The organism is Flavihumibacter sp. ZG627, from assembly GCF_000814325.1.
In the GTDB taxonomy this organism is placed as follows: Bacteria; Bacteroidota; Bacteroidia; order Chitinophagales; family Chitinophagaceae; genus Flavihumibacter.
Genome location: NZ_JPHF01000008.1, coordinates 57672 through 115342, shown reverse-complemented (window position 1 = coordinate 115342; position 57671 = coordinate 57672). Strand labels below are relative to the sequence as shown.

Genomic DNA, 57671 nt, shown 5'->3' with positions numbered 1-57671 from the left:
CATGGTTATTACGGGTGATCAGAGCAAGGCTACCCGTGTGTCATTCAATGACCTGGTGAATTCTATAGTTATCGGATTCGTGCTGGTACTGATAATCCTGATGTTTTTCATGGGTGTTCTCAATGCGTTCTTCGTAGCACTGAGTGTACCACTGAGTATGTTTGTTGCCTTTCTTTTCTTACCGGCAGCCGACCTTATTGTGGGAGGGCATGTTACACTCAACTTCATAGTTCTCTTCGCCTTACTTTTTGGCCTTGGTATTATTGTGGATGATGCTATTGTGGTCATCGAAAATACGCACCGCATATTTGTGGAGGGGCATGGAAAACTAAGTGCTGAAAAATCAGCAATGATGGCAGCAGGTGAGGTATTTGTTCCGGTACTTGCAGGAACGCTCACTACGCTGGCACCCTTTATACCACTGCTATTCTGGCCGGGTATCATTGGTAAATTCATGATCTACCTTCCCACGATGCTGATCTTTACATTGACTGCATCACTTGTTGTAGCGTTTATTATGAACCCTGTATTTGCAGTGGATTTCATGGTGCATGATGACAAGAAGGAACCAAAATCTGCGTTCTTCCGTAAGAAGGGATTCTGGATGACACTTGTTCTTAGCCTTGTACTTCTCACCTTAGGATTTACAATTGGCAAGGATGTACCCGGTGCTACCAATATGTATTTATTCTGGGGTAACCTCCTGTTGTTCTTTTTGATTCTTGGTGTTTTCAACAGGTTTGTACTGGAAGATGTTATTAACGGTTTCCAGAACAAGGCATTGCCATTGATAATGAGCCGTTATGAAACGCTGCTTCGCTGGTCGCTCACGGGCTGGAGACCAGTTAAACTACTGATTGCAACATTTGCCTTGCTGGTATTTTCTGTTTTCTTTTTCGTGATCAGGGATGTGCCGGTGGTATTCTTCCCGAGTGGCGATCCCAATTTCGTGTATGTATACCTGAAACTTCCTGTTGGTACTTCAGTGGAGTATACAGATTCAGTTACCCAAACGCTTGAGCAACGTGTATATAAAGTACTTGGAATGGAGAATGGAAAAGAGAATCCTATTGTTGAGTCGGTGATCTCCAACGTTGCTGTAGGGGCAAGTGATCCGATGAGTGGCGACAGGAGTACGCGTGCAGAGCTGGGTCGTATACAGGTGTCATTTGTTGAATTCGAAAAGCGTCATGGTGTATCAACCAAACCATTCCTTGATTCGATAAGGCAGGTGGTGAAAGGCATACCCGGTGCAGAGCTAAGTGTTGCACAGGAGCAGGGTGGTCCGCCAACTGATCCGCCCGTCAATATAGAGATCGCCAGTGAAAACTTTGATGACCTTATTAAGACTTCGGTTGGATTAAAGAACTACCTCGACTCGATCCAGGTGGCGGGTGTGGAAGAGTTGAAGATGGATGTTGATCTCACTAATCCGGAGATATCACTTACCATCAACCGCGAACGCGCATTGATTGAAGGTGTATCATCTGCTCAGGTGGGAATGCAGATTCGTACCGCATTGTTTGGGCGGGAAATATCGAAAATAAAAGATGGAGAGGATGAGTATAAAGTTCAGTTGCGTAACAATGTGTTGCAGCGGAATAATCTTACCGACCTGCTCAATATGAATATTGTATTCCGAGATTTTGCAAGCGGTGGAGCGATCAAGAAAATTCCGATCAGTTCACTTGTGACCGTGGATTACACAAGTACGCTGGGTAGTGTTAAAAGAAAGAACCAGAAGCGTGTGATAACACTACGTTCAAATGTATTGTCGGGTTATACGCCAACAGAAGTGAATGAGCGGATAAAAGGTCATATCGATAATTATAAGGTGACTGCTGAGAATGTAAGTATCAAACAGACCGGTGAAGGAGAGCAGCAGGCAGAAACCGGGGCCTTCCTGGGGAAGGCATTGGTGATTGCGCTTATGCTTATCCTGTTCATTCTTGTATTACAATTCAATTCGGTGAGTAAACCTGTGATCATTCTTACAGAGATAGTTTTTAGTGTGATCGGGGTGTTGCTGGGTTTTGGTATAACCAGGATGGAAGTTAGTGTGGTGATGACGGGAATAGGAATTGTGGGACTGGCAGGTATTGTAGTTAAGAACGGGATCCTCGTCATTGAGTTTGCAGATGAGCTTCGGTCAAGGGGAATGAAAACCAGGGATGCGGTGATACAGGCAGGGAAAACCCGTATCATACCGGTACTACTAACTGCCCTTGCGGCGATCCTCGCATTGATTCCATTAGCTGTTGGTTTCAATATCAATTTCATCACACTGTTTGCAGAACTGAATCCGCATATTTTCTTTGGAGGTGATAATGCCGTGTTCTGGAAGCCACTGAGCTGGACGATTATTTTTGGTCTTGCTTTTGCTTTCTTCATGACCCTTGTGATAGTGCCGGCGATGTATCTTATCTCCGAAAGATTGCGCCGCCCGATGCGTCGCCAGTATGGTGGAAAGTGGATCAGCATGTTGGGCATCCCGCCAATGACATTACTATTTATTCCATTGGTGTTTGTTACCATGTTCCGTCATTTGGCGAATGTTAGCAGACGACGCAGAAGGGTACCCGGTGAGCAGGGTAGCAGTGCATATGAACGATTTATTGGAAGCTGGTTTTAATAAAAGCGTTTCTTTTTAATAATTTTGAACAATGAGAAGTAATCACGAAATCGATTATCACATCCATGGTGAAGAGATGCAGTTCGTAGAAGTTGAACTGGATCCCAATGAAACCGCCATTGCAGAGAGCGGGAGCTTTATGATGATGGACGATGGCATACAGATGGCCACTATTTTCGGAGATGGATCCAAACAAAACACAGGCGGCATTCTGGGCAAGCTGGTAAGTGCAGGAAAGCGTATACTCACGGGAGAAAGTCTTTTCATGACAGCATTCACCAATGCTTCTGTAGGTAAGAAAAAAGTAAGTTTTGCTTCTCCTTATCCTGGAAAGATCATTCCACTTGATCTGTTACAGTTAGGCGGCAGGATCATCTGCCAGAAGGATGCATTTCTATGCGCTGCCAAAGGCGTAAGTGTGGGTATAGCTCTTCAAAGAAGGCTCGGTACCGGCATCTTTGGAGGTGAGGGTTTCATCATGCAAAAACTGGAAGGAGACGGGATGGCGTTTGTGCATGCGGGTGGTCATGTTTTTGCGCGTGAGTTAAAGGCGGGAGAAACCCTTAAGCTTGATACAGGTTGTGTTGTTGCCTATACGCAGACAATTGATTTTGATATTCAGTTTGTGGGAGGTATCCGGAATACCATCTTTGGTGGCGAAGGATTATTTTTCGCTACACTTAGAGGTCCCGGCACTGTGTGGATACAAACGTTGCCTATCAGCAGGCTTGCAAGCCGCATCATGCAATATGGAACTGCCACCAGGAAAGAGGAGGGAGGAATACTTGGCGGACTAGGCAATGTACTTGATGGTGATGGCTGGAGGTAAATTCTGTTATTTCCTGTCAACTGATAACAAATAATCTCTCACGCTTTCAAAAGCGGTCCACGGAATAAAATGCCCGCCGGAGATCCAGGCTGTATCAAGCTTTGCTGCTCCGGTGAGCATTTTCATTCCGAAATCTACATTGGATGGAGGAACCCATTTATCCTTGTCGCCATGTATAAAAAGCACGGGCGGACGTAGTGCTGAGAGCCTTGGTTTCATTATTTTCAAATCTTCCTTCAGGTAGATCAGTTCCTCATTGGATGGCCGGAAGGCTCCGGGTAAGAGCAGCTTTAATGGAGTACGCGCTACCACATAACGCCAACGCTCCGGCTTTTCCAGGGAAGGATCTATACTTCCTGAGATGATTACCAGTCCGTCAGAAATACCCGGACTATCAAGTTCAAGTTGCAATACAGTTGCCCCTCCCAGTGAATGCCCCACCAGCCAGAGTGGTTTACCATTTTTAAAGGATCTGATCAAAGGCAGCATCAGTGCGGATTGCTGTTGCTGGTTTATGGCTTTTCCGAAATTACTGTAACCGAATCCAGGCCTGTCAATACTTATCATCCTGAATTTTGACAACAGCAGGCTGTCGGCATGATAGGGCTCAAAGGCTGTCCAGGAGCCCGGTGTGCCATGTATGAAAACCAATGTAGGTAAAGTATCTGCACCCGATTGCACATAATGGACAGTATAGTCTCCCGACTTTACAGATCGGGTTTTCAATTCAATGCCTTTCTCCCTGAAATTGCCAATCATTTTTTTGTCGGGGGTTCTGAAAGTAAAGCAGCTTTGCGCTAACACGAGCCATAATACAAGTACCAGTATCAATATGGGAACTGTTCTCTTCATAAATACCTAAATTGTAAGATCAATTATAAGCAATGATCAATAGCATTAAATTAATCTTTTCCTTATTGATTGTGTTTGCATCAGGTACAGTGCAGGCACAAAAGAAAAAAGAAGCAAGTGGCCTCAGTGGTTTAAAACAGCAGGCGGTGAAAGATATTGATTCGCGGTATTTGCAGTATAAGGATATTGCTTTGGCTATCTGGGAGCATGCTGAGTTGGGGTATAAAGAGGTGAAGAGTTCCGCATTATTGCAGAAGGTATTATTGGAGAATGGATTTACAGTAGAAGCAGGTGTGGCTGGTATTCCAACGGCTTTTGTTGCTACTTATGGAAGCGGGCAGCCGGTGATTGGTATTCTGGCAGAGTTTGATGCATTACCGGGGTTATCACAGCAAGCAATACCCGAAAAATTACCTGCCCAGGGGAGGAGTGCGGGACATGGTTGTGGTCATAATCTTTTTGGAACGGCTTCCGTGGCAGCGGGTATTGAGTTGAAGCAGCTGATAGATCAATATAAATGGAAGGGCACCATTAAAGTTTATGGTACACCGGCTGAGGAGGGAGGGTCCGGGAAAGTGTATATGGTAAGGGAGGGATTGTTTAAAGGGGTTGATGCGGTGATCCACTGGCATCCGGGTGATGAAAATGCTGTTTGGCTGGAAGGCGCGCTGGCCAATAAATCGGCCAAGTTCAGGTTTTATGGAACAGCCTCGCATGCATCATCGGCACCAGATAAGGGCAGGTCGGCACTTGATGGGGTTGAGGCCATGAATAATATGGTGAACATGATGCGTGAGCATATTCCTTCATCAGCAAGGATTCATTATGTGATTACCCAGGGTGGCAAAGCGCCTAATGTAGTTCCAGAGTTTGCGGAGGTTTATTACTATTCGCGGCATCCCAACCGCGAAGTAGTTAAAGATATTTTTGACCGGATCGCCAAAGCAGCGGAGGGAGCTGCCTTAGGAACGGGAACCCGTACCGATCATGAAATAGTTGGGGGTACACATGATATCCTGCTGAATAAAGCATTGGCCGAGGTGATGCATAAGAATATGGTAATGGTGGGTGGTGTTCATTATTCAGCAGAAGAACAGGAATTTGCGCGTAAGCTTCAGGCAGGATTCGGTTTTGCCGCGCCGCCGGTTTCGGAAGCAGGAATTATAAAGCCATATGACCGGCCTTTATCTGAATCTATTGGTTCTACAGATGTGGGGGATGTAAGCTGGAATGTGCCAACTGTGGGTATGGCCGCGGCAACCTGGGTACCTGGCACCCCTGCTCATAGCTGGCAGGCGGTAGCATGTGGAGGTACGGAGATCGGCACGAAGGGAATGATGGTAGCAGCCAAGGCGATGACCCTGACTGCTATTGATCTATTTAATGACCCTGCCATGCTTAAGAAAGCCATGATTGAGTTTGAGCTGGCACGAGGAGAAAACTTCCAGTATACGCCATTGTTAGGGGACAGAAAGCCGGCATTGAATTACCGGGATTAAGTTTCCTTATGCTCCTCCTTCCTGTGGGCCCTCTGTTTTAGGGGGACGTGGTTGTTGCGGTCTTCCACCTTGCTGGAGCGGACGATTACCCGGACGTTGTTCGCGTGGTGGCCTTGATTGAGGATTTTGATCCTGACCAGGACCACCCTGTGGACGACCCTGTCTTTGCTGGGGTTGTTGACGGGGTTGACCATGTCCACCTTGCCCCTGTGGCCGCTGGTGACCACCTTGCCTTGGACCACCCTGAGAAGGACGATCTCCTCCTCCGGAACGATCACCTTGTGCAGTGGGATCCCCACCTTGCCTGTCGCCCGGGCCTGAAGGTCCACGCTGCTCGCGGGGTGGCAAACTACCGCCTTTAGGGCCTTGTGGACGTTGTTTCTGCTGTTGCTGCTGACGCCTCTTACGATCGTTCTTTTCGAGGCTGCGAAGGCTGATCTGGCCTACAACATCCACAAATTCCGGCTCCACCTCCTTAGGTTTGGAGCTGGTTACATCAACCGGCTCTAACTCATCGGGTATGATACCCTGCGCATTCAGCGACTGGATCTTCCTGACACGTTCTATAGTCAATGGGTATTGCTTATTGCTTTCAGGCAATACATACCACATCAGATTCTTGAAAATATCTTTTTTGATAAGGGTGGCAACACCACGGGCTACCTTGATATTGTCTGCCCTCTCAGGAAAGCCCTGCAAGGCATCAAGGTAGGTATCAAGCTCATAGTTAAGGCAACATTTCAGTCTGCCGCACTGTCCGCTCAGTTTAGTCTGGTTGATACTCAGGTTCTGGTACCTGGCGGCTGTGGTATTCACACTTTTAAAATCAGTAAGCCATGTGCTGCAGCAAAGTTCGCGGCCACAGGAGCCTATTCCACCTACCTTGGCTGCCTCCTGACGGGCACCGATCTGTCGCATCTCCACTTTAACCTTGAATTCGCCGGCATAGATCTTGATCAGCTCACGGAAATCAACCCGGTCGTCGGCTATATAGAAAAAAGTGGCTTTACGGCCGTCGGCCTGTATCTCCACCTCACTAACCTTCATCTCAAGTTTTAACTGCCGGGCAATGGCACGTGCACGGATTAGAGCTTCTGCCTCGCGGGCTTTGTTAATCCTAAGCAATTCAATATCGCGCTCATTTGACCTGCGCAACACCTTCTTCATCTCGGGGTCAAATTCATTTGCACCCCGCTTTTTGAGCTGAACACGCACAATTTCACCTGTCAGATTGATCTCACCTACATCAACTCCGCTCACGCCTTCCACCGTTACCTGCTCTCCCTTTTCAAAATGCTGGAGGGCGTTATTACGATAAAAATCTTTTCGGCTACCGTTATTGAATGATACTTCAACCACCCTACACGCGGATTCAGGATCTGCGAATGGTAGGTTTTGCAACCAATCGTAAGCATTCATCCTGTTACATCCCCCGGTAGAACATCCCCCGTTGCTTTTGCAACCATTTGGTGTTCCTGTTCCACAACTACTGCATCCCATATATAGATAAAAAAAAGAATGTGAATAAATTAGATTCTACAAATATAGGCGAAAACTACCACGGCTTCACTGTGGCTTTATCACGGAGAACATGGAAGAGCTTTAGACTGAGCGCATGGAAGAGAATTTTCGCATTGGCGTTGCGCTCAATATAATAAGAGGCTTTGTCGAGTTCTTCCACGATGGCCTCCTGCTGTGAAATATCGGCCATTTTATTGATCCTGAGTATAAAATCCTTCTCGGTAAAGGGAAGGCTTTGCGCCCATTCACTTTCCTCTCCCAATATCCTGATACGCACGGCCATTTCTACCAGGTGGTTGAAATAGCGCAGAAACTGCTTCTGCTTTTCCCTTCCCATCTTACTGGTTTCATCGATCCATTTCACCAATGCAATAGGCCCGTTTTTAAGAATAGCGTTCAGCCATTCCCGAATCAGTTGCAGCCAGTCTTCACCGGCATGATTGAGCTGCTGTAATGCCTCCCGGTAATTGCCGTCACTTATAGCAGCAAGTTGCCTTGCCTGTTCCTCATCAATACCTGCCTTTGCAACAAGCTGACCGGCGATAGATCTGTTATCAAGAGCGGGGATCTTGACCAACTGGCACCGTGATAAAATGGTTGGGAGGATCAATGATTCATTTTCCGCAACCAGAATGAACAGTGTATTAGGCGGTGGTTCTTCAATAAGTTTCAGGAGTTTATTGCCTTCTTTGCCCAGCATTTCAGGCATCCACATGATCAGTACCTTGTATTTGCTCTCAAAGGTCTTCAGGCTTAGCTTTCGGATGATATCATTGCACTCTTCTGCCGTGATGTTACCCTGCCTGTTCTCTGCATTGATGGATTGAAGCCAGTCGTACAGGTTTCCGTAAGGAAGCTGTTTGATAAATTCGCGCCATGCGATAATATAATCGGTGCTGGTTGGCTTATCGCCTGATTTTTTTGGAAGAACAGGGTAAGAATAATGTATGTCGGGATGAACAAGCGCGGCTGCTTTAGTACATGCAGAACATATGCCGCATGCATCAGAAAGTATTTCTATTGGTTGCTGCCTGCCAGGCTCCTCATCAAAAAGGGCAGGGGCAGACCCGAAAAGATCGGAAGAGATATCATTTCCGGTTAATGAACGCTGCACTTTTTCACAAACAATATATTGAGCAAAAGCAAGTGACAGAGGGAGGCCACCCGTACCTTCTTTAGCCAGAAATAAAAGAGCATGGCTCAGCCTGTTATGCTGAACCATGTCTGTTAATTGAGCTTTTATTTCATTTTGACCAATTACATCGGCAAATAACATGCGGCGAAGATACTAATTCAGGTACTTGGTGATCTCCGGATCGGTAGGTTTCACTTTACTTGGGAATACCGCTATTAGTTTTCCGTTCTCGTCAATAAGGAATTTGGTGAAATTCCATTTGATAGGATCTTCAACTCCCAGTTTGGCAGCTTCTTCGGTGAGGTATTTGAAAAGCGGGTGAATATCTCCACCTTTAACGGATACCTTTTCAGCCATCGGGAATTTTACCCCATAGTTCTTCTTACAAAATTCACCGATCTCCGCATTTGACCCGGGTTCCTGCTGTCCGAAATTGTTTGCCGGAAAGCCTATAACTGCAATCTTATTACCATATTTTTCATACAGCTCCTGGAGGTCTGAATATTGTTTTGTATAACCACATTTTGATGCAGTGTTTACTATCAGCATTTTCTTTCCTTTGAACTGGGCAAGATCAAGCGGCTTGCCATCAAGCGTATTTACCTTGAAATCATATATACCAGTGCTGGCCAGCACCATCAATGAAACAAGCAATGTTTTTAACATATGTGGAGTTTATAGATTGAATAACAAATATCTGAACTTATTGTTTTTCATAGGCACCTAAATCGGGTTGACCATTTTTCCTGTTCTTACCATCGAGGTCAACTATCAATGAGCTGTTGCTTCCTTTATCGATAGCAGGCGAGCCATCTGCTAACCTGAAATCATATGCATATTCTATGCCGCTATTATTTAAAAACTGCGGATCGGTATTAATCATATTAAGTACAGTAATATAAGATGGAATCACCACCATCTTCCAGAGTCCATCACTAAAGCTGACAAAATAAGATGCATCTCCCTCTTTTATGGCCACCACTTCATTTTCCACCGTACCCGCATCTCCCCAGAAGATTGTGTTGGTGAAATTTGCAGAAAGAGGTGACGTCAGCACCTGCTCATTTATCTTAATCATATTGCTTACAAGTAATACCGGATCTTTATGAACAGACCATATATTACTATAGCTCGCCAATGTGCAATGGTTGAATGAGTAGTTTCCACCATAAACAAGTTGTACATTCTTACCACAGTTGCTAATCAGGCAGTTGTTCAATTCTGCTGAGCTGTTAACAGCAAGAAGTCCCGCATCCCAGGCATTATTGATGATGCATTGGTTCATGGTAAGCTTTTTTCCCCCGCCAGCCTGTTGTCCCTCAGTTATAATTGCCTGGTATGCGTTATTAATTATCGCATATTCGAAAAGGTTATTATTGCTTTTAGGGCGGAGATAAATTCCTGGCCATGAAGCAGGGAAATTATTATAAGGCTCATCCAACCGGTCGCCGCTGAAGACCACGCGGTCTTTTGCAACACTATCACCATTCACTCTAATGCTGCCATCAACAAACATTACTGCATCGGCATGCAGGTAGATGCGGGTGCCTGCATTAATCTGAAGCGTAGCGTTTTCATTTATTGTTAGCGCACCTTGTATAACGTAAGGCAATTCATTGTTCCAACTGGTATTAGCAGTTATGATTCCATTGCGGATATACCTTGCGTTTTGTCCCCATGCATCTAATTGTACCCATTGAGCATTGCCATTCCAATTGATCTCGATACTGTCTTGTACAATAAAAGGTAATTGCTGTTGACCTGAAGGCAATGATGCATTTACAAAAACATGGATGCTGTCATTGGCACCCACTTCCATGTTAGTAATAGAGGGACCGGGTTCACCATTAACATTAATATTGAAAACAGAACTATTGCCGCCTGCCAGTCGGATGGAAGAAATGTTTAGTTTCTGATCGTTCTGGTTTTTGATCGTGAATTTTTGTGTAAAGGAACCTGTTGCTGTGAACAGGGTATCGAAATGGAGGGTATCGAGGCTGGTAGTTATCCTTGCACCCGGATCTGTCAGCAAGCTTTCCTTTGTACAGCCGAAAAGTGTAAGTAATGCTATATATATAAGTGGTGTAAAGAAAGTTCTCATTACATCAAAAATAATCCAGCTACCCAGATCTGCAGCAATTTTATTCAATGCGGAAGGGTATAGGCAAAACAGTAGATACTAAGTTTAAGTTCTGGCGTGCGGAGAAGTTGTTCGCCCATTGCTTCCAGCGTTGCGCCGGTTGTAACAACATCATCCACCAGAAGCACATGTTTACCGGTCAGTTTCTCCGGCTCACTCACCTCAAATACCTTTTGCATATTCTCCCACCTATCGCTTCGCTGCTGACTGGTTTGGGAAATGGTTTCATTGCGTCGAGATATAGCCGTTGTGAGCAAAGGGATCTTTAAAACGGTCTGCATTCCTTCACATAATAAGGCAGCCTGGTTGTATCCTCTTTGCTGTAACCGTTTTTTGTGCAAGGGCATTGGCAATAGCAGATCAATTTCTGGCAACCATGAAGCGCTGAGAAGCTGGTGCCCCATAAATTCACCTATCTGAACTGCCGTATCTCTGCGGTGTTTGTATTTAACCTGGTGCATGATCGACTGAACCCGGCTTTTTTTGGTGAAGAAGCAGCAGGCTGCGGCCTGCTGCATAGCTATACGTCCCCAGAAAATTTTTTCTACTGCATTACCGCTCTGCTTATGATAGCCGGTAAGCGGTAACTGGTGCAGGCATGAAGAGCAGACACCGGCATCCGCATGCAGCATATCAGAACCACAGGCGCTACAGGTATGTGGAAATATTAATTGGCCAAAGGCATTGAAGAGTAGTTGCAGTGATTTTACCATGATGCTGAAAGATAGTTTATCATGCTTTCAGCATCAAGGGTGTTATCACCGTTTAAAATAATATACGGTAAACATCCTCCACACGCGAAACTGCGATGATCTCCATGCGCGTATTGAACTTTGGAAGTCCCTTCTGGTTATAACGCGAGATGATCATTTTTTCAAATCCAAGCTTCTCAGCTTCGGCTATACGCTGTTCAATACGATTAACAGAACGGATCTCGCCACTGAGTCCAACTTCACCCGCCATGCAGATGGTATGTGGAATAGGAATATCGGTATAGGAACTTAATAAGGCAGCGAGTACAGCAAGGTCGATGGCCGGGTCCTCTACTTTAATACCGCCGGTGATGTTTAGAAATACATCTTTCATTCCAAACTGAAAGCCTCCTCTTTTTTCCAGGACGGCAAGCAGTAGTTGTGATCTCCTTAAATCGAAACCACTAACTGTGCGTTGAGGGGTACCATATACTGAAGGTGTTACCAATGCCTGCACTTCTATCAGGAAAGGTCGCATTCCTTCTATAGCGGCGGCAATTGCGATACCACTGAGTTGCTCTTCTTTCTGTGACAACAGAATATCGCTTGGATTCAAAACACCACTCATGCCACTGGCATTCATTTCATAGATACCCAATTCTGAAGTACTGCCGAAACGATTCTTGAGTGTACGTAGTATGCGATAGGCGTAATGGCGGTCGCCTTCAAACTGAAGTACTGTATCCACCATATGTTCAAGGATCTTGGGACCTGCAATGGTGCCGTCTTTGGTTATATGCCCGATCAGGAATACCGGTGTATTTGTTTCTTTGGCGAAACGCTGCATTTCGGCAGCACACTCCCGGATCTGAGAAACGCTTCCAGGTGATGATTCTATGAAAGAGGTATGCAAAGTTTGAATAGAATCGATAATAACAAGCTGAGGCTTTAGTTTTTTTATTTCCTGAAAGATGGCTTGTGTATTCGTTTCTGTGAGCAGAAAAAAATTATCACTCTCGAAGGGAAGTCGCTCCGCCCTCATACGGATCTGTTGTTCACTTTCTTCTCCACTGATATATAATAGTCGGGTAAGTTGAAGTTGTAAACCCACCTGTAGGAATAATGTTGATTTGCCGATGCCAGGTTCTCCGGCTACAAGAACAATGCTTCCTGTAACTATACCACCACCCAATACTCTGTTTAATTCAGGGTCCGGAGTTACGATCCTGGTTTCTTCCCCTGCTTCAATATCTTTTAATCTGGTAATACCTGAACGGGTGATCGAGCGTTCTTCTTTCCAGGGCGTTGCCGTTAGTTTGGTTTCTTTTTGCCTGATCTCTTCAACGAAAGAATTCCATTGCTGGCATGCCGGACATTTTCCTACCCACTTAGTGCTTTCGTATCCGCATTGCTGACAAAAAAACGATGACCTTGCTTTACTCATATGGCGAAGATAATGTGAAGGCAAAAAGAGGAATGAGAAATAAACCTAAAAACAAAACACATTTCAGATTAGAAAAAGTCCGGGAGATAAAAAGAAAATTTGCAGACAATAATTTATGATACGCGCATAAAATAAAACTGATTTTCTGAGTCATTTTCTGATAAAAATTCAAAAGAAATAAGAAGAAAAAAAACCGGATCAAAACAGCTCTTACCAGAAAGTAAAAAGGCCAGCATTTCTGCTGACCCTTTACTTACTAACCCATTAAATTCTTGCACTAAATTACGAATTAGGGTCACATTTCAAAATAAATTTTTGATGCTGTGAATAACTTTAGAGGGGGGAAGAATGTGTTCCAAACACCTCTTATTAGCTGTTTAAACAATTGATTATCAATAATATAAAAGTTATTTTCAAATTCTTTCCACAACCTAGGATATGCAATATTGTCAGGAATAAAAGCTTTAAATTAACATGTATGCCAAAACGGCTGAACACTTGTTAAAAAGGAGACTTTTCCGGTTTAATTTAGGATTTGGTTATAGCTTTGATGGTATGATAATTCACATTAATTAGCATGTATATGACTCCATCCATTATGATCGTTTCTTTGATTTTTGTGGGTATCAGTATGCTGGTATCTTTCGCCTTGAAAAGCAAGATCCGGAAGTACAGCCAGACACCCCTCCGGTCGGGATTTTCAGGTAAGGAGATAGCCGAAAGGATGCTTCGGGAGAACGGAATCACTGATGTTCAGGTAGTTCCGGCGCAGGGCTTCCTGAGCGATCACTATAATCCCACCACCAAAACCATCGCTTTAAGCCAGGATATATATGAGGGAAGGAATATTGCAGCTGCTGCGGTGGCGGCACATGAATGCGGGCATGCCGTTCAGCATGCAACTGCCTATACCTGGCTTCAGCTGCGCAGCAAGCTGGTTCCGGCCGTTCAGGTCAGCTCAAGCCTGGTACAGTGGGTGCTGCTGGCAGGTATTTTCATGATCAATACTTTTCCCAGTCTTTTATTGGGTGGAATTATCCTTTTCGGGGTAACAACCCTTTTCTCGTTGATTACCCTTCCGGTGGAGTTTGACGCCAGCAAACGTGCCCTTGCATGGCTCGACCGAACAGATATTACGACAGCTGAAGAACATCCTCAGGCAAAAGATGCACTTAAGTGGGCTGCTATGACCTATGTGGTTGCAGCTGTTGCATCTATCGTGACGCTGGTTCAGTATATCCTTATATATCAGGGCAGAAGTAGGGATTAATTCTGGTCTTTTAGATTTTTTTTATCCGGGCCTGATGCCCGGATTTTTTTTTAATTCAAAAAAGAAAAGTTTCGTTACGATATATCCGAAAAAGGATAAATGGTAACATCCTTTCATCATTTTATAAAGTTTCCATGTATTTAACTACTGAATTTACAAAAAAAAATATATAAAATACCCATCAAATTAAAATTTTACCCTGGAAGATTAAAAATTTACAGATTAATATTTGTTGTTAAAAAATCCATAATTTTATATGAATGGTTGTCGCACAGAAACAATGACAACAATTATTTAACCAAAACACACATTACTCATGAGAAGAAAGATTTTCCTGACGGGCATCTTGATGCTTTGCATTAAGCTTCTGATGGCCCAGACAGTGGAAGTCTCCGGGAGGGTGGTAGATGCCATTGGCAATCCCATTCCGGGGGTTTCAGTAACTGAACGAGGTTCCAGGAAGGGGACCTCTACAGATCTGAATGGAAATTTCAAGATTACGGTGAAATCGGGTACCGATCTTATTTTTTCCAGCGTAGGTTTTGACAGACAAACTGTATCTGTTTCCGGAAATTTCATGAACATTACAATGGTTGCCGGAAATGATGCCCTTAGCGAGGTAGTTGTAACTGCCCTGGGTATCAAAAAAGAAAAGAAGGCATTGGGGTATGCGGTAGCAACCGTTGATGACAAAGTTCTTGAGCTAAGGCCTGAAGGTGATGTAGGTCGACTACTCGCCGGAAAAGCACCCGGTGTGAACATTCTGGCATCCAGTGGTCTTTCCGGATCAGGTACCAGCATCAACATTCGGGGTATCAGCTCACTAACCGGGGGTAATCAGCCATTGTTCGTTGTGGATGGTGTTCCCTTTGACGCATCTACCAATTCACAGTATGGTTTTACCCAGAACAGTTCCACTTCAAGCCGATTCCTTGACCTCGATCCTAACAACATTGAGAATATCAGTGTTCTGAAGGGATTAAGTGCTTCCGTACTCTACGGTGAGCTTGGCAGAAATGGGGTAATTCTTGTAACCACCAAGAACGGTTCTGGTCGTAAACCAAAGAAAGGACTGGAGATTACTGCTTCGCAATCACTTTTTGTAAATGAAGTTGCCAACCTTCCTGAATACACCGATAACTGGGGTGCTGGTTTCGAGAATTCAGTAGGTGCAGCGTTCTACTCTAACTGGGGTGGCCGGCTAGAAGGACAAGAATATGCTCACCCTTATTCCAGAGCAGCACTAAATGCAGCTTTTCCTGAATATATAGGAGCAAAAGCTAAATATGTTCCATATAACAGTGTGGAAAATTTCTTCCGCCAGGGTCTTGTCAATACAACTGCCCTTAACGTAAGTGGTTCCGGAAACAACACTACATTCAATGCTAATTTTGGTTACCTCGATGACCTGGGTTTCACTCCCGGTAACAGGTTGATCCGTAATACACTTGGCATGGGTGGAACAGCCAAACTAAACAATAATTTCACAATCAGCGGAACTATCAACTTTGTGAAGTCTGACATGAAGACTCCGCCAAATGGAACATCTTTTGGTAGTGGTTCCGCTAGTGGTTCTGTATTTGGTGACCTCATTTATACTCCCCGTAATATTGATCTGATGGGCTGGCCTTATCAGAACCCGATTGACGGATCATCTGTTTACTATCGCGCTGGTAATGATATTCAAAATCCGAGGTGGACAGTTAACAATGCCTTTGTCGGAAATAAAGTTCAACGTACTTATGGTAACCTGATGCTTAAGTATGATATAATGAAAGGGTTGAATGTTTCTTATCGATTCGGATATGATAATTATAGTGAGAACCAGTTTTACTCTGTTAATAAAGGCGCAGCGGATGGATACCCGCTCGGTATTCATCAAACTACTGATGCAGTTAACCAGATACTTAACCATGATGTCATCGCCAATTTTGTACGTAATATCACTGATGATTTTGACCTTAACGTTGATGCGGGCATAAATTCTGTGGAACGCAGCTATTCTCAGAATGGACTTCGTTCAACCAACCAACTTGTATTCGGGCTTTTTGACCACGATAATTTCGTCAACTATACACCAGGCGGCCTTGATTATAAAGTAAAAAGCCAGTCGATCGGTGCCTTCGCCAATGCAACACTTGGATACCGCCAATATCTTTATCTTAACCTTGGCGGCCGTAATAGCTGGAGCTCTACCCTCGAAAAGGAAAATCGCTCACTTTTTTATCCTAGTGTTAGTCTTTCTTTCATTCCTACTTCAGCCTTTGGCGGTTTGCAGAATAGTAGCAGCATCAATTACCTCAAGTTTCGTGTAGGGCTCGCTACCTCAGCACGGTTCCCATCTCCTTACAATACCAGACCATCCCTGGTGATCGGATCACAGGCATTTGTTGACAGGGCAGGTAATGTCGTTAACACCAACCAGTTTAGTACACGTCTTCCAAATAGCGACCTTAAGCCAGAATTGCTTAAGGAATATGAAGCCGGTGTGGAAGCCCGCTTTTTTGACAGTCGTGTGAATGTTGACCTGACTTTGTACAAACGTATAACCGATGATCAGATACTAGACCGCGATCTGGATCCGTCAACAGGTTTTACTGTTACCAGTATCAATGCCGGTTCTTCAGAAAATAAAGGTATAGAACTGGGACTGGGATACAATGTTGTAAGGTCTCGTGATTGGAATCTGCAGCTCGATGGGGTGTTTACGCTTAATCGGGGTAAAGTGACTCAGCTACCTGAAGGAGTAGAGCGTCTTGTACTAACAGGATTTACAAACCTCGGAAATTTTGCGGTTGTTGGTGAACCTATCAATGTGATTATGGGTAGTTCCATTGTTCGCGAAGAGAAGAGTGGTGGTAAGTTGGTTGATCCAAGTGGCGACTATGCTGTGAATAATGAACTAACGATCATTGGTAATCCCAACCCCGATTATAAACTTTCAGGTATAGGTACCCTTAGCTGGAAGAGCCTTTCTTTTCGGATGCAGTGGGACTTTACTAAAGGCGGTGATATATACAGCCGTACTGCTGCAACTCTGCTTGCTCGTGGTATAACGAAGGATACTGATTTTGACCGTTACCAGACATTGATCCTTGCTGGTGTGGATGCTAATGGTGAACCGAATACAGTACAGTCAAGTGCTTCTGGTATTTTCTTCAACCAGTACCTAGGGGCTGACGAGACCAACATCTTTGATGCTACACTTTTAAGGCTTAGGGAAGCATCCCTTTCCTATAGTCTGGATGAAAAGATCCTGAAGAGGACACCTTTTGGCGCGATCTCCTTCACGCTATCAGGCCAGAATCTTTGGTATGATGCACCCAACCTGCCAAAGTATACTAACGTAGATCCTGAAACGAATAGTCTTGGTGTAAGTAACGGAGCGGGCTTTGAATTGCTTACAGGTCCTACTTCGAGAAGGTATGGTGCAAGTATTCGTGTATCCTTTTAATTAACACAAACTGAATCAAGATGAATTTTAAAAAGATAATTATACCGATCGTACTTCTGACCACACTTGGAGGGGGGTGTAGCAAGGTCGGGGATAAATTCGACGGATTACTGGATAATCCAAATAACCCCACGCCGGATGCAGCAAACGTTGATCTTTTCCTTAATCGCGTTGAGCTGGGCGTTCAATCCGTTTTCAATACTGCGGCTACAGTTGGGGGTAAGCTTACAAGGCACGAGATTTTTTACGGTCCTATCTACCAGAATGGTTATAGTCCCGAAGATTTCAATGGCATATGGAGTACAGCATACACCAGCGTATTGCAGAATGTAAACAACATGATCCCACTGGCCGAAAGCCAGAACCGTTTTGTTCATGTGGGCATTGGGAAAATCCTGAAAGCTTATACCATTGCAACTTTGGTGGATGTATTTGGAGATATTCCTTATTCGGAAGCAAACCTGGGTATTGATAATACTAATCCAAGTATTGATGGTGGCGCCTCTGTATATGCTGCTGCTTTGGTTCTTCTGGATGAAGCAATTGCTGATCTGACACAGAGAGCAGTTACTGCTACTCCGAATCCAACCAACGACCTTTTCTATGGAGGTAACCGTGCACGTTGGGTAACTGCGGCCAAAACAATTAAGCTGAGGTTATTACTGACATCAAGATTGGTGAATGCAACTGAAGCTAAGTCAGGAATTGAGGCTTTGATAACGGAAGGAAATCTTATCGATATGCCTGCAGAAGATTTTTCTTTCAAGTATGGCACCAAGCAGGATGCTCCAAATAGTCGGCATCCCAAGTATAACACCTATTATACAGCAACCGGGGCAGGTGATTATATTGGAACCTATTTCATGTGGGCAATGACGCAGGAAAAAGGTCTAGGTACATTCAGCGATCCCCGCACCCGTTATTATTTTTATCGTCAGAAGGTGAATCTGGGAGGAATTAATGAAGATAATCTGCCTTGTGCTGGTATAAATCCACCTGCACATTATGTATCCACCGACCAGCCTTATTGCTGGCTTTCAGCTGGTTTCTGGGGAAGGGATCATGGGGATAATAGTGGTATTCCGCCTGATGGTACATTCCGAACAGCATGGGGTATATATCCTGCTGGCGGACAATTTGATGCCAGCCAGAACAGCAGAGTTACAATTAACATGGGTGCCCAAGGTGCCGGAATAGCTCCAATGTGGATGTCATCATTCACTGATTTCGTGCTTGCAGAATCAGCACTAACTCTTGGAACAACGGGTGATCCCCGAGTATTACTGGAATCAGGAATCCGCAAATCAATTGCCACGGTGATTGCATATCCGGCTACTGTTGGTTATTCAGTTCCTGCTGATTTTGTTCCCACCGCAGCTGCTATTAATAATTATGTAAATAAAGTTCTTGAGTTATATGACGCGGCTGGTACTACTAAGGATAAACTGGAAGTTGTGTTAAAAGAATATTATCTGGCAGCATGGGGTAATGGACTGGAAGTTTATAACACTTACCGCAGAACTGGTATGCCTTCGAATATTCAGCCAACTTTGCAGGCGACACCTGGAAAATTCATGAGCTCATTCTGGTATCCTGCAGATTTTGTTAACCTGAACCAGAATGCAGATCAGAAACCGGGATTGGATTCGAAAGTATTCTGGGATACCTATGCCGGTGAACTTAAATAATCACTCAAACGAATCAGTATGAAAATATTAAAATCAACCATACTCTTTTTGCTCCTGGGTATGGTGGCCGCATTCAGCTCCTGTGAAAAAGTGGATGCCAACGGGCCACTCATCGATAACCTGGGCCAGGGATCCTATGTGACCCTGGAAGAAACGATCAACACTTATCTCAACTACAGTGACCTGGAAAATACAACTGTGAGCATCAAGGTCAAGGAATATGGAACTGCCGGGGTTGAGAAGGTTAACGTTTATGTGAGCACAAATAATTCCATCGACAAATCAACCTGGAAATCAGTTGCAGAATTCCCGATAGGTACTGATGGAACCGCAACATTGGTAGTTTCTGCAAAGGCGATTGCACAAGCATTGGGAATACCTGCTACAGATCTTGCACCAGGCAATTCTTATCCGCTGTTCAATGAAGTGATCAGTAAGGATGGTCGTGCATTTGGTATGTATAATATCAATGGTGATATGGAAGGTAGCCCCAACTACAATATGGCACTAAGGTGGAGTGCAAATGTTATCTGCCCGTTTGTTGCTGCTGATGCGGAAGGAACTTACAAGGTCACAAGGGATGATTGGGATGGTGCAGTAGGATCAACGGTTACAGCAACTGCAACAAACAATACATTAACAATGACTTATCTCTTCCCAGCTGCTTCTGCTCCTGGTAAAGAACCGGTGACCATAAAGATAGATCCGGCAACAGGTGCTGCAACAGTCGAAAAGCAGGTCTATGGAAGCTATGGATCCGGATATGAAAATTTCGCCGCGCAAGGTAGCGGTCTTGTATTCTCTTGCGCCGGAAAAATCACATTGCGAATTACACACTTGCTGGGATCTTCAGATTATGGTACTTATCCGATTGAATTCCAAAAGCAATAACCCTCTTTTTTTTCTCATGTACATCTAAAACCCTGGTAGTCTTACCGGGGTTTATTTTTTTGTAGAACAGCATTCCTGACTTTATTGCTGTCTAATTTCTATAGGTGGCTAATTTTTAACATATCCAGAAGGGTTAAACTCAAAAATAATATAGGATATACTATTTAAAATTAAAAATATACCATGGAAAGAAAATTAACCAACCTTTAACCGCCAATATCTTTGGCACAAATTAACAGATGTATATGGCTGCAATCAAAAAACTAACTGGCTTGATGTGGAGCTTGCTGCTCCTCACTGCACTTTCGGTGCAGGCCCAAACCCGGCAGATATCCGGAAAAGTATCTGATCAGAAGACTGGTTTACCGATCCCTGGTGCGTCGGTAACAGTGAAAGGAACCAATGTTGTAACGGCGACTGATGCAGACGGTAGTTTCAGTTTGCAGGTACCCCAGAATGCAACAACCCTGGTTTTCACATCCATTGGATATGGTCTGTTTGAGATGGCCATATCAGATATCATGAATGTTCAATTGAATGTTTCCGAAGGGAACCTGTCAGAGGTAATTGTAACGGGATATGGCTCCCAGATCAAAAAAGACCTGACTGGAAATATTGCCCGAATCAAGGCCAAGGATTTGGAAAATGTACCCCTTCCGAGTGTTGATGCTGCCCTCCAGGGTAGAGCAGCCGGGGTGTATGTTAACAGCCAGTCGGGTAAATTGGGACAGGCGGTAACAGTTAGGGTAAGGGGTAACTCTTCAATTAGTGCCAGTAGCCAGCCCCTTTACGTTCTGGATGGTGTGCCAATCACTACTGATGATCAAAGTACATATGGTGGAGCGATGAACCCCCTAGTTGATCTTAACCCCAATGATATCGAATCAGTAGAAGTATTGAAAGATGCAGCAGCTGGTGCCATCTACGGATCAAGGGCAGCTAATGGTGTAGTTCTGATAACAACCAAAAGAGGTAAGACTGGTAAGACCAATATCTCTGTAAACTTCCAGACTGGATTTTCAGAGGCAACCAACAGGGTTGGATTCCTGAATGCCAAGGAGTATGCAGATCTCTTCTTCCGCGCTGCAGCCTATTCTGATGAGCAGGAAAGTCTGGATCCTAATGATCCGGATAGCTATACCACTTACGCAAGGGGTTTCCTTGATTATTTCAGCTTTGGAGAGTGGAGTGAGACTTCCACTGCAAATTATGACTGGCAGGATAAGGCTTTCCAGAGAGGTGGGTTCAACCAGGCTGATGTTCAGCTAAGTGGTGGTACTGATAAGACCAAATTCTTCGCCTCACTTCAATACCTCGACCAGATTGGTACCATCGTTGGAAATGATCTGCGTAGGTTGTCAGGAAGGTTGACTGTTGATCATAAGGCAAATAACTGGCTTAATGTTGGATTTACAAGCAGCCTTGCCCGTACAACCACACATAGGTTGCCAGGTGATAACGCCTTCTCAAACCCATTACAGGCATCTGCCCTTCCTAATATCACTCCATTCATTGATCCGAATACAGGACTTATGGCTGGTACGCCTCCCGGAGATGTAAATATCCCGCTTTATTATAACCCATTGATACAGGTTGAATATGCGGATTTCATTCAGGAAGGTTATAGGAATTTCAGCAATGCATATGCTTCTGCTTCCATTTTGCCGGGATTAAGTTTCAAGACTGAATTCGGTCTGGACCTTCTTGCCCAGGATGAAGAATCCTACTACCAGACCCAAACTGTGCGAAATGTAAGTACTGCGGTTAATGGTTTGGGTGAGTATACAACAGCAATGGTGTTCAATTATAATACGAACAATTATTTCACTTATACAAAAGAGTTCGGAAAGAGCAATCTCGATGCGACTCTGGGTATGCAATTTCAGAAATCACTTTCTAAGTATGGCTTCACTGAAGGTCAGGATTTCCCTTCTAATTCTTACCAGAAGATCGCAAGTGCCGCCACAAAATCGGATGGTAGTACTTCTGAAACAGAGTACGCATTTCTTTCTTATTTTGCCCGTGCTAACTATAAGTATGATGATAAATACCTCCTTTCTTTAAGTATCAGGAGGGATGCTTCTTCCCGTTTCGGACGTAACTCCAGGAATGGTTATTTCCCAGCTGTTTCTGCGGGATGGATCCTCTCTAATGAGAAATTCATGTCAGATATTGACCTGATATCATTCCTGAAGATAAGGGGTAGTTATGGATCAGTAGGTAATGCTGAGATCGGCAACTTCCCACAGTTGGGTTTATTTACTGGTGATGCTGGATATGCAGGTTCAGCCGGTCAGCGTCCTTCACAGATCGCCAATCCCGACCTGAAATGGGAAACTACCGATCAGCTTGACCTTGGTATTGATTTTGGTTTGATCAATAACAGGATCAGTGGTGAAGTTGATTACTATGTTAAGAAAACATCTGGCCTTCTCCTGAATGTAAACGTTCCTGCCACCAGCGGATTTAACTCCCAGGTGAAGAACGTAGGTAAGCTGGAAAACAAAGGATGGGAATTTGTACTTAATACCCAGAACCTGATCGGTGAATTCAAGTGGTCTACTAATATCAACCTTGCCTTTAACAAAGGGAAAGTTGTAGATATCAACGGGCAGGTGATTGAAGGCGGAGTAGGTAGCATGAACAGGGTTATGGAAGGGCAGCCTGTAGGTGTTTTTTATACCGTAGAATATGCAGGCGTTGATCCAGATAACGGAGATGCGCTTTTCTATCTTAATACTGATAATAATGGTCAGCTGGATAAGACAACTGTTAACTCAAGAGGATATGGCCAGGCGCAGCGGATCGTTTCAGGTGACCCTAACCCAAATATGATCTTTGGTTTTACCAATAACTTCTCATACAAGGGGCTTGATCTTACAGTTTTCTTTAATGGTGTTACAGGTAATGAGGTTAATATTTATGGTATGGGTCGTTATTCTTCAGCGAGTTTCCGTTTTGAAGATAACCAGACTAAGGATCAGTTAGGTGCCTGGACCACTCCAGGTCAGGTAACTGATATTCCACAAGCAAGATTGTTCTACAACAATGGTGCGCAGATAAGCAGCCGTTATATTGTTGATGGTTCATTCATGAGGCTCAGGAATATCACACTTGGTTATAACCTTCCTTCTGCAATTACTAAGAAACTTAAGATCGAACGCTTGAGAGTATATGCAAGTGGACAAAACCTGCTGACTTTCACTAAGTATCCTTATTGGGATCCTGAAGTGAACTCAGATGATTTCGACTCAAATATTGCGAAAGGAAACGATTTCTATACGCCGCCACAGCCGAAGACTATACTCTTTGGTATTAACGTTGGGCTTTAATTTAATAGGCCCATTATTAACTTAATAATTGAATTTTATGCGGAGACTTATTTATATTTTTTTAGCAGTTTCAGCATTTACTGCTTGTGAAAAAAAGCTGGATATTGATCCCAACCAGAGTATCTCTCAGGAGAATGCACTCTTAACAGAAGGGGATGTAAAAGTTACCCTGATCGGTGCTTATGATGGTTTGCAGTCAACTACCCAGTATGGTGGTGATATAAATACTATCAGTACATTGATCGGGAATACCGAAGACATTCGCTTTACGGGCACCTTTGCTGGGTTGGCTGATATACATAAGCTCGAAATCACTGCCCCAAACCTTTATGCCACAACCACATGGGCTGGTGCTTACAATACTATCAACCGGGTGAACAATGTTTTGTCAGCCCTTGATAAGGTAACCTCCTCCCAGGAAGAGCGTGACCGTATAGAAGGAGAGGCCCGATTTATCAGGGGTTCTTTATACTTCGAGCTGGTTAAGCTTTATGCCAAAACATGGGGAAATGGGGATAATGGTACCAATCCTGGAGTTCCGTTGGTTTTAACTCCAACAACTGCCATCACGCCTGAAAGCTATCTTTCAAGGAGCAGTGTGGCCGCAGTGTATACCCAGATAATTGATGATCTGACCACTGCTGAAAACTTGCTTCCTGAAACCAATGGAATTTTTGCTGCAAAGGGTGCAGCTGCTGCGATGCTTTCAAGGGTGGCCTTAATGCAGGGTGATTACCCAACCGCAAGGGATGCCGCCAACAGGGTTATTGAAAGTGGTGTATACGACCTTGAAGAGAGTATTGAAGACCTCTGGTTTACTTTTATCAATAATGGTGGCGCAAATCCTGGGGAATATATTTTCTCAATGACAGTTACACAGCAGGATGGTGTAAATAACATGAATACCTTCTTTGGTATCAATACTTCAGCTGTTCCCGGTTCTGCAGGAAGGGGCGATATAAAAATTCTCCCTGCTCACCTTGATAAATATGAAGAAGGCGATAAAAGGGGTGAATTCTTCCAGCCGGTTGGTAATAATCTTTATACAAGGAAGCACCTCGATCGTTTAGGCAATGTGTTGGTTGTAAGGCTTGGTGAAATGTACCTTACAAGAGCAGAAGCCAACTTCCGCGAAGGAACTGAAGTGGGTGCAACACCTCTTAAGGATGTAAATACCATTCGCGAGCGCGCTGGTCTTTCACCTTTAGGTGCAGTAACACTCGCAATAATCCTTAAAGAAAGATACCTTGAACTTGCTTTTGAAGGTCAGGGTCTCCATGATGCTAAAAGAACCAGATCTGCCTGGTCTGGTACACCATGGGACTCACCATTACTGATATTGCCAATTCCTCAAAGGGAAATGGATGTGAACGAGAACCTGGTTCAAAATGAAGCATACCTATAACTTAGAAAGGATTTCATAAAAGAAAGGCTGCCACTGGCAGCCTTTCTTTTATGAATTATCAGAGCTTGATTTCCTCTTCATGTGAGTCAAAGAAATGAAACTCGGTAAGGTGATAATTGGTATTGGCAACGAGTTTGATCTGTTGTTTGAAATGGCGCTTCCATTTCCAAAGCTTACTGAAGATCCATCCCTTCGTGAGGTAGGCGTGCATTATGGGATGTACAACAACAGTAAGATTACGGTGCTTATGCGTGATGAGGTAGTTCAGGTTCTTTTCTATTTCATCTTCCAGTACTAGTGATGAAGAGATCTTACCTGTGCCGCTGCAACTCGGACATACCTCCTGAGTATTGATATTCAACTCCGGCTTCATCCTTTGCCGGGTGATCTGCATAAGACCGAATTTCGAGATCGGTAAAACGGCATGTTTCGCCCTGTCGGGTTTCATGAACGCCTCCATAGCATCAAGCAGCCGCTTCTTATTTTCAGGAAGCTTCATATCAATGAAATCTGCTACGATAATTCCACCAAGATCGCGTAGCCTGAGCTGTCTGGCAATTTCTTCTGCCGCCTCAAGGTTTGTTTCCAGCGCATTCTGTTCCTGGTTATTGCTTACGCTCTTATAGCCACTATTTATATCTATTACATGCAGTGCCTCGGTATGCTCAATGATGAGATAGGCTCCACTGGGCATGTTCACTGTTTTCCCAAATGCTGCTTTAACCTGTTTGGTAACTCCAAACTGGTCGAAAATTGGTGAGCCATTATGGTAGAAGGAAACGATATCAGCCTTATCGGGTGCTATACGTTGAATATATGTTTTGGTATCATTAAAGATATTCCTGTCATTAACAACGATGCGGTTAAAATCTTCGTTAAGCAGATCACGAAGCATGCTCGTAGTCTTGGTCTGCTCACTTAATATTTTTGCAGGCGCAACAGCTCCTTTAAGGTTTTGCTGGATGGTCTTCCAGGTTTCAACAAGTGCAAGCAGATCTTCATGAAGTTCAGCGGTATTCTTTCCCTCAGCGGCCGTACGTACAATTACACCAAAGTTCTTAGGTTTAATGGCTTCAATGATCTTTTGCAAACGTTTACGCTCATCCGATGAGTGAATCTTTCGTGATACTGCTACAACATCATTAAAAGGAGTGATCACAACAAAGCGGCCCGGCAAGGATACTTCGCAACTGAGTCGGGGACCTTTTGCGGCAATAGGTTCCTTAAGGATCTGCACAAGTACATTTGGTTTACCCCCTAATACTTCATTGATCTTGCCGGTTTTGATAATTTCGGCTTCCACATCAAATTTGCCAAAGTCGAATCCACCCGGAGTGGTGTCATTTATGGATTGCTGGGTAAACTTCAGGAGTGATTTGGCGTAGGGGCTGAGGTCTGTGTAGTGTAAAAAAGCATCCTTTTCGAATCCCACATCTACAAATGCGGCATTCAAACCAGGTATGAGTTTTCTTACCTTGCCTAAATATAGATCCCCCACAGCAAAGCTTGCATCTGCCTTTTCGTTGTGCAGTTCTACCAGCTTTTTGTCTTCCAGGAGAGCGATTTCAACACCCTGGGGTGCTGAATTAATAATTAATTCCTTGTTCAAGCGAGTAATCTTTTAACATCAGTCCAATCTCACCAAAAGGAAAACAGCTGAGTGGTTCTATACTTTACCGGTATCCGATTTTAGCAATAATCTGGAGGAAAGCCGGAAAATAAACGATTCAGCCAAAGGAAATAAAGCCGGAATAAATTTACATATTCCGGCTTAAAGAAGTTATGAAAAGAGAAGATATTACTTCTTCTTCTTATGACGATTCTTTCTCAGTCTCTTTTTACGCTTGTGCGTCGCAATCTTATGACGCTTTCTTTTTTTACCACAAGGCATCTTTGTCGAAATTTATATTGTTAACGATTCAATTTATTTTAAGTCCCGGATCCTTTTATTCAACTCATCTTTCAATGCCGGGTTGGCAACATGATCAGAAGCGTGTTCATACCAGCTGATTGCTTTCTGCTTATTTCCCATCCGTTCATACCCTTCTGCCAGCATCAACATAACTTCAAGGTCTGCCGGTTCTTTGGTCGCAACTTTTTCAAGCCTCTCAACTGCTTTATCAAACTGGCCCGACAGGATACCACCGATACCCAACATCTTATCAGCATATATAAATCCTGTATCGCGACGATTCACTTCAAGTATTTGCTGGATACCCTGCATCACAGCCTGGGGGTCTTCAGCGGGAGCACCAAATATATAAGTACTTCCGAGTCCAACTTTCAGAGAATCACTATCCGGATTCAGTACAATGGCCTTTTCAAAAAGCTCCTTACTCTGGCCTGCAAGCCAGGATTTAAGTTCAGGCTGCTCAACCCCTCTCAGGTTATCCAACAATAATTGGGCTGCAAAGGTGAGACTTTTTTCAGAATTTTCCAACTTAGCTGCTTCTGCCGTATAATAGGCAAAGGGAATAAAGGCCCTGGCTGAGTCGCTCCAGAAGGCTGCAAGCTGTTTGTAGGTGCGGATTTGCTGATCTTTCACATCACCTCTTACAACAGACTGCTTCAAACCATTCACGTAAGCCTGTTGCTGCTCGCTGAGCTTAGTTGTAGCCCCTTGGATAACTGTTTGAATATCAAAATTTTGTATAGAAGCAGTACTCGGCTTTGCCACAGGTTTTCCAGGAGGGGTAGTGCTGCCAAAGAAATAAATCAGCAGCAGAAGGAATACTCCGCCACTGATAACAAGGATTTGCTGTTTTTTCACCTTTCTGAGTTAAGGCAGCAAAATTACATCTCTTCGTCGGGGTTTGGTTGCCCTTCTTTGACTGTTTTAAGTTTTTTAACCTCCTGCACAAATTCTTTGGCAGGTTTGAAGGCCGGAATGAAGTGTTCCGGAATCTCAACCGCAACATTCTTTTTAATGTTGCGACCGATCTTTGCGGCGCGCTTTTTGGTAATAAAACTTCCAAATCCTCGGATATAGATGTTTTCGCCCTGCGCCAGTGTGTCTTTCACCTCTTTGAACATTGCTTCGAGGGTTACCAGTACATCCACCTTTGGGATGCCAGTTTTTTCTGCAATCTGGTTGATGAGGTCTGCCTTTCTCATATTTCCTGTTTTGAATCTTTTTACAGTGGAGGAATGCTGTTCTGAGAACCGGTATTCCCCAGCAACTAGGAATTTGTTTGTTAATATAAGCGAAACTTCTAAACCATGCAACTCTTATGCAATTTATTGATTTTGAATTAAATTGAATTATTTTTCCAACCTATCCTAAATATGGACCAACCATTCACCGATAAGCTGCTCCACTGGAATGCCAGCTCCAATAAAAGGGAGATGCCCTGGAAGGGAGAAAAGGATCCATATAAGATCTGGCTTAGTGAAATAATTCTTCAGCAAACCCGCGTTGAACAAGGGCTGAGCTACTTCCACCGTTTCATAGATACCTTTCCGACCATTACCGATATGGCCCTTGCAAAAGATGAGGAAATCTTCAAATTATGGGAGGGGTTAGGATATTACACCCGGGCACGCAACCTCATAGCCACCGCACGGTATATTGCTTTTGAACGTAAAGGCATATTCCCCGATTCTTATGAGGAGATCCTGAAACTCAAGGGTGTGGGACCGTATACTGCGTCAGCTATTGCGTCCTTTGCCTTTGGATTACCCTTTGCTGTATTGGATGGAAATGTATTCAGGGTCATTTCAAGGTATTTTGGAATAAGCACCCCAACTGATGGCCCGGAAGGAAAAAAACTCTACGCAAAACTTGCATCAGCACTTTTACATTTTGAGGATCCAGGCACCTATAACCAGGCAATCATGGATTTTGGAGCCACTATTTGCAAACCTACTCAACCACGCTGTGATATCTGCCCACAACAGCCCGATTGCCAGGCTTTCCTGAATAAAATGGTAGGAGAGTTGCCCATAAGGGCTAAATCCATCAGCCGGAAAACGCGATATTTTTATTATTTCATCCTGCATTGGAAAGGACACTATTATATCCGGCAAAGGATGGATTCTGATATCTGGAAACATCTTCATGAATGGGTGCTGGTTGAAACACCCGAAGCACTTGAAGAAGATAAATCAGTATTGAACCATCAGCTTGAGAAAATGGTGGGCCGCGTTAAGGGCAATATCACCGGCATCTCCAGGCAGATAACGCAACAACTTACCCATCAGAGCATTATCGGTAGATTTATTCGGGTTGACCTGGAATGTCCGCTGGAAACGGATTCAGGATACCAACTATTTTCAAAAGACGCTTTAGATAAGATCGCTTTCCCCCGTTTCATTACCCGACATATGGAGTCTGATCCTCTTTAATTTTTTTATAATCCTACTTAAACCAGTACTAAACAGTTGGGGCCTGAAAATGGCCTGATCTTTAATGTTAGAAATTGATCCGAATACCCTTAAAAAAAATTAATTTTAGATAGTTCTTATGGCCAACAGGCGAATCATAACCTCAAATGATATTTTATGAGAGGAGTAAACAGGGTGATGCTGATAGGAAATCTGGGGAAAGACCCGGATGTGCAATTTCTGGAAGGAAATATTGCGGTAGCGAAATTTTCACTTGCAACAACTGAAACCTACAAGGACAGGGCCGGCAAGCTGATATCCCAAACAGAGTGGCATACAGTGGTATTATGGCGGGGATTGGCAGAACTGGCACAGAAATACCTTCATAAAGGCAGTCTGGTTTACATTGAGGGTCGTCTCAGGACAAGGAGTTGGGAAGACAAAGAAGGTAATAAGAAATTTGCCACTGAAGTGGTGGGGGATAATCTCATCATGCTCGATAAAAGAAATGATATACATGGTCATGGACCAGGTGGAGCTGTACATGGGGAGGGGTTGGAAGGAATGAGTCATGAAGATGCACCACCGGAACCAAATCCTGACCTTCCATTCTGAATGAAGAAATTAGTTCATATTTGCATGGGCAGGCCTCCGCGACCTGCCTTTCGCTTAGGAGAACTGGATTGATAACAAAAAACAACCGCTTTGGATCAGGTTTCGGTAGATGCTTTTATTACATTGTTGTGGAGCCCTTTTTTCCTGGCTGCCAATCTGCAGGGTACCACCTTCCTGGTGATAGTTATACTAAGTTTACTGATCATTTCTTATTTTCTTTCCGGTGCTGTTGTAGCGTTTTTCAGTTTATCGCACCGCGATATCAATATGCTTAAAACCAAGCAGGGCGGTTCCTGGAAAAGGATCGTTAACCTACTTGAAGAACCCAAGCTATTACTGGGATCGCTGCGTATAGGCAACGCGCTTGTTAATATCACCATTATCATCCTTTCCAATTTTCTTATTGACCAGTTACTTCCTCTCAAGAATAGTTTCTGGCTGATAGATTTTTCCATTAAAGTTTTACTGGTAACATTTTTTCTGGTACTCTTTGGGGAGGTGCTTCCCAAAGTATATGCTGCACAAAACAATCTCAGATTTGCGCGTGATGCATCATACATGGTGGAGATCGTTCACCTGCTTTTTAAAAGGGCAAGCAGTTGGTTGATAGGAATGACAGATGGTATCGAAAGATCCTTTGGAACCGATTACGCAGGCAACCAGTTTGAGGAACTTGAAGAAGATAGCAACGCATCTGAAGAGGAGAAGAATATTCTGCGTGGTATTGCAAAGTTTGGGAATATAACCGTCAAACAAGTTATGCGCACAAGGCTTGATGTAAGCGGAATTGACTATAACACAAGCTTCAGAGAGCTTGTAAGACAGTTGGAGGAGTTGCATTACTCAAGGGTTCCGGTATATCGTAACAGCCTGGATGAAGTAATGGGACTGATCCACACCAAAGACATTCTTCCATACCTCGATGAGTCAGATTCATTCGAGTGGCATACACTTCTTCGCCAGCCCTATTTTGTTCATGAACAGAAAATGATTGAAGATCTGTTACAGGATTTTCGTGCTCGCCGTACCCACTTTGCAGTGGTGGTGGACGAATTCGGCGGAACAAGTGGTATAGTAACTCTCGAAGATATCATGGAAGAGATCATTGGAGATATCCGTGATGAATTTGATGATGAAGAAAGTGCGAACCGGAAATTAGATCAAAACAATTATATTTTTGAAGGACGAACCATGATCAATGATGTTTGCAAAGTGATAGGAGTACCGTTGAATACATTTGATGAGGTAAGGGGCGAAAGCGATTCACTAGCAGGATTGATCCTGGAGATCTATGGTAAGTTCCCGGCTGTTAATGAAGTGGTTGAAGTTGGTGATTTCCAGTTCACCATACTGGAGCTGGATCGTAACCGGATTCAGAAAGTAAAACTTACCATCACAACTGTATAATTTTATTAATTCTTTACATGAGATCTTCACGAGCCCACGTATATCTGTTTTGCCTGATCTTCTTCGCAGCAGCATTTGCCTTTTCCTGTAATAGTCCCTTCACTCCCAAGCCTCGTGGCTATTTTGCAATTTCTCTTCCTGAGCATAAGTACCAGGTTTTTGACCGCCCTGGATTTCCTTACACATTTGAATATCCTGTGTATGGTAAAATAACACAAGACAGTACTTACTTCGAGGAGCAACCCGAAAATCCTTACTGGATAAATATTGATATCCCTGAACTGGGTGGACGAATCTATATAAGTTATAATCGCATTGGTGGACAAGCACGCTATAAGGTGCAGAACAGTAAAGGAGAATATGTTGATTCCGTTGGCATAAACAGTTTTGAGAAACTTATCAGCGGCTCTTATACGCTTTCGTACAAGCATTCCTATAAAGCCAGTTCTATTGAAGACAGTGCATTTAGAACTGCAAATGGTATAGATGGAATTTTCTTTCGTATAGGAGGAAATACTGCAACAGCAAACCAGTTTCTACTAAGTGATTCTGTAAAACATTTTCTCCGTGGTGCCCTTTATTTTGATGCCACCCCAAATGAAGACTCATTACGTCCGGTCAATGTATTCCTGAAGCAGGACCTGCTTCATTTAGTGAATACATTGAAGTGGCGGGAATAGTATCGAATAAACAACACATAATATGAAAAGGATTGCCAGCCTTGTTGCGATGTTCTTAACATCCCTGTCAATGTATGCAATAGACCCAGCTGATACCCGAATGCTAACGCAGCCGGCAGTTGGAGCAGGAAAGATTGCATTTATTTATGCAGAAGACCTCTGGGTGGCAAACGCTGATGGCAGTTCTCCAAAAAGACTCACCATTGATCAGGGCATAGAATCCTTGCCTGCCTTTTCACCCGATGGCAAAACGATCGCTTTCTCGGCGCAGTACGATGGTAATATTGATGCTTATATCATATCATCGGAGGGAGGAATTCCAACACGACTTACCTGGCACCCGGGAGCGGATATGGTGAGGGGTTTTTCTCCGGATGGAAAAGAAGTTTTATTCCTGAGCCAACGGGCGGTTTTTACTAACAGACATGCACAATTATTTACCGTACCTGTTGACGGCGGACTGGTGAAGCAACTCGAGATTCCAAATGCCAATTACGCATCATGGTCCCCTGATGGTAACTGGCTGGCATATACGCCATTATTTGATGCATTTGCGCAATGGAAGAATTACCGCGGTGGCCGGATCGCAACTATATTGCTGTATTCGTTTAAAGATAAATCAGTAGTTAAGATACCACAGCCCGAAGGTGGTTGTAATGATGCAAGTCCATCATGGGTTAATGGAAAACTTTATTTCAGAAGCGATCGTAATGGCGAGTTTAACCTCTATTCTTATGATCTGAATACAAAATCAGTTGAACAGCTGACAGACTTCAAAGACTTCCCTATATTGAATCTTTCTGCAAACAAAGAGCGTGTTTTGTTTGAGCAGGGAGGCTACCTGCACCAGTTTGACCCTGGAGCAAAAATCAGCACAAAGCTGACCATCGGTATTGCAGCGGATCTGTTGGAATTGCGACCCAGATTTGCTAAGGGTACGCAATTCATCAGGGGTGTGGATATATCGCCATCCGGTTCCAGGGTTGCTGTTGATTTCAGGGGAGAGATCTTCACCCTTCCTGCGGAAAAAGGCGATCCTCGTAACCTGACGGAGAGCCCTGCCCATCATGAGAATAATCCTTCCTGGTCGCCCGATGGAAGATCCATTGCATATTTTTCGGATGCATCAGGAGAATACGAATTACATATCCGTTCACAGGATGGAAAAGGAGAGACAAGGAAAATAAAACTAAATGGAAATGGGTTTTATGCAAATGGAAACTGGTCGCCAGACAGTAAATATTTCTCCTATGTAGATAATGGCAGAAATCTTTACGTCCTGACAATAGCTTCGGGTAATATCCGAAAAATTGATACGGATGAAGTTTATCATCCAGGACCCTTCCGCGATATGTTTGGTGACTGGTCATCTGATTCAAAATGGATAGCCTATACAAAGATCAGCGCAACTAATTTCAGCACCATTCGTCTCTACTCAATTGAACAGGACAAATCCTTTCCTGTTTCAGATGGTTTGAGTGATGTTACTGAACCTGTTTTTGATCCCGCCGGAAAATATCTTTTCTTTTTTGCATCTACCAATGCAGGGCCGGTAGTGAATTGGTTTGATCAATCGAACCAGGATATGCGTGCTACTAAATCTATTTATCTCGCCACCTTACAAAAAGAAACAATTTCACCTTTTGCAAAAGAAAGCGATGAAGAAATGGGGGATCCAGCTAAGGCTGAAACTGCTCCGTCGGCAGAAAAAGATGCTAAAGACAGTAAAAAATCAAACGATAAGAAAGAGGCGGAACCAGCATCCAGGCCGGTGGCGCAGCTCAGGATCGATCTGGAAGGCATTCAAAACCGGATCATTGATATACCAGTATCTTCAGGTAATTATGGTAACCTTGGTATGGGCAAGGATAATGAGCTGCTCTATATAAAATACCAGGATGATTTCCAATCGGGATTGATGCATAAGTATGATATCAAAAAAAGAAAGGATACTGAAGTTGTTGAGATGATGGATTATGCATTATCAGCAGATGGTAAGAAAATGGTGTATGTGAAATCCAATGTCTGGACGATTGCCCCTTCAGGTGAAAAACCAGAAATGGGGAAGGGGGTATTGAATACCGCTGCTTTACAAGTTAAGATTGATCCGGTGAAGGAATGGAAACAGATATTTGAAGAGGCCTGGAGGGTTAACCGCGATTATTTTTATGACCCGGGTATGCATGGTGCTGATTGGAATGCAATCAGAGAGAAGTACAGGCCTTTCCTCGCACATTTATCAACAAGGTCTGATCTGAACCGGGTGATCCAATGGATGTGTAGTGAGCTGGCAGTGGGTCATCACAATGTTGGCGGGGGCGACAGGATAACTGTAAAAGAACAGATTCCTGGTGGATTACTGGGTGCCGATTTCACTATTGCAAATAACCGTTACAGGTTAAAGAAAATTTATGGAGGACTTAACTGGACTCCCAATCTTCGGTCACCATTAACAGAGCCGGGAGTGAATGCAAAAGAGGGAGATTATATTCTGGCTGTTAATGGTAAGGAGGTAGTTGCAACAGAAAGCATTTATAAATATTTTGAAGCTACAGCCGGCAAAATTGTTGAATTGACAATTGGTCCTAATCCCACAATGAACGGGTCACGTATTGTAAAGGTTGTTCCGGTTGCAAACGAACTTGAGTTAAGAAATCGTGATTGGGTAGAGGGAAATATACGCAAGGTAGCTGAAGCAACTAAGGGGCAGGTGGCATATGTGTATGTTCCCAATACAGCAGATGCAGGTCATGAATATTTTAAACGCTACTTTTTTCCCCAGGCAAACAGGAAAGCCATCATTATTGATGAAAGATTCAATGGTGGTGGTCAGTTGGCTGATTATTATATTGATATACTCAGGCGACCGCTGCAGGCGTATTGGCATACCCGTTACGGCCAGGATATTAAGAGTCCGACTGCCTCCATTCAGGGTCCGAAAGTCATGATCATTGATGAAACAGCCGGTTCTGGGGGTGATATGTTACCTTGGATGTTCCGCAAATTCAATTTAGGAACTCTGGTCGGGAAACGTACCTGGGGTGGATTGGTAGGAATTTTGGGCTTTCCCGTTCTCATGGATGGCGGAATGGTTACAGCACCAAATCTTGCCATCTGGACAAAAGATGGGTTTATTGTTGAGAATGTTGGAGTAGCGCCGGATATTGAAGTGGAGCAAACCCCTGCGGAAGTAATATCGGGTAAGGATCCCCAGTTGGAGAAGGCAATAGAGATTGCATTAAAGGAATTAGAAAAAAATCCTCCTGTTCAACCAAAACGACCAGCCTTTCCGGTAAGGGTCAGGAAATAATTAAAATGGGTATTGGAAATGCTTATTCAACAAGAGCAGAGTAAACCTGCACTTTGAATTTATCATGGATATCACCATGGCTATTGGGCCATTGGTTAATGAAAAGCTGAGCAATGATCCCATTTTCCGGGTCAATCCAATATGACGAGTTGAAAGCGCCTCCCCATTCAAGTGTGCCAGCAGGCAGCCCTAACCTGGCCGCTTCCTTAGGTGTATATATGCCGAAAGCTAAACTGAATTTATTGTTACCAACCATGAGGTCGCCAATCTGGTTCACAGACAACAATTTCACACTGTTATCACTTAAAAGGCGTTTTCCGTTATAGATGCCGCCATTGAGGACCATCTGCATGAAAATCGCATAATCGTTTGCGGTAGATGATAATCCTGCGCCACCTGCAAACATCTTTCCTTTCGAAAGGGGATAATCAGCATCCATTTCTGCTCCAGCCAATGGGATAGGTTCCGTGATCCTGTATAATTTTCCGGTTGAATCTTCCCCATGTAAAGCTACCAGTCTCTTATGCTTATCTGCGGGCAGGTAGAACCAGGTATCATTCATACCCAGCGGATCAAAAATATTCTTTCGGAAAAATTTATCAAGAGGCTCCTTGCTGATTACTTCAATCACACGTCCTAAAACGTCTATGTTGAGTCCATAGGTGAAACGCTCTCCTGGCTGGTGTTCAAGTGGCAGGCTTGCTATCCGGCGTACCTGGTCTTCCAATGTAATTCCCGATACACCCAGCCCCGCGTATACTCCTGCCTTTGCTGTGATCGCCTGGTATTCCTCTGATCCGATCTGCGCATAACCGATACCGGATGTATGTGTCAGGAGGTCGCGGATCGTGACCTCCCGTTTTGCCTTAATGGTTGTGAAACTGCTGTCGGCTTTATTGAATTTATCCAATACCATAATATTCGAAAATGCCGGGATATATTTTGAAAGCGGGTCATCTAGCAAAAGCTTGCCCTGCTCCATCAGCATCATTATACCTACACTGGTTATAGCCTTTGTTTGAGAGGCGATGCGGAATATATGATCGGTCCTGAGTTTCTCCTTTGATCTAATATCACTATAGCCAATTGCTTCATGATAAACAATATTTCCATCCTTCGCAACTATCATCACGGCCCCGGCGATCCACTGGCTATCTACATATTGTTTTACGATACTATTCAAACGGCTAAAACCTGCCTTGCTGAAAGACGAATATGTTGGATCAGCCTTAATAAGGCGTGAAGGTTGGGCGTAAATAATTTGTGCCAGCACCAGGGAGAATGCTAATGCGCTGAAGAATTTATTCATATAATGAAGCTTGCTTTAAATATAAATGCATTTTCTGAGATAGAAGATCTGGACTAATCTACCCTTTTGAAATATATAATTTAATTTTAAAAGATATACAAACCTTTAAAAGGTGAATCCAGGTTCATAACGATAGATGGTGATAAGCAAGAACCAATAAACCAATTCCAGTAAAAAGGAAATTGCTATGAGCGCTGCCGAACTGGAACAATATATCGGCGAATATGCCTTATCTCCTTCTAACAGAATTACGGTAACCACGGGAGGGAATACTTTCTTCCTGAAAGTTGTGGAGGCAAAGATCCAATTTTTGAAATCCGGGGATGACAAAGTGAATGCACTTTTGCTGCACCAGGTGTACAGAAGATGGGAGGGAAGAAGATCAAATAAGGTACCTTTGCCTAAAGGGAATGAAATGATCGTAATTGATAATACGCTGGTGAGTGATGAAGTGCTGGAGGAGAAATTTGTATGTGATCTTTCCAAATGCAAGGGTGGGTGCTGTGAGGACGGTGATACCGGTGCGCCCCTGGAAACAGGTGAGTTGGATATCATCAACGAAGTTTATCATATTGTTGAACCATACCTTACCAAAGAAGGTATAAACGAGATCAGCCGGCGAGGAAGGTACCAGTATGATTCTGAATTTGGCTGGGTTACACCTGCTGTAAATGGCGGCATGTGTGCTTATGGATACCACGATGCCACGGGCATACTCAAGTGTGCTTTTGAACAAGCTTACTATGATGGAAAGATCAGCTGGAAGAAACCAATAAGCTGCCATCTTTTTCCTATACGTATCAAAGTGGGAAAGGAGTATGACCTGGTAAATTATGAGCCGCGTGAATCACTTTGTGACCCGGCCTGTTACCTTGGCAAGAAACTCCGAGTTCCGGTTTATCAATTTCTAAAGGAGGCCATCATTCGTAAATATGGTGAGGAATATTATGAAGCCCTGGATGCATATTATCAATTGTATCATCCTTCCAATAAACCCTGAACATAATTCAGTATTTTCATTGGCCAAACCAGCGTATTATACATGAGTGATATAAAAGAAGAATTTCTCGCAAAGAGCAAAGTACGGGCACAAGACCTTGAACACAGGCGAAAAATCAATTTCAATATTGGTAAGTATAATGCTGTTGTACCAATGGGGAAGCAACAGTTCTCTGATCTTCACCTTGCACGGGAAAGGGCAAAAAATATCAAGTGGCGTGCTATAGAAACCCTCGATCAGCAACTGGAAAATTTTGAGACAGCATTTACTGCCCGCGGCGGCAAGGTAATCTGGGCAGAAGATGCTGCAGGGGCAAGGAAAGAAATTCTTAGGATCTGTCAGGAACGTAACTGCAAAACCCTGGTTAAGAGTAAGAGTATGGTAACGGAGGAAATCAAACTGAACGAATTTCTCCATGAAAATAAGATTGAAAGCGTAGAGACCGATCTGGGTGAATATATTCAACAGCTGGATGGCGAAGCACCATATCATATTGTTACCCCGGCAATGCATAAGAGTAAAGAAGATGTGGCTAAACTTTTTGCTGAAAAACTGGGCACAGATATAAACCTGACGCCGGAACAACTTACACTCGAAGCCAGGGCCCGTTTAAGGAAGAAATACGTGGAAGCCGAAGTTGGACTAACAGGTGCCAACTTCATCATCAGCGAAATTGGCGCCATCGCGCTAACTGAAAATGAAGGGAATGCCCGCCTCAGTTGCTCCTGGCCTAAAACGCATATAGTGGTGGTTGGCATTGAGAAAGTAATTCCCTCCATGCAGGACCTTGCCTTGTTCTGGCCATTGCTGGCCACTTATGGAACGGGACAACAACTCACTGTTTATAATACAATTGTTTCCGGACCCAGGCAGGCGGATGAAGTAGATGGTCCACAGGAAATGATCGTCATATTATTAGACAATGGACGTACCAATATCCTGGCAAATCCCAAATCACGCGAGAGCTTATATTGCATCCGTTGCGGTGCATGTTTAAATGCATGCCCTGTTTATAAAAATATCGGTGGACATAGTTACGGTACCACCTATAGCGGACCTATTGGAAGTGTAATAACCCCACATCTCAGAGGCCTGAACGAATGGAAGCATCTTAGTCATGCATCATCCTTATGTGGCAATTGTACAGAGGTATGTGCGGTGAAGATCAACCTGCATGAGTTGTTGCTTGAAAACCGCCATGAGGCAGTGGAAGAAGGGCACGCTACGTTTACAGAAAAGCTTGCCTGGAAAGGGTGGAAAATTGCCGTTATGAATAGGAAGTTGATGAATAAAGGGAATGCTACAATGAAAGACTGGATGATAAATAAAGTTTTCAAAGGTTGGACAACCCACAGGGCCGACTTAAAGTTTCCTCAAAAAAGTTTCAACCAACGCTGGCGCGAAAAAAACAAGTTGTCCTGAGTTCTATGTTAATATACGCTGAACAGCTAAGCTCCCGGTTGGAGTATATCGTTGATCTTGTCAATGCAGAACTCTTTTCAGAGCTGGCTGTAATAACTACAAGTCCTGATGTATTCCGCCATTATGATGGTATAAAAATAAATTACAGTCCGAAACCTGTTGCAGAAAAAGAGTTTCATATAATTCCCCACAACCTTCTATTTGAGCAAGATATCCGCGATCAGTCCCCCGTTTGTTTTGAATGGCAGGCCCAAAAAGCGTTTTTCAAAACTTCGGCTCCTAGTAATCCGGAACCCGATATTCCCTTTGATATTTTTGCAGCATGTTTTTATTTGGTAAGCCGATACGAGGAATACCTTCCCCATGAAAAAGATTCTTATGGCAGGTATCCTCATAACTCTTCATTGGCATACAAGGAAGGCTTTCTCCAGGATCCCCTTGTAGATAACTGGTTACTGCGCTTGCAGGAACTATTGCAATCCCGTTTCAGTGGTGTATTATTCAGACGCAGGAATTTTCGTTTTGTGCCCACTTATGATATTGATATCATGTACGCTTACAAAGGCAAAGGACTCAAACGAAATATTGGTGGGATATTCCGCAATATGATGCAAGGCCAATGGCCATTGGTGAAGCAGAGGATAGGCGTTTTGAGAGGTAAACAACACGATCCCCACGATGCCTATGAATGGTTAGATGCCTTGCACCTTTATTGCCGGGTGAAACCAATTTATTTTTTCCTGGTAGCACAACAACAGGAGGGTTATGACAGGAATCTGCCTACAGATCTTAAAGCATTCCAGGACCTTATAAAATATTATGCTACTGCTTATGAAGTGGGATTGCATCCTTCATGGCGAAGTAGTGTAGCAATGGGTGATAATATTCTTAAGGAAGAGAAAGAATGGATGGAAGTGATTACTGATATTCCAATTGTACAGAGCCGGCAGCATTATATAAAATTCGATTTACCTCATACATATGAGCGATTGATTCGGGCGGGTATTAAGCGCGACTATTCAATGGGCTATGGCAGTATCAATGGATTCAGGGCTTCTATAAGCAGCCCTTTCAGATGGTTTAATCTTAATAATAATACAGCTACAGATCTCGAGGTCTGGCCTTTTTGTTTTATGGATGCCAATGCGTTTTATGAACAAAAGCTTAGTCCCGGCCAGGCCTATACAGACCTGATGCGATACTATGCATCGGTAAAAAAAGTGAGGGGCACATTCATCACGATCTGGCACAATAACTTCCTGGGAACAGATCCGCTTTACAAAGGCTGGCGTGAACTCTACGAGATCTTTATGAAGGAAGACGCTTACTGGGATGCTGGCGCCTGAACGATTCATTTACCATATACACGCCAACAATCGCCACCAAACCACCGATGGTTATAAAGGCATTTAATTTTTCATCAAACAACCATGCACCAATCAATATGGCAACAATGGGATTTATATACGCATAAATAGATACCTGTTCTGTTGGCAGGTGTTGCAAGGCGTAGAGATATGCCATGAAAGCAAGTACCGACCCTGCTATGGCCAGGTATGCGATAGAAAGCCATGATTCGAGGGGTATCTGGCTTAGCGGTATATGATCTCCGGTTAAGCGTGTAATACCTGTCAATGCTATTCCGGAAATCAGCATCTGTAAACCAATGCTGAAGTAAGGATTAAATGATGCGGCCTGCTGCTTGGTATAGAGTGTTGCAAAGGCCCATGAAAGCGTTGCTGTAACGGAAAGGAATATCCCAAATCTAAAGTCTGCATTGAAAAAATCCTGTAAGTGGTCATAGAAAATGATACAGATTCCGACAAAGCCCATTATGAATCCAATAATAGCCTTTGTTGTGAGTTTTGATGTACCCGCGATCATCGCGATGATCACCAGCCATAATGGAAACACGGCTCCGATAATGGCACCAAGTCCGCTGGAAATATATTTTACTCCCCAGGTGGATAGTCCATTGCTCAACAAAAAATTCAGGATACTAAGTATAATCACCGGCCACCATTGTTTTCCTTTTGGGAAGGTCCTTCCTTTTGCTGCAAAGAATACCACATAAAGTAGCCCGCCGATTAATTGACGGATTCCAGCCAGTTGCAATGCGGGCATATGTTTTACTCCTGCCTTGGATGCCACCCAGGTGGTTCCCCAAAGAAAACTAACCAATGCCAGTGCAAGCAATGCCTTAGCATGGGTACCTTTTTTATGAAAGGTGAGTGGGTTGGCTTGCTTTATTCTGGATAACATTAGTGCTTAAAATGTCGCATTCCGGTCATCACCATTGCCAGCCCATGGGTTTTGCAATATTCAATGGAATCCTTGTCGCGAATAGATCCTCCTGGTTGAATGAAGGCCTCAATTCCCGCCGCATGGGCCATTTGAACACAATCATCAAAAGGGAAAAATGCATCGCTTGCCAGCACTGCACCCGAAAGGTCAAAATTGAATTGCCTTGATTTATCGATAGATTGACGCAATGAATCAATACGACTTGTTTGGCCGCATCCTTTACCTATCAATTGCTTGTTTTTAACCAATGCAATTGAATTGCTCTTAAGATGTTTACAAACCAGGTTGGCAAATACAAGATCGGCCTTTTCTGAAGCAGATGTTTCCCTTCCGCCGGCTTCTTCCCATTTCTCGAAATTGCCTTCATCATGTTGTTGCATCAATACACCATTCAGTAATGATTTGAACTGGTGTGTTGATTCCAGTTCTTTGTGCTGCTGTAAAAGGATACGGTTTTTCTTTGTTCGTAGAATATCCAGTGCAGATGCTTCAAAAGCAGGCGCAATCAACACTTCAAAGAAGATCTCATTGATGGCATTGGCTGTTGCACTGTCAATAGTTCCGTTGCAAACCAGAACTCCGCCAAAAGCGCTTTCGGGGTCACCTGCCAGCGCTGCATCCCATGCTGATTTAACTGAAGAACGGGTAGCAATGCCACATACATTGGTGTGTTTTATGATGGCGAAAGTGAATTCGGATTGAACATCACTGTTAGCCGGAAATTCTTTTAAAATCTGTACTGCGGAATCTACATCAACCAGGTTATTGTAAGAAAGTTCCTTGCCATTCAGCTGGTGGAACATATCATTGAGTTTACCGTAGAAAACACCCTGCTGGTGAGGGTTTTCGCCGTAACGCATGGCTTTTGCCTCAGGAACAGAGCTCAGAAAATAATTGTCGAAACCAGGAGTGAAATACTGGGAGATGGCAACATCATAGTGTGCACATACTTCAAAAGCCTTTGCAGCAAGGTGGCGTCTTTGTTCAAGGGTAGTACTTCCGTTCTGACTGCGGAGGATTTCTTCCAGAAATGAATAATCAGCTTTCGATGCTATCACAACCACATCACGATGGTTCTTTGCAGCACCCCTGATCATGGAGGGGCCACCGATATCTATCTTCTCAATTATGGATTGTTCTTCTTTTGTGTTGGCAACTGTTTCCTCAAAAGGATAAAGATCAACTATAACCAGGTCGAGCTCAGGAATATCAAATTCCTTCATCTCTTTCAGATCCTGTTCATTATTGCGGCGTCCAAGAATGCCTCCGAAAACTTTTGGATGAAGGGTCTTTACCCTGCCTCCTAGTATGGATGGGTAGCTGGTAACACTTTCAACCGGCACACAGGGAAGTTCAAGTTTCTCGATGAACTGTTGTGTTCCACCTGTTGAATAAATGGTAACACCTTGCTCATGGAGGAGGCGTACCAGGGGTTCGAGTCCGTCTTTATAAAAAACGGAAATCAATGCGGTCTGGATCTTCTTGGTCATACGATGGATTGACTTGTTAACAGTTGCGGCAAGCAGGCAGAAATTTCCGGTTGCCCGGGATTGAAGGCGCAAAGCTACGGTTTCAAAGGGAAAAAATGGGGCCGCTTACAGATCTATTATCAAAGCCCCGGCCTGCCAGGTATTATGGTGCCTGATTCCTGCTAACTCAAGCTGTTTACTCAATTCAGCCGCCCGCCATTCAGAAATGCTTCCGTCCATAATTACCAGGCAGCCAGGTGGAACTCTATCCATGAAACTGCTTATATTCCTGATATGTTTTCCCAATATCAAATAATCTACCCCAACATTCAATAATGGCATTACATCATTTAAGTTAACTGGTATACCTAAAATAAGCTTTCCTGATCTGATGATTTTCGCCCCCCTATAAATTGTCTTCTCCAAATGATAAAACCTTTGAGCATCCATCAGTGCGGGATGTATTGAACTATTTGGAGGATGGAACCTGGTACTCTCTAAACCCGTTATCAATTCGGTCATGGAATGTCCGGGAAAATGATAAATAAGAAAAAATTGCTGCTCCTTTCCCTCACACATGGATTTAAAATGCCATGCTCCAAAAAGAATAGTTCCGAGCAATGCCAATAACAAGTAAGGTTTATATCTAAGAACCAGAAATAGAGAGAAACTGGCAATGATAAAATATGCTGTCCATGTTTGCAGCGGATGCCATTGAAGGTTGTTGAGTACAGCTCCAGGCAGCGAATTTATATGGAGAATGGCCGCATCCATTAACCTGATCAGCAGTCCGGTTATTTCACCTGCTATGCTAACGGGAATATTCATTGAACTAAGTATCCATTGAATTATGGCAGTGATCAAAGCCATGCCAGATAATGGTACAGCGATCAGGTTTGCCACAAGAAAATACATTGGTGCCTGGTGGAACTGTCCGATACTGATTGGTAATGTAAGGATCTGGGCCGAAATTGTTACGGCTGTCAGTTGCCAGATTCCTTGCAGGAGTTTGTTACGGAATTCAACCAGGGGTTGAATTAACGGCTGGTATAGCACAATACTCAGCAGGGCAACAAAAGAAAGTTGAAAACCTGCATCCCATAGCCAGTATGGATTGAAGCATAATAAGGCGAAAGCTCCCAATGATAATGACTGAATAGCATCCATAGGTTTGTGAATCAACCTGGCAAAAAGTACAACACTGAACATGAATGCCGCCCTGGTGATAGACGCAGCCCCTCCGGCAATTCCGCTGAACCACCAGGTTATCGCCAGAATTATTACAGCTTTTAGCCAACGTGTAATGGGATATTTTTTTTCGGGTAACAGTAGGATATTTTGGAGCAACAGGAAGATCAACCCAAGATGCATTCCGGATACGGCAATTACATGCACTACACCCGTATTGGTATAAGCCTGGAGGAGATCTTTATCCATTTCATTACGATATCCAATAAGCAAAGCCATCGCAAGGCCTTGAGATACTTCCGGCACTGTTTGACGAATAGATCTTAGCGCTGAGATTTGTCCCATGGCCAATAGACGCGAAACGCTAAACCCCTTTTGCTTAGAAACAAGTTTTGTATCCCCTTCCGTTATATAAACCTGGTGATATATATTATTTCTCTGGCAATACCGGGCGTAATTGAAACTGCCCGGATTTCCCGAATGTTTGATTTTTTTGATGCGTTTGGCAGATATTAGCCATCGGTCGCCTGGGAAAAAATCAGCTGCCTGTTTGGAGGGCAGGTATATAATAATGGTTCCCGAAGCGGGTAATATCATCCCTTTGTTTGTTATACGATAATCAACCGAGAAAGTAAACCTCCCCGATTTTTTCCCGTGTGATGCTAATGTGGCGGGACTGCCCAGAACAGCAACTGTTTCAGGAAGGGCATGGCCAATCCAATCCGATCTGTTTGTTATACGGTTTTGCTGGAACAAAATGACACCCAGGCAGACAAACATGATATTTAGGATGAGTCCGAATAGCCAGTTCAGTTTATGTCTGATGGTAATGGATATAAAGCGGGTGCCAAAAAGGAAAGAAGCAGCTAAAAGAAAACTGAACCCTGCAAGAGGTGATGTTTTTGTTAGACCGCTCTCCTCAGAAAGCCAGTATGAAGCAAAAAGAATTCCTGCCACCAAGGGTGACAGGAATCTGAGAAAAGGAGCTTTTTTCCAGTATGGCGCTTGTTGAAGCATTCAAAAAATGTTGCAAACAAGCTAATAACCCAAATTTCTCCAGTCAAGCGTTAAAAAACGGTTTATCTGTAATTTCTGGTGATCATGCCGATATTTCCGACTCTTCATAAATAGTGAAAAACTCCTCTGCAGGCCGTCGCACTTTTGGCGCATTGGCCAGCATATCCTTATCGGCATCGCGGTAACCAAGGGCCAGAATCGTTACGGCAGAAAGACCCTTTTCTTCAAGTCCCAGAATCTCGTTAACCACCTTTGGATTAAAACCTTCCATCGGAGTACTGTCTACCTGCTCTAATGCAGCAGCAGCCGTTGCAAACCCCAACCCGATATAAGCCTGCCGGGCATTCCATTGGAATATTTCTTCCTGGGTTTTGCCCTTTATGCTACCCAGGATCATGTTGCGAAAATCTGACAATGATTCAACTGTAATGTTTCTTGTTGCTGCAATATTGTTCATATAACCTTCTACCTGCTGCTCAGTTAATGTATTCCATGCGGCAAATACAAGAATGGCGGCACTTTCTGTAACTTGTGGTTGGTTATAAATGGCCGGGGCCAGTTTTGCGCGCAACTCTTCATCTTCAATTACCAAAACATCATAAGGCTGAAGACCCAGTGAAGAAGGGGCAAGGCGTATTGCCTCCAGGATATTGTTTTTCTTATGATTATCAATGGGTTGTCCATTATATCTCTTGGCTGCATAACGCCAGTTAAAATCTTGTAAATAATTCATATCTGTAAATTTCATTGTGTTTGAATATATTAAAGTTCAAACATCGTTCCATATTCATTGAGAAATGAATTCATGACAAATGGACATAATTACTGAATAGTAGTAAAGAAAATCCCCGGCCTTGACCGGGGATTATTTATAAATCATATGCCATAAGGGCAATTGTTCTGTATTATTTGCTCAGGTACATCGACCGGTCTTTATATAGTTGTCTGAAATAAGGATCACGGAGATCTTTAATAAAGCGTATGGCTTCCCCTGTACTTTTCATTTCTGGCCCAAGTTCCTTATTAACTCCCGGGAACTTATTGAAACTGAATACTGGTTCCTTAATGGCAAATCCTTTAAGCTTCTTCTCAAATTTGAAATCCGTTAGCTTATTTACCCCGAGCATGATTTTGGTGGCGATGTTCAGGTATGGGATCTGGTATGCCTTCGCAATGAACGGGGTGGTTCTTGATGCCCTCGGGTTTGCCTCAATTACAAACACTTTACCATCTTTTATGGCAAACTGGATATTGATGAGTCCTTTAATGTTAAGTGCCCTTGCGATCTTCTCTGAATAATACTCCATAGTTGTAATAACCAATGGGGTGAGGTTGAAGGCCGGGAGTACTGCATTTGAATCGCCTGAGTGAATACCAGCCGGTTCAATATGTTCCATCACGCCCATTACATGGAAATTTTCCCCATCGAAAATGGCATCCACTTCCGCTTCCTGACAGCGATCTAGAAAGTGATCGATAAGTATCTTATTTCCTGGAATATGTTTCAGCAGGCTGACTACAGCTTTTTCGACCTCTTCATCATTGATCACGATTCGCATTCTTTGGCCACCCAAAACATATGAAGGACGAACCAGCACAGGATAACCAACGCGGTTAGCAACTTCCACAGCCTCATCAACATCGAAAGCGGTACCATATTCAGGATAAGGAATTTCCAGTTCTTTTAGCATATCGCTGAAACGGCCCCTGTCTTCGGCAATATCCATATTGTCGAACGAAGTACCAATGATCCTGATTCCTTTAGCGTGAAGACGCTCCGCCAGTTTAAGCGCTGTTTGTCCTCCAAGTTGTACTATCACCCCTTCAGGTTGTTCCAGTTCAACTATCTCCCAGAGGTGCTCCCAAAAAACCGGTTCAAAATATAATTTATCTGCTATATCGAAATCTGTCGACACTGTTTCAGGGTTACAATTGACCATAATTGCCTCATAACCAGCCTCCTTGATTGCAATCAATCCGTGTACACAGCAATAGTCGAATTCGATACCCTGTCCGATGCGGTTAGGTCCCGAACCCAGAACAATAACTTTTTTTCTATCGCTTCGCTTACTTTCATTTTGTCCACCTTCTTCAAAAGTACTGTAGAAATAAGGTGTTATTGCCTCGAATTCAGCACTGCAGGTGTCAACCATCTTATATGCCCTCCTGATACCGGCTGCCTTTCTCTTTTCATAAAGCTCATCTTCATGGCCATCATTCATGATGCGGCAGATCTGCTCATCACTGAATCCATGTTGTTTGGCCTGGCGAATCAAATCCAATGGGATATTAGCCAGTTTGTATTTGGCGATTTCCTTTTCTATATTCACGATCTTCTGGATCTCATAAAGGAACCAGCGATCGATACCATTGGTGACTTTAGAAATGGTATTGATACTTACACCAAGCATCAAAGCATCCTTAATCCGGAAAATTCTATCCCACTTGGGTACCTTAATATATTCTATCAGTTCTTCGGCATGCATCTGGCTTTTGCCATAATAGCCAAGTCCAACGGCATTGTTCTCCAGGCTCTGACAGGCTTTCTGGACAGCTTCCGTGAAGCTTCGTCCGATCCCCATCACTTCACCCACACTTTTCATCTGTAGTCCGAGGGTATCATCAGCTCCTTTGAATTTATCGAAATTCCAACGGGGTATTTTTACGATAACATAATCAAGCGCGGGTTCGAAATAAGCTGATGTGCTTTTAGTGATCTGGTTCTCTAATTCATCCAGGTTATAGCCGATAGCAAGCTTAGCAGCAATTTTTGCGATAGGATAACCAGTGGCTTTTGAGGCAAGGGCTGAGGAGCGGCTTACGCGGGGATTGATCTCAATGGCAATGATCTCTTCTGTAGCTGGATTAAGTGCAAACTGTACATTACATCCACCAGCAAAATTACCCAGATCACGCATCATTCTGATGGCAGTATTTCGCATCAGCTGGAATCCAGTGTCGGAAAGGGTCATGGCCGGTGCTACCGTGATGGAATCACCTGTATGAACTCCCATTGGATCAAAATTCTCAACAGTACAAATGATTACCACGTTATCATTGGCATCACGCAGGAGTTCAAGTTCAAATTCTTTCCAACCAAGTACTGCCGTTTCTACCAGAACCTCGTGAATGGGGGATGCCTGCAAACCCCGGTTAAGTGCCTCGTCAAGTTCCTCTTTGTCATGCACAAATCCACCTCCTGTTCCGCCGAGCGTGAAGGAAGGCCTGATCACGAGTGGAAAACCGATCTGTTGGGCAAATTCTTTTCCTTCAAGATAACTGTTGGCTGTTTTGGCTGTGGCCACAGGAACACCGAGTTCAATCATCCACTGCCGGAATTTTTCCCTGTCCTCTGCCTTATCAATAGCCTTAATGTCAACCCCAATTAACCTCACTCCATATTTTTCCCAAACGCCCAGGTCCTCAGCTTCTTTAGCAAGGTTGAGGGCTGTTTGTCCACCCATGGTGGGCAAAACAGCGTCAATCTGATTTTCCTCGAGGATCTCTTCAATACTTTCAACAGTAAGAGGTAATAGATAAACCTTGTCAGCCATCATTGGATCTGTCATGATGGTGGCCGGATTGCTGTTGATCAGGATCACCTTGATACCTTCTTCCCGCAAACTGCGGGCAGCCTGGGTACCAGAATAATCAAATTCACAAGCTTGACCGATAATAATTGGCCCTGAACCTATGATCAGGACGGATTTGATAGAAGTATCTTTAGGCATATTTGCGGAGAAATAAATTGCGCAAAAGTACGGTCCGGGAAGGAATTTGCCGGAAATAATTTGGGAGCACTAAAAAAAGGCCCTCACTAATGTGAAGGCCTCTTGTATATTTAGTGTTAATCATTAACTCTTGTGGTAAGCGGCCATCTCAATATCATCAAGCAATACCTTCCCTTTACGCTGCTCGGCTTTGCGGACCGCACGCGTCATTTTTTCATCCTGTTTTGAAAGTACTTTAAACAGGTATCTCTGCTTTGCTTCCTGACCTTTGAAAGCGCCAATTACTGAGCCTATCATCAAGGCTGCTATTATCACGGCTTTTTGTTGAAATCTGTTCATACCATTCTGTTTTACTGATTCCGCATATTGTTAAATGCTACATCCTCGCCTTATGTACTTAGACAATGCTATAACAACAAACGCTGTTTCATGTTTGCAAAATGCATACCCGAAAAGCAAGTTTATTTTTATTTAACAAGTTGTTTAAACAACCAATCTTTAAAATGCTAGCTGGAAACCCTGATCACTAATTAAAGTATCCACTAAAAGCATTGGAGTAAACTCTATGAATGGTCTTAGATTTGCAGCTTTGCTAATAAAAAAATAATGCTGATGTTGAGGCTTCTGGTTTGTTTCATATTGTTATCCGTTACCGTTACCGCCCAGTTTCCCGACCTTCCCGATTATCCTAAAGGATATTTTCGTAATCCGTTAAATGTTGAAATCAGTCTTAGCGGAAATTTTGGTGAACTCCGTCCAAACCATTACCACATGGGCCTCGACCTTAAAACCCTTCGTCGTGAAAATCTCCAGGTGTTTGCTGCTGCCGATGGTTATGTAAGCAGGATAAAGATTGAACCAGGTGGGTTTGGAAGGGCGATATATATCAATCATCCGAATGGAATCACTTCCGTTTATTGTCACCTGAATGATTTTAATCAATCACTAGAAAAATGGGTGAAGAACAAACAATATGAACTGGAATCATGGAGCCTGAATGAAGAAGTCCCAGCCGGAAATTTCCCCGTAAAAAAAGGGGAATTTCTTGCCTACAGCGGGAACACTGGTGGGTCGCAGGCCCCACATCTTCATTTTGAATTGCGTAGAACCAGTGACGAGGTTAACCTGAATCCTATGCTCTTTTCCTTTCCTATTACAGATAATACCAGGCCCGCCATATTGCGCTTAGCCATATATGATAGAACCAAAAGCATTTATGAACAATCACCCCGAATAGTGCCATTTGCTGCTAAGGCAACCGGATCATACTCCGCCGCTCCCATAACCGTTAATTCTCCGAGAGTGAGCCTGGGAATTACTTCATATGATACCCACACCGGCTCTACAAATCTCAATGGTATATATGAGGCTGTATTGTATGATAACAACAATCCCGTGGTTGGATTCCGCATGGATGCCATCAGCTATGATGCCACCCGCTACCTGAATGCGCATATTGATTACCGCACAAAATCCAATGGCGGTGCTTACCTGCAACATCTGAGTGAATTGCCGGGATACCTTCACTCAATCTATACAAAGTTTAAGGGGGATGGGGTATTGGATCTTTCTGACCAGCAGCCGCATGAAATTAAGATCGTTGTAAAAGATGCCTATGGAAACAGTTCCACCGCCATTACAACCATTAGGTATAATGGATCTCCTGTTGCCTACGCGCCACCCACCGGAAAAAGATTCTACCCCTTGATGGTTGATGTATTTGAATCAGACGATTGCGAGTTCATTATTGGCGAACGGACGCTTTATGATTCAGTAACAATTGCCCATAAGCGCAGCCTCAGTTCTTTACCTACAGTGATATCTGCAGTACATACCATCGGTGCAACCCATATCCCAATGCAGGATGCTATGGCCGTAAGGATCAAACCTATAAGTGAACCGGAACCCTCTCAACGCGAAAGAGTGGTGATGCAGCGCTTTGCCGGAACTAAAAAAGATGTAATGAAAGTGAGCTGGCAGAATGGCTGGGCGATGGCGGGATTTCGTGAATTTGGCAGCTTCCAGTTAGTGGTTGATAGTGAACCGCCCCAGATACTACCTGTAGGCTTCACTGATGGCGCCAACCTGGCAAAGTCTCCCCGCATATCTTTCACCGTTAAGGATAACTTCGATAAGTGGAAAGTACTTCGTACTGAATTAGATGGGAAATGGATCCGTTTCACCAATGATAAAGGGCGATATTTTCACTATCGGTTTGATGAAAATTGTGGAGAGGGAGATCATATACTCAAAGTAATCGCTATAGATGAAGCGGGTAACCAGGCAGAAAAAACTTTCCGATTTTCCAGATGAGAATTTAGATGTTACACTAACCAAACCCTTTCAAACCAATGACCCCTCTTAAACAAGGCGACAAAGCCCCTGCCTTCACTGCACAGGACCAGGATGGAAACACGATCAAACTTGCCGATTATAACGGAAAAAAACTCGTTATTTTCTTTTACCCGGCTGATATGACTCCAACCTGTACCGTTCAGGCTTGTAATATGCGCGATAATTATGCTCTCTTAAAACACCATGGACTTGAAGTTATAGGGATCAGTCCGGATACAATTGAAAGCCATAAGAAATTTGAAAGTCGCCACCAGTTGCCCTTTCCCTTGCTTGCTGACCCCGATAGGAAGATCATCGATAAATATGGCATATGGGGTGAAAAGCAGTTATACGGCAGGAAATATATGGGTCTCCATAGAACAAGCTTTGTGATTGATGAGAAGGGAAAGATATTGAAGGTATTTTTAAAGCCAAAGAGTAAGCAACATGCGGAAGAAATCATTGCTGCACTGGTAATTTGAGAACAAAACGAATGATCCCATTATTGTGAAATGAGCCAATTAAATCATGGAATGAGCCAATTTTTCCAGATAGATGAGCCATTTATTCTATTTAAAATGGATCCCGCATCTCTTAAATTAAGCTACTTCCGATTCATTAAACCTAAGCCTGTATTCAGTTTTACCTTGATTTTCTATTTTTTTATCTACCGGGCATCTACCGATCATCCTACGGGGATCCTCCGATATAGAAGGCATTTAGAAGGCACCGGGACTATATCATCAACCACTGTTGGCTGCCTCAATAAATATACTGACTAAATTCTGCTACTGACAGCCTGCAGGCCCGCAAAATAAACTGCGAATCCCTATTCAGGGTATTGCACCATTCAATTAATTGAATCAATTTTAGTAAATACAAAAATAGCAGTATGAAATCACTAATCCTGACAGGCAATTTATTGCTGATGGTATTGTATTACCTGCTGTCTACACCGGTCAAGAAGGATGTGGAAGTTAAAAAGATCGTTCCTGTTTTTTGTTCTCCCACTCTGGACTTTGCAAAACTAAATGCTGGTAAAGGCCCGTTAATTCCTGGCTTTACTAGTATCAGCTATGATATAACCTCCGGTTCAGATTCTGCAAAGATGTTTTTCAACCAAGGACTTTCATTGTTGTATGCGTTTAATCATGGTGAATCAGGCCGGTCATTTAAAACAGCTATCGAATTGGATAGTTCTGCTGCCATGCTTTATTGGGGATTGGCCATGGTACTTGGACCAAATTATAATGCGGCCCTCAACCCTGCAGCACTAAAAGATATAAATGAAGCAATCAGTACAGCTAAAAAACTGGCGGTGAATACTACGGAGAAGGAAAGGGAATTGGTGGATGCGATGGATGCAAGATTTCCTGAACAACCTGTAAGCGACATGACTCCTTTTAATGCTGCTTATGCATCGGCCATGGAGAAATTGCATTACAAATACGCAGACGATAAAGAGATCGCTGTATTATATATTGATGCACTGATGAATGAGCATCCATGGAATCTCTGGTTGAAGGATGGAACCGCACAACCATGGACGCCAAAGATCATCAGCACAATTGAAAAGGTATTGGAAAGCTGGCCAAATCATCCTGGTGCAATACATTATTATATACATGCCATAGAGGCTTCTAAAAATGCCGGTAAAGCAAGCGCGTATGCCGATAAGCTTCCTGCAATGATGCCTGGTGCCGGCCATCTTGTACATATGCCGAGTCATATTTATATCCGTACCGGCGAGTACCACAAAGGTGTATTAGTAAATGAGCAGGCAAGTGAGGCCGATAGTAATTATATCAGCCAGTGCAAGGCTTCCGGATTCTACCCGATGTTATTATATCCGCACAACATACATTTTCTCGCTGCCTGTGCTTTCCTGGAAGGCAATAGTAAAAAGGCGATGGAAAATGCATGGCGGGTTTCGGCTATTGCCGACCGTAAGTATATCCATGAGAATGTAACTGTTCAACATTTTTATAGCATCCCCTTTTTTGTTCTTATTCATCTTGGTCGTTGGGATGAGATCTTGAAGCTGGAAAAGCCGGGTGAGAAACTGATCTATCCAAAAGCCATCTGGCATTATGCCAGGGGCATGGCTTATGCTAATAAAAAAGAGATGGCATTGGCCAAAACAGAACTTGGGGAAGTAAAAAAAATACTGGGCGGGGAGGTACTTAAATCACAATTGATCTGGGATCTGAATACTGCAGCTGATATTGTATCTATTGCATCCAATGTGTTAGAAGGGGAGATCTATGCGCAGCAGAAAAATTATGCTAAGGCAATTCCATTATTGAGGAAGGCGGTAGCAATTGAGGACAAGCTCAATTATAATGAACCGCCGGATTGGTTTTTCTCTGTTCGGCTCACATTAGGATATTGGCTGGTTGAGGCAGGCAACCATAAAGAGGCGGAGTCCGTTTATAATGATGACTTGATGACTTTCCCCGAAAACGGATGGGCACTGAAGGGTTTGTACAATGCACAAATGGGCCAGGGTTTGAAGGAAGCTGCTGCGCAAACAAATATGAGATTTGAGAAAGCATGGAAATGGGCTGATATCGAGATAAAGTCATCATGGCATTTCAATTGAAATGTTGACTCTCCATATCACCTAAAACATCCATCATGAAAATGAAAATGACGGCAGGCATGCTGGGCATGCTGGCGCTAACAGTTATTATTTCCTGTAGCAAGAGTTCTGATGATCCGGACCCGGGAGGAGGTTCGGGTGGTAATAACGAATGTCCAACTGAAACTCCCAAATTTTCAACCAGTATCAGTAGCATAATTTCTTCCAGTTGTACAGCATCATCCTGCCATGGTGCCGGCAGCCTGAATGGTCCGGGGCCGCTTCTTACATATGATCAGATCTATGCAGCCAGAACAGCAATCCGCCAGGCTGTAGTAAGCAAAACGATGCCTAAGGAAGGAAGTCTTTCCAATGCCCAGATCCTGGCAATTTCCTGCTGGGTGCAGGCCGGGGCCCCGAATAATTAGGCTGCAGATTTAAGGAAAGATAGGCATAGGCCGGGATTGCATAATTCCGGCCCGATTGTATATTTATGCGGTGAACTACAGAATCAGGGAAAGATCATTTTGGGCCAGGCTTGCAGCCAGAAAAATGGGGTCTGAGAAAATGGCAATGGTGCTGGGTACAACCATTCACCTGCATAACACTAGTGTGGAGGAACTTCTTCGAAATCGGCGCTGGCTGCGGCATGAGCTGGCACATATCCGCCAGTTCAGGGAGCTCGGGTTCATCCGGTTTCTCTGGGAATACCTGGTTGAGTCAATGCGCAAAGGCTACTACCATAACCGCTTTGAAATAGAAGCAAGAGCAGCCGAAATTGATGAGAGTTATGATAGCTGGGTGTATGTTGGGGGAAATTCCACGCTGGGGTAATCAGGTGTCTGACACTTGTTAAGGGGATGTTCGAACATCCCATGCCCACTCGATTTCCCCTACTGCAAAACTTCTTTCGAATGTATCTTTTGTAAGCAACTCGCCATACCGGGTTACTCCCATGATGGTAGTTTCGAAGATTGCACTTTCTTTACGAAGGCGGGCAGTCATCCCACGCATAAAAAGAATATTGTTATAATCTTCCAAAATTTGGTCTGTATGGCCGTCCAACAATTGTTGCCAACGTTTTTCAAGAGCTTGAAATAGATCTGCCAAACAATCCATCAGGTCAAAGCTTTTTCCGGTGATTTGTTTCAGCGAAACCGGTTTTTTTGCCATCGGGTCAAATTCCACCTGGTTTATATTGATTCCTATTCCTACAATGGCAAACTGCCAGTTTGAGCCTGACCACAGGTTTTCGATCAGGATACCCCCTGCCTTTCTGTCACGCCAGTAAAGATCATTTGGCCATTTAAGTGAAACTTCATCACCGGCCAGGCTGCTGAACCAATCGGAGCAGGCGAGAGCCATTGCCATGCTAAGCAGGAAAGGGGCGTTGGGGTTCAGTTTAGCGCAATCAATCACGATGCTGACCATGATGTTTTCGCCCGGGTGTGTAACCCATTGCCGCCCGCGCTGGCCTTTTCCAGAAGTCTGCTCGAGCGCAAAAAACGCCTCCCCATGGCTTGCCAGTCGGGCATGAACCCGGCCCATGGCATAGTTGTTGGAGCTATCTACTGACTCCAGCACAGTGAGCGGTTGGCCGATATGTTGAACGGGCATGGCGTTGCGTAAAAGTTTAGTTACTTTTGATCGTGGCGAATGTAGTATTTTCAGTTTTTTGATCACTAAAAGAATAGATTATTGGAACCATTGTCATCTTTAGCTTCTCGTCAACGCAGCAGTGTGACCCGCTTATCCAAGAACGCTAAGATTCTCAAAACCATTATTAAGGCCGTACAGGACAAGAAAGGCGAGCATATAGTTTCGCTCGATCTCAGGAAGATCCATGAGGCTGTATCCGATTTTTTCATCATATGCCAGGCCAGTTCCACCACGCAGGTAAAAGCCATTGCCGATGAAATTGAACACCAGGTAAAGGAGGAAACGGGTGAGAATCCGTATCGCCATGAAGGCCAGCAGGCGGCACAATGGATCCTTATTGATTATGTGAATGTGGTCGTTCACATTATGCAACCGGAAACGCGCAAGTTCTATCGCCTGGAAGAAATGTGGAGCGATGCCCCCATGACCGAACACAATTTATAATAATAACAGGTCCTAATGAACAATGGGACCCATTTTGCATTAGTAATTCTTATAGTTTAATAATATATGTCACAGGAAGATTTGAAACCAAATGAAAGGGGGGGATTTAACAGGATGCGACCGAGACCGGATGGAAGCAATGACCCGCGAAAAGGCCCCAAATTCAATATTTATTGGATATGGGGTGCACTGGCGGTGATATTACTTGGATTTAACCTTTTCAGCACTTTTACACCAGAAGCCAAAAGAATCAATTTCGACATCTTCAAGATGGAGATGCTCTCAAAAGGCGATGTGGAGAAGATCGTGTTGATCAGCAATAAAAACCTTGTTCGCGTTTTTATTAAGAAAGACAGTCTAAAGAAAGATTATTATACTTCCAGGCTTCCCAAGAATTACAATGCTGCAACCGACAAGGGTCCACAGTTTGAGTTCACTATTGCAAAGCCTGAAATATTTACTGATGATCTGCGCGACTTCTATACCAAGAACCCTGAAGTAAAAGAGGTTCCGCGTATTGATGATACTGAGGGCGATTGGCTTGCACCGATCTTCCAATTCATTCTTCCCATTTTCGTTATCGTACTCATTTGGGTACTGCTTATGCGAAAGATGGGTGGCGGTGGCGGAGGTGGTGCTGGTCCGGGTGGTATCTTCAATATTGGAAAGTCAAAAGCACAATTGTTTGATAAGGGAACCAAGGTCAATATTACATTTAATGATGTAGCTGGATTGGATGAAGCGAAAGTTGAAGTGATGGAGATTGTTGACTTCCTGAAGAATCCAAAAAAATATACCAACCTCGGCGGTAAGATCCCCAAGGGAGCCTTACTGATTGGCCCTCCGGGAACCGGTAAGACCCTGCTAGCCAAAGCGGTAGCCGGTGAAGCGCAGGTTCCTTTCTTCAGCCTTAGTGGATCTGATTTCGTGGAAATGTTTGTGGGTGTTGGTGCAAGCCGTGTTCGTGACCTCTTCAAGCAGGCACGTGAGAAAGCACCATGTATCATTTTCATTGATGAGATCGATGCGATTGGCCGTGCGCGGGGAAAGAATGCGATCATGAGCAATGATGAGCGTGAAAGCACACTGAACCAGTTATTGGTTGAGATGGATGGATTCAGTGGAGAGAGTGGTATTATAGTTTTGGCTGCAACCAACAGGCCTGATGTATTGGATAGTGCGTTGCTTCGTCCCGGACGATTTGATCGCCAGATTTCCATCGATAAACCAGATGTAAAAGGCCGTGAAGCCATCTTCAAGGTGCACCTGAAACCCATAAAGGTTTCTGAACATGTAGATATACATAAGCTGGCAGAGCAAACGCCTGGATTTGCTGGTGCTGATATTGCCAACGTGTGTAATGAAGCAGCGCTTATTGCAGCAAGGAAAGGAAAGGAAGCTGTAGATATGAGTGATTTCCAGGATGCGGTAGATCGTGTGATAGGAGGACTTGAGAAGAAGAATAAGATCATTTCCCCTGATGAGAAAAAAATCATCGCTTACCATGAAGCAGGTCACGCCATTTGTGGCTGGTATCTCGAGCATGCATATCCGTTATTGAAAGTTACCATCGTTCCACGTGGTACTGCCGCCCTTGGTTATGCGCAGTATACACCTAAAGAACAGTATCTCTATAATACCGACCAGTTGCTCGACCAGATCTGTATGACACTTGGTGGAAGGGCTGCGGAAGATATATTCTTTGGAAAGATATCAACCGGTGCGCAGAATGATCTTCAGCAGATAACAAGAATGGCCTATTCTATGGTAACGGTTTATGGAATGAATGATAAGGTTGGAAATGTAAGCTTTTATGATCCGCAGCAGGAGAATAGTTTCACCAAACCATACTCAGAAGAAACTTCCAGGATCATTGATGAAGAGGTGAGGAATCTGATTGATGCTGCATATGAGCGCACCAAACAATTACTTACCGAGAGAAAAGCACAGGTTGAAATCCTTGCTGAGAAATTGCTTGACAAAGAGGTGCTCTTCCAGAGTGACGTAGAGCACCTGATAGGTAAGCGTCCTTATGAAGAGAAGAAAACACTTGATGTAGAAGAAACACCTTCCATCGTATAAGAAGCATATGAA

At 43.7% G+C, this 57671-nt stretch carries 43 protein-coding genes (2 of these 43 cut by a window edge); 25 read left to right on the top strand and 18 right to left on the bottom strand.

The window, feature by feature from the left end; all coding sequences use genetic code 11:
* Both HY58_RS14870 and HY58_RS14865 read left to right on the top strand, forming a co-directional pair.
* Positions 1-2632: the 3' portion of an efflux RND transporter permease subunit gene (locus HY58_RS14870; protein ID WP_039133634.1), read on the top strand. The gene continues 983 nt to the left of window position 1, outside the view; 2632 of the gene's 3615 nt are visible here — the last part of the coding sequence; its start codon lies off the left edge, out of view; its stop codon occupies positions 2630-2632.
* A 31-nt stretch (positions 2633-2663) separates the two neighbouring features.
* Positions 2664-3461 carry a TIGR00266 family protein gene (locus HY58_RS14865; RefSeq protein WP_039133631.1) on the top strand — a complete coding sequence of 266 codons (798 nt, stop codon included), beginning with the start codon at positions 2664-2666 and terminating at the stop codon, positions 3459-3461.
* A gap of 6 nt (positions 3462-3467) precedes the next feature.
* On the opposite strand, the gene HY58_RS14860 is transcribed toward HY58_RS14865, so the two are convergent.
* A complete protein-coding gene (locus HY58_RS14860; protein ID WP_039133628.1) occupies positions 3468-4313 on the bottom strand; it encodes an alpha/beta fold hydrolase in 846 nt (281 codons plus the stop codon).
* 32 nt (positions 4314-4345) lie between these two features.
* Between HY58_RS14860 and HY58_RS14855 the strand changes: the two genes are divergently transcribed.
* Positions 4346-5812 (top strand): amidohydrolase, encoded by a 1467-nt coding sequence (locus HY58_RS14855; RefSeq protein ID WP_039133625.1) that lies wholly within the window; start codon positions 4346-4348, stop codon positions 5810-5812.
* 6 nt (positions 5813-5818) lie between these two features.
* On the opposite strand, the gene ricT is transcribed toward HY58_RS14855, so the two are convergent.
* The 6 genes from ricT to radA all read right to left on the bottom strand — a co-directional run bounded on the left by ricT (position 5819) and on the right by radA (position 12744).
* Complete coding sequence (gene ricT / locus HY58_RS14850) at positions 5819-7171, bottom strand: regulatory iron-sulfur-containing complex subunit RicT (protein WP_253271585.1); 1353 nt, start codon at positions 7169-7171, stop codon at positions 5819-5821.
* A gap of 196 nt (positions 7172-7367) precedes the next feature.
* Positions 7368-8609 carry a DNA polymerase III subunit gamma/tau gene (locus HY58_RS14845; RefSeq protein WP_039133619.1) on the bottom strand — a complete coding sequence of 414 codons (1242 nt, stop codon included), beginning with the start codon at positions 8607-8609 and terminating at the stop codon, positions 7368-7370.
* A gap of 12 nt (positions 8610-8621) precedes the next feature.
* A complete protein-coding gene (locus tag HY58_RS14840; protein ID WP_039133615.1) occupies positions 8622-9134 on the bottom strand; it encodes a glutathione peroxidase in 513 nt (170 codons plus the stop codon).
* Between the two features lie 37 nt (positions 9135-9171).
* Complete coding sequence (locus HY58_RS14835) at positions 9172-10569, bottom strand: choice-of-anchor Q domain-containing protein (protein ID WP_039133764.1); 1398 nt, start codon at positions 10567-10569, stop codon at positions 9172-9174.
* A 44-nt stretch (positions 10570-10613) separates the two neighbouring features.
* Positions 10614-11321, bottom strand: coding sequence for a ComF family protein (locus tag HY58_RS14830; RefSeq protein WP_039133613.1), 708 nt, complete (start codon positions 11319-11321; stop codon positions 10614-10616).
* Positions 11322-11373: 52 nt separating this feature from the next.
* A complete protein-coding gene (gene radA, locus HY58_RS14825) occupies positions 11374-12744 on the bottom strand; it encodes a DNA repair protein RadA (RefSeq protein WP_039133610.1) in 1371 nt (456 codons plus the stop codon).
* A gap of 583 nt (positions 12745-13327) precedes the next feature.
* On the opposite strand from radA, the gene HY58_RS14820 reads away from it, so the two are divergent.
* The 6 genes from HY58_RS14820 to HY58_RS14795 all read left to right on the top strand — a co-directional run bounded on the left by HY58_RS14820 (position 13328) and on the right by HY58_RS14795 (position 24784).
* Positions 13328-14014, top strand: coding sequence for a zinc metallopeptidase (locus HY58_RS14820; RefSeq protein WP_039133607.1), 687 nt, complete (start codon positions 13328-13330; stop codon positions 14012-14014).
* Positions 14015-14330: 316 nt separating this feature from the next.
* On the top strand, positions 14331-17468 hold the full coding sequence (locus HY58_RS14815) for a SusC/RagA family TonB-linked outer membrane protein (RefSeq protein WP_039133605.1): 3138 nt from the start codon (positions 14331-14333) through the stop codon (positions 17466-17468).
* A 20-nt stretch (positions 17469-17488) separates the two neighbouring features.
* Positions 17489-19156: a SusD/RagB family nutrient-binding outer membrane lipoprotein gene (locus HY58_RS14810; protein WP_039133602.1), complete on the top strand. Its 1668-nt coding sequence runs from the start codon at positions 17489-17491 to the stop codon at positions 19154-19156.
* A gap of 18 nt (positions 19157-19174) precedes the next feature.
* Positions 19175-20047 (top strand): hypothetical protein, encoded by an 873-nt coding sequence (locus HY58_RS14805; protein WP_039133599.1) that lies wholly within the window; start codon positions 19175-19177, stop codon positions 20045-20047.
* 245 nt (positions 20048-20292) lie between these two features.
* Positions 20293-23379, top strand: a complete 3087-nt coding sequence (locus HY58_RS14800; protein ID WP_172644667.1) for a TonB-dependent receptor — start codon at positions 20293-20295, stop codon at positions 23377-23379.
* Between the two features lie 37 nt (positions 23380-23416).
* Positions 23417-24784 carry a RagB/SusD family nutrient uptake outer membrane protein gene (locus HY58_RS14795; RefSeq protein ID WP_039133596.1) on the top strand — a complete coding sequence of 456 codons (1368 nt, stop codon included), beginning with the start codon at positions 23417-23419 and terminating at the stop codon, positions 24782-24784.
* Positions 24785-24842: 58 nt separating this feature from the next.
* Here the strand turns inward: HY58_RS14795 and HY58_RS14790 are convergent, their stop codons facing one another.
* The 3 genes from HY58_RS14790 to HY58_RS14780 all read right to left on the bottom strand — a co-directional run bounded on the left by HY58_RS14790 (position 24843) and on the right by HY58_RS14780 (position 28009).
* Positions 24843-26393: an Rne/Rng family ribonuclease gene (locus tag HY58_RS14790; protein WP_039133593.1), complete on the bottom strand. Its 1551-nt coding sequence runs from the start codon at positions 26391-26393 to the stop codon at positions 24843-24845.
* A 315-nt stretch (positions 26394-26708) separates the two neighbouring features.
* On the bottom strand, positions 26709-27554 hold the full coding sequence (locus HY58_RS14785; RefSeq protein ID WP_039133590.1) for a lipopolysaccharide assembly protein LapB: 846 nt from the start codon (positions 27552-27554) through the stop codon (positions 26709-26711).
* A gap of 23 nt (positions 27555-27577) precedes the next feature.
* Positions 27578-28009 carry an HU family DNA-binding protein gene (locus HY58_RS14780; RefSeq protein WP_256381589.1) on the bottom strand — a complete coding sequence of 144 codons (432 nt, stop codon included), beginning with the start codon at positions 28007-28009 and terminating at the stop codon, positions 27578-27580.
* 60 nt (positions 28010-28069) lie between these two features.
* Between HY58_RS14780 and mutY the strand changes: the two genes are divergently transcribed.
* The 5 genes from mutY (at position 28070) to HY58_RS14755 (ending at position 35119) form a co-directional block, all read left to right on the top strand.
* The gene (gene mutY / locus HY58_RS14775) at positions 28070-29128 is read left to right on the top strand and encodes an A/G-specific adenine glycosylase (protein WP_039133587.1); all 1059 of its coding nucleotides are present in this window, start codon (positions 28070-28072) and stop codon (positions 29126-29128) included.
* Positions 29129-29284: 156 nt separating this feature from the next.
* The gene (locus HY58_RS14770; RefSeq protein WP_039133585.1) at positions 29285-29722 is read left to right on the top strand and encodes a single-stranded DNA-binding protein; all 438 of its coding nucleotides are present in this window, start codon (positions 29285-29287) and stop codon (positions 29720-29722) included.
* Positions 29723-29812: 90 nt separating this feature from the next.
* On the top strand, positions 29813-31129 hold the full coding sequence (gldE, locus tag HY58_RS14765) for a gliding motility-associated protein GldE (protein ID WP_052324170.1): 1317 nt from the start codon (positions 29813-29815) through the stop codon (positions 31127-31129).
* A 17-nt stretch (positions 31130-31146) separates the two neighbouring features.
* Complete coding sequence (locus HY58_RS14760; RefSeq protein ID WP_039133583.1) at positions 31147-31809, top strand: hypothetical protein; 663 nt, start codon at positions 31147-31149, stop codon at positions 31807-31809.
* A gap of 22 nt (positions 31810-31831) precedes the next feature.
* Positions 31832-35119, top strand: a complete 3288-nt coding sequence (locus HY58_RS14755; protein ID WP_039133581.1) for a S41 family peptidase — start codon at positions 31832-31834, stop codon at positions 35117-35119.
* Between the two features lie 22 nt (positions 35120-35141).
* Here HY58_RS14755 and HY58_RS14750 read toward each other — a convergent pair whose 3' ends face one another.
* Positions 35142-36428, bottom strand: coding sequence for a serine hydrolase (locus HY58_RS14750; RefSeq protein WP_039133578.1), 1287 nt, complete (start codon positions 36426-36428; stop codon positions 35142-35144).
* Between the two features lie 187 nt (positions 36429-36615).
* Between HY58_RS14750 and HY58_RS14745 the strand changes: the two genes are divergently transcribed.
* Genes HY58_RS14745 through HY58_RS14735 form a run of 3 tightly spaced genes read left to right on the top strand, consistent with a single transcriptional unit; the run spans position 36616 to position 40196 of the window.
* Positions 36616-37428 carry a DUF3109 family protein gene (locus HY58_RS14745; RefSeq protein ID WP_253271584.1) on the top strand — a complete coding sequence of 271 codons (813 nt, stop codon included), beginning with the start codon at positions 36616-36618 and terminating at the stop codon, positions 37426-37428.
* Between the two features lie 42 nt (positions 37429-37470).
* Positions 37471-38850 (top strand): LutB/LldF family L-lactate oxidation iron-sulfur protein, encoded by a 1380-nt coding sequence (locus HY58_RS14740; RefSeq protein WP_039133575.1) that lies wholly within the window; start codon positions 37471-37473, stop codon positions 38848-38850.
* Positions 38851-38855: 5 nt separating this feature from the next.
* Entirely contained in the window at positions 38856-40196 is a 1341-nt protein-coding gene (locus tag HY58_RS14735; protein ID WP_039133572.1) for a polysaccharide deacetylase family protein, read from the top strand.
* On the opposite strand, the gene HY58_RS14730 is transcribed toward HY58_RS14735, so the two are convergent.
* From HY58_RS14730 to HY58_RS14705, 6 genes are all read right to left on the bottom strand, one after another.
* Entirely contained in the window at positions 40159-41112 is a 954-nt protein-coding gene (locus HY58_RS14730) for a DMT family transporter (RefSeq protein ID WP_082022187.1), read from the bottom strand. The two genes, HY58_RS14735 and HY58_RS14730, sit on opposite strands and share 38 nt — an antisense overlap.
* Positions 41112-42716, bottom strand: coding sequence for a bifunctional phosphoribosylaminoimidazolecarboxamide formyltransferase/IMP cyclohydrolase (gene purH, locus HY58_RS14725; protein ID WP_253271583.1), 1605 nt, complete (start codon positions 42714-42716; stop codon positions 41112-41114). The genes HY58_RS14730 and purH overlap by 1 nt, the downstream gene beginning before the upstream one ends.
* Positions 42717-42749: 33 nt before the next feature.
* A complete protein-coding gene (locus tag HY58_RS14720; protein ID WP_039133569.1) occupies positions 42750-44828 on the bottom strand; it encodes a ComEC/Rec2 family competence protein in 2079 nt (692 codons plus the stop codon).
* 82 nt (positions 44829-44910) lie between these two features.
* Positions 44911-45561: an NAD(P)H-dependent oxidoreductase gene (locus HY58_RS14715; protein WP_039133749.1), complete on the bottom strand. Its 651-nt coding sequence runs from the start codon at positions 45559-45561 to the stop codon at positions 44911-44913.
* Positions 45562-45733: 172 nt separating this feature from the next.
* The gene (carB, locus tag HY58_RS14710) at positions 45734-48559 is read right to left on the bottom strand and encodes a carbamoyl-phosphate synthase large subunit (RefSeq protein WP_039133566.1); all 2826 of its coding nucleotides are present in this window, start codon (positions 48557-48559) and stop codon (positions 45734-45736) included.
* Positions 48560-48682: 123 nt separating this feature from the next.
* Positions 48683-48898: a hypothetical protein gene (locus HY58_RS14705; RefSeq protein ID WP_039133563.1), complete on the bottom strand. Its 216-nt coding sequence runs from the start codon at positions 48896-48898 to the stop codon at positions 48683-48685.
* A gap of 273 nt (positions 48899-49171) precedes the next feature.
* Between HY58_RS14705 and HY58_RS14700 the strand changes: the two genes are divergently transcribed.
* The 5 genes from HY58_RS14700 (at position 49172) to HY58_RS14675 (ending at position 54308) form a co-directional block, all read left to right on the top strand.
* A complete protein-coding gene (locus HY58_RS14700; protein WP_172644666.1) occupies positions 49172-50872 on the top strand; it encodes a peptidoglycan DD-metalloendopeptidase family protein in 1701 nt (566 codons plus the stop codon).
* Between the two features lie 38 nt (positions 50873-50910).
* Entirely contained in the window at positions 50911-51375 is a 465-nt protein-coding gene (gene bcp, locus HY58_RS14695) for a thioredoxin-dependent thiol peroxidase (RefSeq protein ID WP_039133558.1), read from the top strand.
* 410 nt (positions 51376-51785) lie between these two features.
* Entirely contained in the window at positions 51786-53495 is a 1710-nt protein-coding gene (locus tag HY58_RS14685; protein ID WP_039133554.1) for a tetratricopeptide repeat protein, read from the top strand.
* A 35-nt stretch (positions 53496-53530) separates the two neighbouring features.
* Complete coding sequence (locus tag HY58_RS14680; protein WP_052324169.1) at positions 53531-53902, top strand: hypothetical protein; 372 nt, start codon at positions 53531-53533, stop codon at positions 53900-53902.
* A 70-nt stretch (positions 53903-53972) separates the two neighbouring features.
* Positions 53973-54308 (top strand): hypothetical protein, encoded by a 336-nt coding sequence (locus tag HY58_RS14675; RefSeq protein WP_039133746.1) that lies wholly within the window; start codon positions 53973-53975, stop codon positions 54306-54308.
* 18 nt (positions 54309-54326) lie between these two features.
* On the opposite strand, the gene HY58_RS14670 is transcribed toward HY58_RS14675, so the two are convergent.
* Positions 54327-55091 carry a biotin--[acetyl-CoA-carboxylase] ligase gene (locus tag HY58_RS14670; protein WP_082022186.1) on the bottom strand — a complete coding sequence of 255 codons (765 nt, stop codon included), beginning with the start codon at positions 55089-55091 and terminating at the stop codon, positions 54327-54329.
* 123 nt (positions 55092-55214) lie between these two features.
* Here HY58_RS14670 and rsfS point away from each other — a divergent pair, with 123 nt between their 5' ends.
* From rsfS to HY58_RS14655, 3 genes are all read left to right on the top strand, one after another.
* Positions 55215-55577 carry a ribosome silencing factor gene (gene rsfS, locus HY58_RS14665; RefSeq protein ID WP_039133552.1) on the top strand — a complete coding sequence of 121 codons (363 nt, stop codon included), beginning with the start codon at positions 55215-55217 and terminating at the stop codon, positions 55575-55577.
* Positions 55578-55643: 66 nt separating this feature from the next.
* Entirely contained in the window at positions 55644-57659 is a 2016-nt protein-coding gene (gene ftsH / locus HY58_RS14660; RefSeq protein WP_052324168.1) for an ATP-dependent zinc metalloprotease FtsH, read from the top strand.
* Positions 57660-57666: 7 nt separating this feature from the next.
* On the top strand, positions 57667-57671 hold the start of the coding sequence (locus HY58_RS14655) for an LUD domain-containing protein (RefSeq protein ID WP_039133550.1). Its footprint extends 634 nt past the window's final position; the window shows 5 of its 639 coding nt (coding positions 1-5); the start codon lies at positions 57667-57669; its stop codon lies off the right edge, out of view.

Bases quoted from the DNA above. Each gene is read 5' to 3' on its own strand.
- HY58_RS14680 (WP_052324169.1), top strand. From the start codon at position 53,531: ATGAAAATGAAAATGACGGCAGGCATGCTGGGCATGCTGGCGCTAACA.
- HY58_RS14845 (WP_039133619.1), bottom strand. From the start codon at position 8,609: ATGTTATTTGCCGATGTAATTGGTCAAAATGAAATAAAAGCTCAATTA.
- HY58_RS14830 (WP_039133613.1), bottom strand. From the start codon at position 11,321: ATGGTAAAATCACTGCAACTACTCTTCAATGCCTTTGGCCAATTAATA.
- HY58_RS14810 (WP_039133602.1), top strand. From the start codon at position 17,489: ATGAATTTTAAAAAGATAATTATACCGATCGTACTTCTGACCACACTT.
- HY58_RS14840 (WP_039133615.1), bottom strand. From the start codon at position 9,134: ATGTTAAAAACATTGCTTGTTTCATTGATGGTGCTGGCCAGCACTGGT.
- HY58_RS14720 (WP_039133569.1), bottom strand. From the start codon at position 44,828: ATGCTTCAACAAGCGCCATACTGGAAAAAAGCTCCTTTTCTCAGATTC.
- radA (WP_039133610.1), bottom strand. From the start codon at position 12,744: ATGAGTAAAGCAAGGTCATCGTTTTTTTGTCAGCAATGCGGATACGAA.
- HY58_RS14805 (WP_039133599.1), top strand. From the start codon at position 19,175: ATGAAAATATTAAAATCAACCATACTCTTTTTGCTCCTGGGTATGGTG.
- HY58_RS14770 (WP_039133585.1), top strand. From the start codon at position 29,285: ATGAGAGGAGTAAACAGGGTGATGCTGATAGGAAATCTGGGGAAAGAC.
- HY58_RS14730 (WP_082022187.1), bottom strand. From the start codon at position 41,112: ATGTTATCCAGAATAAAGCAAGCCAACCCACTCACCTTTCATAAAAAA.
- HY58_RS14670 (WP_082022186.1), bottom strand. From the start codon at position 55,091: ATGCCCGTTCAACATATCGGCCAACCGCTCACTGTGCTGGAGTCAGTA.
- HY58_RS14715 (WP_039133749.1), bottom strand. From the start codon at position 45,561: ATGAATTATTTACAAGATTTTAACTGGCGTTATGCAGCCAAGAGATAT.
- HY58_RS14835 (WP_039133764.1), bottom strand. From the start codon at position 10,569: ATGAGAACTTTCTTTACACCACTTATATATATAGCATTACTTACACTT.
- HY58_RS14740 (WP_039133575.1), top strand. From the start codon at position 37,471: ATGAGTGATATAAAAGAAGAATTTCTCGCAAAGAGCAAAGTACGGGCA.
- HY58_RS14800 (WP_172644667.1), top strand. From the start codon at position 20,293: ATGGCTGCAATCAAAAAACTAACTGGCTTGATGTGGAGCTTGCTGCTC.
- HY58_RS14865 (WP_039133631.1), top strand. From the start codon at position 2,664: ATGAGAAGTAATCACGAAATCGATTATCACATCCATGGTGAAGAGATG.
- HY58_RS14750 (WP_039133578.1), bottom strand. From the start codon at position 36,428: ATGAATAAATTCTTCAGCGCATTAGCATTCTCCCTGGTGCTGGCACAA.
- HY58_RS14815 (WP_039133605.1), top strand. From the start codon at position 14,331: ATGAGAAGAAAGATTTTCCTGACGGGCATCTTGATGCTTTGCATTAAG.
- HY58_RS14760 (WP_039133583.1), top strand. From the start codon at position 31,147: ATGAGATCTTCACGAGCCCACGTATATCTGTTTTGCCTGATCTTCTTC.
- HY58_RS14745 (WP_253271584.1), top strand. From the start codon at position 36,616: ATGAGCGCTGCCGAACTGGAACAATATATCGGCGAATATGCCTTATCT.
- HY58_RS14685 (WP_039133554.1), top strand. From the start codon at position 51,786: ATGAAATCACTAATCCTGACAGGCAATTTATTGCTGATGGTATTGTAT.
- HY58_RS14855 (WP_039133625.1), top strand. From the start codon at position 4,346: ATGATCAATAGCATTAAATTAATCTTTTCCTTATTGATTGTGTTTGCA.
- HY58_RS14795 (WP_039133596.1), top strand. From the start codon at position 23,417: ATGCGGAGACTTATTTATATTTTTTTAGCAGTTTCAGCATTTACTGCT.
- bcp (WP_039133558.1), top strand. From the start codon at position 50,911: ATGACCCCTCTTAAACAAGGCGACAAAGCCCCTGCCTTCACTGCACAG.
- carB (WP_039133566.1), bottom strand. From the start codon at position 48,559: ATGCCTAAAGATACTTCTATCAAATCCGTCCTGATCATAGGTTCAGGG.
- ftsH (WP_052324168.1), top strand. From the start codon at position 55,644: ATGTCACAGGAAGATTTGAAACCAAATGAAAGGGGGGGATTTAACAGG.
- mutY (WP_039133587.1), top strand. From the start codon at position 28,070: ATGGACCAACCATTCACCGATAAGCTGCTCCACTGGAATGCCAGCTCC.
- HY58_RS14705 (WP_039133563.1), bottom strand. From the start codon at position 48,898: ATGAACAGATTTCAACAAAAAGCCGTGATAATAGCAGCCTTGATGATA.
- HY58_RS14755 (WP_039133581.1), top strand. From the start codon at position 31,832: ATGAAAAGGATTGCCAGCCTTGTTGCGATGTTCTTAACATCCCTGTCA.
- HY58_RS14820 (WP_039133607.1), top strand. From the start codon at position 13,328: ATGACTCCATCCATTATGATCGTTTCTTTGATTTTTGTGGGTATCAGT.
- HY58_RS14735 (WP_039133572.1), top strand. From the start codon at position 38,856: ATGTTAATATACGCTGAACAGCTAAGCTCCCGGTTGGAGTATATCGTT.
- HY58_RS14860 (WP_039133628.1), bottom strand. From the start codon at position 4,313: ATGAAGAGAACAGTTCCCATATTGATACTGGTACTTGTATTATGGCTC.
- HY58_RS14700 (WP_172644666.1), top strand. From the start codon at position 49,172: ATGTTGAGGCTTCTGGTTTGTTTCATATTGTTATCCGTTACCGTTACC.